At 40.5% G+C, this 57,671-nt stretch carries 42 protein-coding genes and 2 pseudogenes (1 of these 44 running past the window's edge); 3 read left to right on the top strand and 41 right to left on the bottom strand.

Going from position 1 to position 57,671, the window contains the following annotated elements:
• From KO529_RS22875 to ruvB, 27 genes and pseudogenes are all read right to left on the bottom strand, one after another.
• Window positions 1–818: the 5' portion of a TolC family protein gene (locus tag KO529_RS22875; RefSeq protein ID WP_215950176.1), read on the bottom strand. Its footprint begins 523 nt before the window's first position; only the first 818 of its 1,341 coding nucleotides appear in the window; it begins with the start codon at window positions 816–818; its stop codon lies beyond the left edge, outside the window.
• A gap of 30 nt (window positions 819–848) precedes the next feature.
• Window positions 849–1,997 (bottom strand): efflux RND transporter periplasmic adaptor subunit, encoded by a 1,149-nt coding sequence (locus KO529_RS22870; RefSeq protein WP_215950175.1) that lies wholly within the window; start codon window positions 1,995–1,997, stop codon window positions 849–851.
• 31 nt (window positions 1,998–2,028) lie between these two features.
• Window positions 2,029–3,291, bottom strand: a complete 1,263-nt coding sequence (locus KO529_RS22865; RefSeq protein ID WP_215950174.1) for an ABC transporter permease — start codon at window positions 3,289–3,291, stop codon at window positions 2,029–2,031.
• Window position 3,292: 1 nt separating this feature from the next.
• The gene (locus KO529_RS22860; RefSeq protein ID WP_215950173.1) at window positions 3,293–4,522 is read right to left on the bottom strand and encodes an ABC transporter permease; all 1,230 of its coding nucleotides are present in this window, start codon (window positions 4,520–4,522) and stop codon (window positions 3,293–3,295) included.
• A complete protein-coding gene (locus KO529_RS22855; protein ID WP_031442418.1) occupies window positions 4,515–5,216 on the bottom strand; it encodes an ABC transporter ATP-binding protein in 702 nt (233 codons plus the stop codon). The genes KO529_RS22860 and KO529_RS22855 overlap by 8 nt, the downstream gene beginning before the upstream one ends.
• Window positions 5,217–5,314: 98 nt before the next feature.
• Window positions 5,315–6,427, bottom strand: a complete 1,113-nt coding sequence (locus KO529_RS22850; RefSeq protein ID WP_215950172.1) for an efflux RND transporter periplasmic adaptor subunit — start codon at window positions 6,425–6,427, stop codon at window positions 5,315–5,317.
• Window positions 6,428–6,516: 89 nt separating this feature from the next.
• Window positions 6,517–7,776, bottom strand: a complete 1,260-nt coding sequence (locus tag KO529_RS22845) for an ABC transporter permease (protein ID WP_215950171.1) — start codon at window positions 7,774–7,776, stop codon at window positions 6,517–6,519.
• A gap of 28 nt (window positions 7,777–7,804) precedes the next feature.
• Window positions 7,805–9,052: an ABC transporter permease gene (locus KO529_RS22840; RefSeq protein WP_215950170.1), complete on the bottom strand. Its 1,248-nt coding sequence runs from the start codon at window positions 9,050–9,052 to the stop codon at window positions 7,805–7,807.
• 89 nt (window positions 9,053–9,141) lie between these two features.
• Window positions 9,142–9,354 (bottom strand): hypothetical protein, encoded by a 213-nt coding sequence (locus KO529_RS22835; protein WP_215950262.1) that lies wholly within the window; start codon window positions 9,352–9,354, stop codon window positions 9,142–9,144.
• 37 nt (window positions 9,355–9,391) lie between these two features.
• Entirely contained in the window at window positions 9,392–9,925 is a 534-nt protein-coding gene (locus KO529_RS22830; protein ID WP_215950169.1) for a DUF420 domain-containing protein, read from the bottom strand.
• Window positions 9,925–10,653 (bottom strand): SCO family protein, encoded by a 729-nt coding sequence (locus KO529_RS22825; protein ID WP_215950168.1) that lies wholly within the window; start codon window positions 10,651–10,653, stop codon window positions 9,925–9,927. The genes KO529_RS22830 and KO529_RS22825 overlap by 1 nt, the downstream gene beginning before the upstream one ends.
• Entirely contained in the window at window positions 10,653–11,285 is a 633-nt protein-coding gene (locus KO529_RS22820) for a hypothetical protein (RefSeq protein ID WP_215950167.1), read from the bottom strand. The genes KO529_RS22825 and KO529_RS22820 overlap by 1 nt, the downstream gene beginning before the upstream one ends.
• Window positions 11,286–11,422: 137 nt before the next feature.
• Window positions 11,423–11,806 carry a cytochrome C oxidase subunit IV family protein gene (locus KO529_RS22815; protein ID WP_215950166.1) on the bottom strand — a complete coding sequence of 128 codons (384 nt, stop codon included), beginning with the start codon at window positions 11,804–11,806 and terminating at the stop codon, window positions 11,423–11,425.
• Between the two features lie 55 nt (window positions 11,807–11,861).
• On the bottom strand, window positions 11,862–12,836 hold the full coding sequence (locus KO529_RS22810) for a cytochrome c oxidase subunit 3 (RefSeq protein ID WP_215950165.1): 975 nt from the start codon (window positions 12,834–12,836) through the stop codon (window positions 11,862–11,864).
• A 147-nt stretch (window positions 12,837–12,983) separates the two neighbouring features.
• Window positions 12,984–13,565: a cytochrome c oxidase subunit 3 gene (locus KO529_RS22805; protein ID WP_215950164.1), complete on the bottom strand. Its 582-nt coding sequence runs from the start codon at window positions 13,563–13,565 to the stop codon at window positions 12,984–12,986.
• Between the two features lie 5 nt (window positions 13,566–13,570).
• Window positions 13,571–14,470, bottom strand: coding sequence for a heme o synthase (gene cyoE / locus KO529_RS22800; RefSeq protein WP_215950163.1), 900 nt, complete (start codon window positions 14,468–14,470; stop codon window positions 13,571–13,573).
• A gap of 234 nt (window positions 14,471–14,704) precedes the next feature.
• Window positions 14,705–15,415: an energy transducer TonB gene (locus KO529_RS22795; RefSeq protein WP_215950162.1), complete on the bottom strand. Its 711-nt coding sequence runs from the start codon at window positions 15,413–15,415 to the stop codon at window positions 14,705–14,707.
• Between the two features lie 243 nt (window positions 15,416–15,658).
• On the bottom strand, window positions 15,659–16,015 hold the full coding sequence (locus KO529_RS22790) for a VanZ family protein (RefSeq protein ID WP_215950161.1): 357 nt from the start codon (window positions 16,013–16,015) through the stop codon (window positions 15,659–15,661).
• Window positions 16,016–16,052: 37 nt separating this feature from the next.
• A complete protein-coding gene (gene gcvH, locus KO529_RS22785; protein WP_215950160.1) occupies window positions 16,053–16,433 on the bottom strand; it encodes a glycine cleavage system protein GcvH in 381 nt (126 codons plus the stop codon).
• A gap of 121 nt (window positions 16,434–16,554) precedes the next feature.
• The gene (sprA, locus tag KO529_RS22780; protein ID WP_215950159.1) at window positions 16,555–23,736 is read right to left on the bottom strand and encodes a cell surface protein SprA; all 7,182 of its coding nucleotides are present in this window, start codon (window positions 23,734–23,736) and stop codon (window positions 16,555–16,557) included.
• 5 nt (window positions 23,737–23,741) lie between these two features.
• The gene (ruvA, locus tag KO529_RS22775) at window positions 23,742–24,323 is read right to left on the bottom strand and encodes a Holliday junction branch migration protein RuvA (protein WP_215950158.1); all 582 of its coding nucleotides are present in this window, start codon (window positions 24,321–24,323) and stop codon (window positions 23,742–23,744) included.
• A gap of 64 nt (window positions 24,324–24,387) precedes the next feature.
• Complete coding sequence (locus tag KO529_RS22770; RefSeq protein ID WP_215950157.1) at window positions 24,388–26,682, bottom strand: NADP-dependent malic enzyme; 2,295 nt, start codon at window positions 26,680–26,682, stop codon at window positions 24,388–24,390.
• 220 nt (window positions 26,683–26,902) lie between these two features.
• Window positions 26,903–27,019: pseudogene (locus tag KO529_RS23535) on the bottom strand (tRNA epoxyqueuosine(34) reductase QueG); the annotation flags it as partial.
• A 79-nt stretch (window positions 27,020–27,098) separates the two neighbouring features.
• Window positions 27,099–27,215, bottom strand: a pseudogene (locus KO529_RS23530) (tRNA epoxyqueuosine(34) reductase QueG); the annotation flags it as partial.
• A gap of 79 nt (window positions 27,216–27,294) precedes the next feature.
• Window positions 27,295–28,215: a tRNA epoxyqueuosine(34) reductase QueG gene (gene queG / locus KO529_RS22765; RefSeq protein WP_215950156.1), complete on the bottom strand. Its 921-nt coding sequence runs from the start codon at window positions 28,213–28,215 to the stop codon at window positions 27,295–27,297.
• 4 nt (window positions 28,216–28,219) lie between these two features.
• Window positions 28,220–29,542: a cytochrome P450 gene (locus KO529_RS22760; protein ID WP_252734527.1), complete on the bottom strand. Its 1,323-nt coding sequence runs from the start codon at window positions 29,540–29,542 to the stop codon at window positions 28,220–28,222.
• Between the two features lie 55 nt (window positions 29,543–29,597).
• Window positions 29,598–30,620 (bottom strand): Holliday junction branch migration DNA helicase RuvB, encoded by a 1,023-nt coding sequence (ruvB, locus tag KO529_RS22755; RefSeq protein WP_031442397.1) that lies wholly within the window; start codon window positions 30,618–30,620, stop codon window positions 29,598–29,600.
• 259 nt (window positions 30,621–30,879) lie between these two features.
• On the opposite strand from ruvB, the gene KO529_RS22750 reads away from it, so the two are divergent.
• A complete protein-coding gene (locus KO529_RS22750; RefSeq protein ID WP_215950155.1) occupies window positions 30,880–33,144 on the top strand; it encodes an acyl-CoA dehydrogenase family protein in 2,265 nt (754 codons plus the stop codon).
• On the opposite strand, the gene KO529_RS22745 is transcribed toward KO529_RS22750, so the two are convergent.
• The 9 genes from KO529_RS22745 to KO529_RS22705 all read right to left on the bottom strand — a co-directional run bounded on the left by KO529_RS22745 (window position 33,141) and on the right by KO529_RS22705 (window position 45,815).
• Entirely contained in the window at window positions 33,141–33,965 is an 825-nt protein-coding gene (locus tag KO529_RS22745) for a GIN domain-containing protein (protein ID WP_215950154.1), read from the bottom strand. The genes KO529_RS22750 and KO529_RS22745 overlap by 4 nt on opposite strands.
• A gap of 199 nt (window positions 33,966–34,164) precedes the next feature.
• Window positions 34,165–35,985, bottom strand: a complete 1,821-nt coding sequence (locus tag KO529_RS22740; RefSeq protein WP_215950153.1) for a cytochrome c oxidase subunit I — start codon at window positions 35,983–35,985, stop codon at window positions 34,165–34,167.
• A 43-nt stretch (window positions 35,986–36,028) separates the two neighbouring features.
• Window positions 36,029–37,087: a cytochrome c oxidase subunit II gene (locus KO529_RS22735; RefSeq protein WP_215950152.1), complete on the bottom strand. Its 1,059-nt coding sequence runs from the start codon at window positions 37,085–37,087 to the stop codon at window positions 36,029–36,031.
• Window positions 37,088–37,121: 34 nt separating this feature from the next.
• Window positions 37,122–38,435 (bottom strand): quinol:cytochrome C oxidoreductase, encoded by a 1,314-nt coding sequence (locus KO529_RS22730; protein ID WP_215950151.1) that lies wholly within the window; start codon window positions 38,433–38,435, stop codon window positions 37,122–37,124.
• A gap of 18 nt (window positions 38,436–38,453) precedes the next feature.
• Complete coding sequence (locus tag KO529_RS22725; RefSeq protein WP_215950150.1) at window positions 38,454–39,014, bottom strand: c-type cytochrome; 561 nt, start codon at window positions 39,012–39,014, stop codon at window positions 38,454–38,456.
• An 11-nt stretch (window positions 39,015–39,025) separates the two neighbouring features.
• On the bottom strand, window positions 39,026–39,547 hold the full coding sequence (locus KO529_RS22720; RefSeq protein ID WP_215950149.1) for a DUF3341 domain-containing protein: 522 nt from the start codon (window positions 39,545–39,547) through the stop codon (window positions 39,026–39,028).
• Window positions 39,548–39,549: 2 nt separating this feature from the next.
• Complete coding sequence (gene nrfD, locus KO529_RS22715; RefSeq protein WP_215950148.1) at window positions 39,550–41,298, bottom strand: NrfD/PsrC family molybdoenzyme membrane anchor subunit; 1,749 nt, start codon at window positions 41,296–41,298, stop codon at window positions 39,550–39,552.
• A 33-nt stretch (window positions 41,299–41,331) separates the two neighbouring features.
• A complete protein-coding gene (locus KO529_RS22710; protein WP_215950147.1) occupies window positions 41,332–44,451 on the bottom strand; it encodes a TAT-variant-translocated molybdopterin oxidoreductase in 3,120 nt (1,039 codons plus the stop codon).
• Between the two features lie 35 nt (window positions 44,452–44,486).
• Window positions 44,487–45,815 carry a c-type cytochrome gene (locus tag KO529_RS22705; RefSeq protein ID WP_215950146.1) on the bottom strand — a complete coding sequence of 443 codons (1,329 nt, stop codon included), beginning with the start codon at window positions 45,813–45,815 and terminating at the stop codon, window positions 44,487–44,489.
• Window positions 45,816–46,044: 229 nt separating this feature from the next.
• Here KO529_RS22705 and KO529_RS22700 point away from each other — a divergent pair, with 229 nt between their 5' ends.
• On the top strand, window positions 46,045–46,416 hold the full coding sequence (locus KO529_RS22700) for an SPOR domain-containing protein (protein ID WP_072862846.1): 372 nt from the start codon (window positions 46,045–46,047) through the stop codon (window positions 46,414–46,416).
• A 47-nt stretch (window positions 46,417–46,463) separates the two neighbouring features.
• Here KO529_RS22700 and infB read toward each other — a convergent pair whose 3' ends face one another.
• Genes infB through rimP form a run of 3 tightly spaced genes read right to left on the bottom strand, consistent with a single transcriptional unit; the run spans window position 46,464 to window position 51,046 of the window.
• Entirely contained in the window at window positions 46,464–49,295 is a 2,832-nt protein-coding gene (gene infB / locus KO529_RS22695) for a translation initiation factor IF-2 (RefSeq protein WP_215950145.1), read from the bottom strand.
• 43 nt (window positions 49,296–49,338) lie between these two features.
• A complete protein-coding gene (gene nusA, locus KO529_RS22690; protein ID WP_031442384.1) occupies window positions 49,339–50,571 on the bottom strand; it encodes a transcription termination factor NusA in 1,233 nt (410 codons plus the stop codon).
• Window positions 50,572–50,584: 13 nt separating this feature from the next.
• Complete coding sequence (rimP, locus tag KO529_RS22685; protein WP_215950144.1) at window positions 50,585–51,046, bottom strand: ribosome assembly cofactor RimP; 462 nt, start codon at window positions 51,044–51,046, stop codon at window positions 50,585–50,587.
• Between the two features lie 575 nt (window positions 51,047–51,621).
• Here rimP and KO529_RS22680 point away from each other — a divergent pair.
• A complete protein-coding gene (locus tag KO529_RS22680; RefSeq protein WP_215950143.1) occupies window positions 51,622–53,979 on the top strand; it encodes an alpha-L-fucosidase in 2,358 nt (785 codons plus the stop codon).
• Between the two features lie 107 nt (window positions 53,980–54,086).
• Here KO529_RS22680 and KO529_RS22675 read toward each other — a convergent pair whose 3' ends face one another.
• Both KO529_RS22675 and KO529_RS22670 read right to left on the bottom strand, forming a co-directional pair.
• Complete coding sequence (locus KO529_RS22675) at window positions 54,087–55,250, bottom strand: sialidase family protein (RefSeq protein WP_215950142.1); 1,164 nt, start codon at window positions 55,248–55,250, stop codon at window positions 54,087–54,089.
• A 52-nt stretch (window positions 55,251–55,302) separates the two neighbouring features.
• Window positions 55,303–56,565, bottom strand: coding sequence for a sialidase family protein (locus KO529_RS22670; RefSeq protein WP_215950141.1), 1,263 nt, complete (start codon window positions 56,563–56,565; stop codon window positions 55,303–55,305).
• Window positions 56,566–57,671: the final 1,106 nt, after the last annotated feature.

The raw sequence follows: 57,671 nt of genomic DNA, 5'->3' as shown, positions 1-57,671 counted from the left end.
ATTTGTAAATCTTTTTGAGCCAATTCCACATTGGACAGCGAGAATTTAATATCATTCCTAAAGGTAAGGGCTTTGTCGAAAATGGTTTTGGGGGTATAGTCCAATATATTGGAGGGAGGAATATCAAATTCCTCATCAGCGATATCAAAATTTTCGTAGTCCCTGATCTGAAGGAGTTGTGCCAAGCTTATCCTGGAGATCAATACTTGATTCTCCCCATTTACAATTTGCTGTTCCTGATTGGCAGCAGTAGCCTCTATTTCCAATAAATCGCCTCTTGGAACCACGCCGGCATCCACCAATTCCTTGGTCCTCACCAAATCCTGCTCGGTTACGGCATATTGAGCCCTAAAAACCTTAAGCGACTCCTTATTGGACAAAACTTGTAGGTAGGCATTGGCCACCGCAAGCATAATATCGTCCTTTAAGTTATCCAATCTATATTGATTGGCCAAGGCATTCAATTTTGCCCTGTTTAACCTATGAATATTCCTAAGTCCATCAAATAAATTTACCGAGGAACTAAAGCCTCCTGATGCCGTTGTTACGGTCCCTGTAACCTGTTGGTTCCTGGATTGATCCAAAACAAGCCCCGAATTACCAGAAAGACTGGCATTGGCATTAAAATTGGGCAACATATCACCGATGGCATCGGATTTATCAATTTTGGAATTTTCAAGATCAAGTTCATACTGCTCTATGGTCAAATTATTCTCCACAGCATAGTAAACACATTCTTCCAGGGTCCATTTTTTTTCTTGAGCGGATAGTATGCCACAACAGAAAATAAACAACCCTATAATTATCTTAATTTTCATGTTTTGATTGTTTTTTGATTGATATTACCATTAATTTCCTTCTGCCGATTCATCTTCTTCCTCCGTGCCCTTCTTTATGGGCTCTGTCTTGTTCCAAATCTTTACCTTGTCATCTTTGGTTATTCCTGAAACGATTTCCACATTTACTCCATCCGAAATCCCGATCTCAACATCCTTTCTTTCAAATTTTTGCTCCTCCACAGTACCTACGGCCACTTCAACAAAGGGTTTATCCGTTACCTTGTCAAATTGTAGATAGGCCTCGGGAATTACCAACACACTGTCTTTTTTTTCCAACACCAAAGAGGCATTGGCACTATACCCTGCACGTATCAGAAAGTCGTCCTCCACGGCTACATCGCCCTCTATCTTAAACTGTACTGCTCCAGATTCCTCCACGCCCTTAGGTGCAATAAACCTAAGTTTGGCATCGAACTTTTTATCGTTAATGGCGCCCAAACTAATCTCTAGGGGCATTCCCAGTTCCAATTTTCCTACCTCACCTTCATCTACCTTCCCTTCAAAAATCATGATGCTCAAATCGGCAATAGTGGCTATAGTAGTTCCATCATTAAAGTTGTTACTCTGAATTACCTGATCTCCTTCCTTAACGGGAATCTCCAGTATTGTACCCGAAACGGTTGCCCTGATATTGGTGTTAGCGGTAGCGCTACCTCCTGCCGATCCATCACGGATAATCTGGTAATCCGACTGAGCATTCTGCAGCTCCAATTTTGCCTGGTCATATCGCAGTTGTTGGGTATTAAAATCTTGGGAGGATATTACTCCTTTATCAAATATGGCCTTATTCCGGTCATATTCAATCTTAGTATTGTTCAATGCTATTTCGGCATTTTTTACCCGACCTCTTGCCTGGTTCATGGACTGTTCATTGGGCACCACCTTTATTTTGGCTATTAAGTCGCCCGCCATTACCTTGGCGCCCTCTTTCAAAAAGATTTCATCTATGATACCTGAAATCTGGGGTTTTATCTCTACCTCATCCTCGGGTACTACCTTACCGGTTGCCACCGTTTTCTTTTGAATATTGGCCGTAAAAGGATTCTTTACCTCGTAGGTGATAGCAGACTTGCTATTGGATTTTATAAAAAAAGCTGCCGCCCAAAGGGCTCCGAGCACCAAAACTCCTATTAGCACATATTTTACAATCTTGTTCATTTTACTATATATTTATTTGTATTGGTTTGTTTTATTCTTCTCTTAAAGCGTCTATTGGTTTTATACTTACTGCTCGTTGTGCAGGTATTAGACCTATCAAAGTACCTAGGACCACCATTATTACCAAGGCTCCCAAAACATAGGGTATAGGTACGGTTGGATTGGCGTAGGGGAAATCCATGCCCTGGGTCAACTTATTGATAAGACTTAGCACTCCCGCCCCAAGAATAATTCCCATAATGCCAGCTAGCATGGTTAGAAATACCGACTCCAGGATAATTAAAGATCGCACTTCCCTAGGTGTAGCCCCAAGAGCGCGCCTAACTCCCAATTCTTTGGTCCTTTCCTTGACAGAAATAAGTAAAATATTCCCGATTCCTATGACTCCCGCCAAAATGGTAGCAATCCCTACCACTAGTGACATAAAGGTCAAACCCTTTGCAAAACCTACAATTCTGTTGAATATTTCCCCTAAGTTAAATGAACCAATGGCACGCTCATCCTTGGGGTTTACGTTGTGAATATTCTTTAGAACCGCCTTCACATTTTCCTCGACTTTTATAACATCGGCATCGTCATATGCTGCGATAGCGAACCAACCCACATTTTCCCCTGTATTGTATAATTTTTTGAAGGTAGTAAAGGGTATATAAATATCGGAATCACTTTCAAATCCACCTCCCGGCGTAAACTTATGCACCCCTACTACTTGGAAAAACACATTGTCTATTCTTATATAGCCTCCAATGGGATTCTCATCATTTTCAAACAACTCCTTTTGGGTGCGCTCCCCAATGACACATACTTTTCTGGCACCATCAATATCCTCATCATTTATAAATCTACCGCCATCATAGATTTTCTTGGTGGCTATTTTTGTGGAAATAGGATAATCGCCATAGACCGCATAATTCCCAGACTTACCACTCCTAATAATCTGGGCCGGGCTACCTCCAAAAATGCCTTTCACATTTCTTGGGGCAATATATTGAATCTCGGGAATCCTATTTTTTAACAAGACCCCATCACTTAATTTAAGTTGTAACTGTCTTCCTGTTTTAAACCCTTTATAGGGCATGCTTGTGCTCTGAGCCCAAGTGAACATACTGTTCATGGCCACATTTTGAAATTGCTTCTCGAACCCATTATCCAAGCCTTTAGCCGCTCCGGACAATACGATATAAATTAAAATCCCCCATAATACACCAATCACGGTAATAATGGTCCTGGTCCTATTTTTACCAATAGAACCAAAAATCTCTTGCCAGGTATTACCATCAAATAAAAATCGCATATTATTCGTCTCTTAAGGCTTCAATTGGTTTTATATCCGCTGCTCTTTTTGCTGGAATATATCCTGCAATGGCCCCAAACAGTATTAATACCAAGGTGGCACTAATAGCCATAGTTAAATCTATATAGGGATTTGTTATAAAGTAATCCTTCAATTTTTCGCCCAACGAATTCAAAATAAAAACCCCTAGGAGCATTCCAAAAAATCCCGAAATGGTAGTAATAAAAACCGATTCCAATAAAATAGAACCGATGACCGACTTGGGAGTGGCCCCCAAGGCTTTTCTAATCCCAAGTTCCTTTGTACGTTCCTTGACAACGAAAACCATAATATTACTGATCCCTATTATGCCCGCTATTATGGTCCCGAAGGCTACAAAGCCAACTATAATTTGCAATACCCTCGCAAATTGCTGGTTCTGCTTTAATTGGTCTGCTACATTCCTTATAAACACGCCGTTCTGGTCATCCGGGCTTATGTATTTTTTTTCCTTAAAAAAACGAGTTAGGCTCAGATCCAGTGCCATTGCCCCGGCGTAACCGATCTCTGGTTTAAAAGCCACTATTATCTGATCTATTTTATCGTTATTTTTCTCAATGAGCTGTCGAGTTGTATAGGGCATATAGATCAATCGTTCCTCATTATCACCTCCATCATCCTGGAAAACTCCTATAACCATAAAAGCACTCCCTGCCACATCTATGTATTCGCCTATGGCATTGTTGTTTCCAAAAAGATCTTTCTCGACCAACCTTCCAATAACCACATATTTTGTTTTGTTTTTTATATCCTTTTCGTTTATAAAACGCCCCTTCATCATAATGGTCTTTTCAGCATATTGATGTGACGGACCAACCGCTCTGGTAGTATAGTTATTGGATTCATTCTTGTATTTAACCAAACCACCTCTGGAAATTCTAGGGGTGGTATACTCAACAAACATGGCAAGATTTTTATTTATATCCGCCAAATCACTATTATCAAATTCTATTACCCTATTGGATTTATAGCCTTTGTACGGAATGGTAGTTCTTCCTGGAAATACATAAAGTACATTGGTGGCATCATCCCCAAAAAACTCATTGAAGGTGTTGACCAGCCCGTTGCCCATTCCAAACAGTACAACGAAAATTAGAATACCCAAAGCCACTGTAAACCCGGAGAGAAAGGTCCTGAGTTTATTCTTGTGAATAGTTTCAAATATTTCCTTCCAGTTATCCCTACTAAACATATTGGGAGGCTCTAACCTGGGTTATTTTTTTATCCTCAACAATAACCCCATCCTTTAAATGAACAATTCTCTTGCACATGTCCGCAATGTCCGGTTCATGCGTAACTATTAGGATGGTGTTGCCGGCATCGTTAATTTTTTGAATAAGGTCCATGACCTCATAGGAAGTGGTGCTATCCAAGGCACCAGTAGGTTCATCCGCCAACAATACTTTGGGTTCAGCTGCCATGGCCCTGGCAATGGCCACCCTTTGTTTTTGTCCCCCGGACAATTCACTTGGCAAATGATCCGCCCATTCACGTAAACCCACTTGCTCTAAATATTTTAAAGCCTTTTCCTGTCTTTCCTTCCTCCCCACTTTCTGGTAATATAGAGGCAGTGCCACATTTTCCATGGCGCTTTTGTAATTTATCAAATTAAAGGACTGGAAAACAAAACCTAAAAACTTGTTCCTGTATTGTGCCGCCTTGGTCTCATTTAGATCTTTAATAGGCACCCCATCCAAGGTATAGGACCCTTCATCCAATACGTCCAACATACCCAAAATATTAAGCAGGGTAGACTTTCCAGAGCCCGAAGAACCCATAATGGCCACAAGCTCCCCTTCTTCAACCGAAAAATTAATACCTTTTAATACATGCAGGGAATTGCTCCCCATTTTATAGGATTTATGAAGATCTTTAATTTCTATCATGATTTATTGAATTAGGTGAGCTTGTCTGAAAATACGAATATAAGACAGACTATCGATAAAGTAGTTACAACAGGCCGTGTTAAAGCTGTGTTAAAAAATTAAGCTCCAAGGGATGCAGGTTTAATTTCGTTCCATACCTTTATTTCATCATCGGGTTTTATTCCCTTTAGAATTTGGATATAGATTCCATCGCTCACCCCTAATTGAATCTCCCTGCGTTCAAATTTCTGCCCCCCAGTAGCAATTTCCACAAATGGTTTTTTGGTATCCGGATCAAATTGGATCAAGGCTTCTTTCACTGCTAATACACTATCTGCCTTGGCTAAAATAATTGAAGCATTGGCACTTAGACCTGCCCTAATAAATACGGAATCGCGTTTCTTTAAGGTACCTTTGATCTCGAATTGAATAGCTCCATTTTCCACTTTTCCCTTGGGTGCAATATAGTCCAAGACCGCATCGAACACCGTATTCTCAATGGCCCCTACTGTAATTTCCAGAGGTAGATTTTCCTTGATCTTACCTACTTCCGATTCGTCTACCTTGCCTTCAAAAATCATCTTTTCCACATCCGCAATGGCGGCAATGGTAGTGCCCTCATTAAAATTATTGGATTCTATCACCTGATTTCCAACTTCTACCGGCACTTCCAACACCATTCCGCTCACCGTTGCCCGTATCAAGGTATTTGCCTCATTGCCATAACCTTTGGTTGTTCCCGTCTTAACGATATCGAAGCGTTTGTTGGCAGCAACATAGGATTGCTTGGCCTGGTCATAGGCAACTTCTGCCTTTTCCAAATCTACCTTGGAAATCACCCCTTTATCGAACAAGGTTTTTTGCCGTTCCAAACTGCGCTTTTGGTCATCCAAGGAAATCTTGGCCTCCTCTATGGTATTCTTGGCCTCGTTCAAGGAAGATAGATTGGGGACCACCTTTATCTTGGCAATTAAATCGCCCGATTTAACATAATCGCCCCCTTCGACGAAAACTTCCTCTATAACTCCTGAAATATTTGGTTTTATCAACACCTCTTCCAAAGGCAGTATACTGCCTGTAGCCACAGTTTTCTTTATTATGGTTTGTGTGGACGGCTTTTCAGTTTCATAGACCACCGGATCTTCGGCATTTTTTTTATACAGATAATACAAGGCCCCACCGCAGCTAAACACGATAAATACTAAAATTATAACAGTGATCGACTTTTTCATGTTCTTGATTTTTATTGATTGATTGATTGATTCCTACTTAAATTCTTATTCCTTGTTCAAAATTTTACAGCTTAAAAATGAAAGAATGCCTACTCCATTCTAAGTGCCTCTATTGGCTTAATTTTTATAGCACTTTGTGCAGGTATAAATCCGGCCAACAGTCCCGATACCACCAAAATAATCAAGGCCACCAGTACCACCCCTAAACTTACACTGGGATTTACAAACATTTCAACTGGCCCATTGCTTGCCAAAAAATAATTAATGAGGTAGATGACCAAGGCCCCAAAACTTATACCGGCCATCCCTGACATGATGGTCAAAAAAATAGATTCCATAACAATTTGAAGCTTAATGGACCATGGGTTTTCGCCCAAAGCCCGTCGTATACCTATTTCCTTAGTTCTTTCCTTGACCACAATCAGCATAATATTGCTGACCCCGATGACACCGGACAATAAAACCAGCACGCCAACGAAATAAGCTATCCACCGCATGGCCTTAAACAGGCCCAACACTCTGTTAAACTCCTCAAATAGATCAAAATGCCCAACAGCACGCAGATCTTGGGGATGAATTTTTTGATTTTCCCTGACTACGGTAAATATTTGTTCCTTTAGTTGGGTGATCGAAGAATTATCATTAGCGGTAATGGCCATCCAGCCAACGTTATTGGCTTGGTTAAAAGCTTGGGAAAAGGAAGTGAAGGGAATAAAAATTTCCTTTTGGATCTCTTCGGCATTACCATCGTTTGAATTCTTTTTGTAGGTTCCTACAACCATGAAATTTACTCCCTGAATCCTAATATAGGTACCAATTGCCTCTTCCCCTACATCATATAGACTGGCACGAACCCCTACACCAATTACGGCCACCTTTCTTTTTTCTTCTATATCCAATTGGTTTATAAATCTGCCAGAAGTGATGCCCATCGGATCTTGGTTTATAATATCAGGATAATCCCCATACACATTAAATGCCCCAGTTTTTATTCCCCTCACCACGTTATTGGTTCCATTAAAACCTCCCAATTGATTTCTAGGGGACACAAACCTTAGATCGGGCACTTTTTGCCTTATAGCGGCCACATCTTCCAATTTAAAAGTAAAACGCCTTCCCTTTGGCAGGCCTTTGTAGGCCATGGACGTACCTTGTGTCCACATAAACATTGTATTGGTAGCGATATCCCCAAAATTGGACCGTATACCATTCTCCAACCCCTTCCCTGCCGCCAAAAGAACGATCAATATGAATATACCCCAAAAAACTCCAAATGCCGTTAAAATGGTCCTGAACCAGTTACTGGTCAACACTTCAAGTATTTCTTTCCATCGGTCCTTAGTGAACATATCTATTGGTTATTTATAAACAACGGTCCTATTCATCCCTCAAGGCTTCAATTGGTCTAATTGTAGCGGCACGCCAAGCCGGAAAAAAACCTGCCAAGGCCCCGGCTATTATCAATAAGAAAACCGTGCTGAGTGCAACCCTGAAATTAATGGAAGGATTAAGGACATAATCTACTTGAAGTTTTGGACCCACAAATTCCAATAATCCCATGCTAAATATTAATCCGGCCAATCCGGCAACACTGGTTACAAAGATTGCCTCGTGCAATATCATTCCCACAATGGCCCTTGGCCTGGCCCCCAAAGCCTTCCTTACCCCAATCTCACGGGTCCTTTCCTTCACAATAATCATCATAATGTTGCTAACGCCGACCACCCCTGCCACAATAGTGCATATACCAACGAACCAGAAGAAAAATTTAATGCCTCCCGTTAAATTTTGAAATCGTTTTACCGCTTCCAGCGTATTAAAGGTATTAATGGCACTGGGATCATTTGGCGCTACCGTATGCGCCTCCTTGAGATAGGTTTTAATATCTTCGGTCAATTTCACGGACTTTGCAACGGTTTCATCAAGACTGGCGGAGGGTTTTAATGTATAGAACAGCATATTTAGGTTATCACTTCCATTAAAAACCCGTTGGGCCGTACTAATCGGGATAAAGAGCCTATCTTCCTCCCTATCGCCTCCCTTATCCCCATAAACCCCAATGATCTGAAAATTAATTCCGGACAGCTTTAAAAATGCACCAATGGGATCTTCTTCCCCCTTAAGCAGTTCCCGTTTAATCTTATTGCTGATCACCACCACTTTGGCAACGCTTTCCTCATCCCCATAATTTAGATAACGGCCCTGGGATATAAATTGATTTTCAATATTCTGAAACAAGGGGGACACCCCCTGTACGGAATAGGAACCGGATTCCGCATTATAATCTACAGTTACATTTCTTACCCTAAAAAACGGGGATCTATTCTCAAGGTCTTCGCCAAATTTGGAATTGATGGCTTGGTAATTATTATTTCTTAGCTGTATGGGCCTACCTGGATTTAAGCCCATGTATTCCTGGGTAGTAACCTGTGTCCAAACCCCGATCCTGTTACTGGCATCCGCCTCAAATTCTTTGGCAATACCATTTTGCATGCCCTGTCCAAAAGCCAATAAAACCACCAAAATAAAAATACCCGAAGCTACGGATACACCGGTAAGAATTGTACGGAGTTTATTTTTCCGTATGGCATCAAAAATTTCCTGCCATCTTTCAATATCAAACATAGACCCAATAGTGTTTATTGAATAAGACCTATGTAAAATGAAATTGTTACAGGTGTAATTCTAAATAAATGTTAAAATTGAAACCAATTTTAGGCTTTCATCTTTTTGTAGATAAAGAAGAATAGACCCGCCACCAATAGATAAGGAATGGCCATAAGATAAACAATGCCGTTGTTAATACCTTTTGCAGTGGCCTCACTCCCTTCACTTTCCAACACTGCCCTGCACATGGCGCACTGGGCTTCGGCCAATTCCGGAACCAACAAAAACACCAAAGTTAAAAGCAATACCGCATACCGCATTCTAAAATTAGTACGTCCTGAATAAAATGTTGACTTTTTAGTGCACATAATAGGGAGATATCATTAAATAGACCACTACCCCGGTAACAGCCACATACAGCCATAGCGGAAAGGTAATCTTAGCCAATTTCCTATGCGCTGCATAATTCTTAAGGTAAGCCTTTGCATAGGTGCGCAGTACCAATGGTATTATTACTATAGAAAGAATGATATGGGTTATCAATATAAAGAAATAGATATACCTAATAACTCCTTCTCCGCCAAATGAGGTAGAATCCGAGGTCATATGATAGGCCACATACATTACTAGAAACGCCAAGGATAGCACAATACATCCGGTCATTAATTTTTGATGCAGCTCCAACTTCCCGTTCTTAACAGCAACAACGGCAACAACCAATAAAATAGCAGTTAAGCCATTGACAGATGCATATATAGGCGGTAAAAAACCAAGAGGCTCCACATTGGGTAATTTAACCCCAAAAAGCACTGCAACTACAAGGGGAATAACAATGGACACCAAGTTTATAATCTTGTTAAATTTCTTTTCCTTTAAAGCAATTGCATCCATTATTCTTCCAATAATTTTTTAATATCCTCTTTTAAGATCGATATTTGCTCTTCCTCCCCATGATCATTTTCCCCTTCCTGCTCGGTAATGGTCCCCCTGTAATATACAATTGGATTACCAAACTTATCCACCCTGGAACGTATAAAACCGTTTTTATCTACCAGTGCAAAAAGACCCGAATGTTCAAACCCTCCTTCAGCATCCGGAACTTCAGCTGCAAAAATACTAAATCCGGTATTGGCCAAGGTATAAATATCGTTGAAATTCCCGGTCAGCAAATGCCAGTCCATGTTTGTTATGCCATAATCTTGGGCATATTCCTTTAATACCCCGGGCGTATCATATTCCGGGTTTATGGTGAATGAGGCCACTCCGAAATTTTCAAAATCCTTAAATTCATTTTGAATCTGAACTAAATTTTTGTTCATTATGGGGCAAATTGTTGGACAGGTAGTAAAAAAGAACTCCACCAGATAAACCTTGCCCTTATAATCATCATTGGTAATCAACAGACTGTCTTGATCCACAAAGGCAAAGGGGGGTACTTTACGCCTTTCACCGTTCATTTTAACATATGCCAGCTTTTCATTGGCATCTTTTAGGTTTAATCTATCATTTTGTATTACGGAACCACCTTGTACCCTATCAACAATTTTTGGAACAAAAATGATTCCAAAAACCAGGATTACCAATGAAACCCAAACATATGTATAATTGTTTTTTTGCATTATTTTGGCCTATCTGCAGTGTTCTTTTTAAGGGCCATCCTATATTCGGCCAATATAATTTTTACATCATCCTCCATCTTATTGTTTAAATCCGCCACTGAGGACGTATCAAAACCATATTTAACACCCTCATCCTCATCATCGTCCCTTCCCCTAAGCACTCTATTCTTGTCGATAATAAACACATATGGAGTACCCAGATTCCCATCCAAGCTCAGGTTTGTCTTTAAGCCCATAAAAAGTCCATTAATTTCATCCTCATCGCCAAAAACAAAATTCCATTTGCCAATATCTGCCAATTGCTCAAGCTCCTTTTTCAATTCTTCCACACCCTGCTCTGTGCCTTTGGGCATGACCATAACAAATTGAAAATCGTTGAACTCGTTAAAGCGCTTATATATCTTCTGGTTCAAATTGAAGGCATTGCCCTTCTTATTATCCACGTCCTTTCCAAGAAACCCCAGCACGGTAATTTTACCGTCAAGGGATACAGCGTTGCCAGCAAAATCAATTTCAGGAACATCCTTTGTTAAAGTTGCCAATCTGCCAAAGTTTGTGATACCTGAAGCAAAAAATAGATATATCCCTATAGGCAGGATAAATAAGGTAACTAGTACTAATGTTTTCTTCATCCAAAATATATTAGTTCCCAACATTACAGTTTGGACTAAAAAGAACAGTCCTTCGATATAAAATCAGTACAAACCAAATAAGTACAAAAATAAAAAAGACGGTTGTTATACCGTCTTTTTAAGCTGTTAATTATTCGTTAGAAATTCCACTTAACGAAGCCATCGCTATAAACGTGGTATATATAATCTGCTTCAAAGAGAAGAATAAAAATAAGGTAGGCCACTAGAAATATTGGAGTCCATACAATAGCCCTTCTCAAAGAACTCTTTTCATCCCTAAGGTGCATAAAGTCCCATGCAATATAATAAGCCTTTACCAAGGTCAATATTATAAAAATCCAATTCAAGACTTTCATTCCAAGGAAATATGAATGGGTCAAGGCCTCTGGCTTTGCAATCCCCAATCCAACTTCAACTATGGTCACCAAAGTAAGGAATATTAGTACTCCCCATATTTTTTGGGTGTTGGACTTAAACTTCAACAGACCTCTAAAAATTTCGAGTTTATGTTCGTGTGCCATTTCTAATTCTATTTTTTATATATTCTTTAAAGGATAAATTTTTATTCTAAGCCAATTACACCAAGTAGAAGAAGGTAAATACAAATACCCATACCAAATCTACAAAGTGCCAGTATAACCCAACTTTTTCCACCATTTCATAATGCCCTCTTCTCTCATAGGTACCAAGAATAACATTAAAAAATATAATACAGTTGATCACTACACCGGAAAACACGTGAAAACCGTGAAAACCTGTGATAAAGAAAAAGAAATCGGCAAACAACCTACTTCCATACTCATTCCTCACCAGATTGGCTCCTTCCACAACAAGCACAGCGTCATTTAATTTTTTCAAAGTTTCATCCCTTGTCAAAACTGTTTTATGACCATCCTCATTTATTAATTCCGTACGTATTAAAACATTGGGATTGGTCTTTACCCCTTCAACCACCTCATTCAATGAGTAACTAGGCAAAGCATCTCCTTTGTAGTACCAAATTCCGTTCTTCTTTTCATGATCAACTCTTTCTTCATGCAGCGTCTCGGCAAAATCCCTTATGGCAAGACGATCACCTGAATCGGCACTAACAAATTGTAACACCCTACCTCCTTTGGTTTCCAAAGCTCCAAAATCACCTTTTATAAAAGTTGCCCATTCCCAAGCCTGTGAACCTACGAATATTGCCCCTCCAATAATAGTAAGGAACATATACCAGATTACCTTTGTCTTTTGTAATTTATGTCCTGCATCAACAGCCAAAACCATGGTTACAGAAGACATAATTAAAATAAAGGTCATGAACGCTACATAATACATAGGATAGTTCCCATGAAAAAACGGAACGTGGGTAAACACCTCATCGGCGATTGGCCAAGTTTCTATAAACTTAAATCTAGAAAAACCGTATGCAGCAAGAAAGCCAGAAAACGTCAAAGCATCGGACACAAGAAAAAACCACATCATCAACTTTCCGTAACTTGCGCCTAGAGGTTGATTTCCTCCACCCCAGACATTTTCTTCTGTACCCGTAGTAACCGTAGAATCCATATAAAAATTATAGCGTTAATAAAATTTTCACAAATTTACATTTTTTTCGGCTAAACAAAATTTTTGCCTTTTAAAAATGGCAAAAAAAACCCATTCTAAATAAGCGTACCTAGAATACCTTCTAATTACCAAAGAATTAGCTCCTTTTTAGTTCACGAAATACATGAAAAGAATTAAGTAAACCCAAAGAATATCCAAAAAATGCCAAAACGTAGCACCTAGTTCCAAACCGAGCATTTCCTCGGAGGAATACTTATTTCGCAAGTGATTGGCAATAACCACCAAAAGGGAAATAATACCGGCAACAACGTGAACAATATGTACAGCGGCTATTAAAAAAACATAGGACATTTTAATATTGCTCGTAGGTCCGGTAAAATAGTAACCGTTGGCAACCATCTGTGAAAATCCGTTGAATTGCAATATTATAAAGGCAATTCCCAGGACCAGAGTCAACAATAACCATGTGGTACACTGTTTTACCCTATCTTGCCTTATGGCTTTCTTTGCCATAATATAAGTAATACTACTTATAATTAGAACAATGGTACTCACCAAAAACGATGATGGCAACGTCAGGTCCTTAATCCAATCCTCACGAGAACTACTCACAATATAGGCGCTGGTCCAACCAGCAAATCCCATTAGCAAGCTCACAATTCCGAACCAGAGCATCATCTTCTTTGCCCTAGCGTTTTTCTCTTTTCCCGTACCCTGCGTTAAGTCCATCCTTATTAAATAAATTTATCCATTACATATACCACTTGCATCAATGTAATATAACTTACACTGGCCAACATTAATTTCCTTGCGGAAGCATTATCCCTTTTTTCATATAATCGAAAAGCGAAGAACAACATTACCGTTCCCATTAAAAAAACAATAATGGCCGCTACAATTGATAATTGCAACCTTCCCGTAAAACCAAATACCGGAATCACCGAAATAATCATCATCCAAATGGTGTACATAATTATTTGCAAAGCGGTACCCTTATCCTTTTTACCAGTAGGAAGCATTTTAAAACCACCTTTCTTATAATCCTCGTCCAACATCCAACCTAAGGCCCAGAAATGTGGAAACTGCCAAAAAAACTGTATCATAAACAAGGTACCGGGCTCTATTCCAAAATTATCGGTGGCTGCCACCCATCCCAACATAAAGGGAATAGCACCAGGAAAGGCACCTACAAAGACAGCCAAGGGCGTTTTAGTCTTCAAAGGCGTATAGACACTTGTGTACAAAAAAATGGAGATAGCACCGAACATGGCCGTCTTGGGGTTAAGAAAATACAAGGCTACGATTCCCAAAATTGTCATCAGAACAGCAATGGTCATAGCCGTGGCTACGGACATTCTACCCGCAGGTATAGGCCTGTTCTTGGTACGGCTCATTAAAGCATCCAGATCTTTTTCTATAACTTGATTATAGGCATTGGAAGCCCCTACCATACAATAGCCTCCAAAAGCCAAAAGCATTACCGAGGAGAAATTGATTTCAACAGCACCCAGAAAATATCCTGCTATGGAAGAAAAGACCACACTTACAGCGAGCCTTGCTTTGGTAATTTCTTTAAAGTCAGCAAAATATACCGCTAAAGAGGTGTTTTTCACAGAACCGACCGCCGTTTTCATTTACATTTTTTAAATGGACCGCAAAGATACACCTCATAAGAATTTTTTGCAACCAAATAAACATGTTTATATGAATTAACTAAAAAAGATAGGTAGAAGCCTCAACATACCCAAGGAATACACTTTCCCTTCTATTGACCTATGTGTACTTAAATCTTTTTGGAACAAAAAAAAAAAAAAAAAAAAAAAATCCCGAGCGTTGGCTCGGGATTTTAAATATATTTTAGATTTCAACTATTGCAGTTTGAACGTAATTGGAATACTAAACGGTACACGAACTGCTCTACCTCTTTGCTTCCCTGGAGTCATTTTAGGCAATTTACTAATAATCCTTGCCGCTTCTTCCTCCAAATTTTTATCTGGACCTCTCATCCTTACGTTCCCGATGCTTCCGTCTTTTTGGATAACAAACATTACGTTAACCCTACCTTGAACCCCCATTTCCTGGGCAATTTCAGGATATCGGAAGTTTTTTCCGATATGCTTCTGCATCATGGAGTTGAAACAATCCCTCAATTTACTTTTTGGCTCATTTTCACAACCTGGAAAAATAGGAACATCCTCGATAACCGCAAAAGGTATATCCAAATCTTCCTCTACCTCTTCCACCTCAACATCGGCTACCTCAATTACTTCTTCCTCTTGACTGGTTTCGGTAGATTCAATTACAGTTTCTTCCACTTCCTCCTCATCTTCTACAACCTCAATGATTTCAGGTGCAGCTGGGGGTGGTGGGGGTGGTGGCGTCTTAATTTGTTCGGTCATAGGAACTTCTTCATCCAAAGTATCCTCCACATTCATGGTGTAATCAAAATTATTGTCATCGTCATAGGTCTTCCATTCGAAAGCGATATAAGTCAATGCCATAACCAAAACAAGACCAATAACGAAATAAAGCCCGCTATTTCTTGTCAAATCTGCCTTCGGATTCTTTTTAAGTTCCATAATTCTTAATTTTTAATGTTCGCTAATTTATATATTTATTTTATCTGTTTAAAACTTTTTGTTAAAAAAAATACAAATAAATTTAAACAGGTCATTGGGCTCCAAAGCATCCTTTTATATGCAACTAAAGGCCCTGAACGCGACAAATTAGAAGAAACCCACTTCTTAAATATCCATTCCACTAAGAACCAGTAGGTTGCACCCCTTATTTAGAACACACCCCCAAATTACTCAAAAAAAACACTATTTCATCCACTTTAAAGGAGTTTTTCCAGAGAAAATGTATTTTACCGTAAAACTTCCGAACAATGCCCCCAAACTATTCGCCAGAACATCCAGCAAATCGGGCTCTCTATCCTTTGTGGCCACACCTTGAAGCACTTCAATAATTATACCATAAATAACGGCGTACAAAATTATTTTCACAATTACTTTCCTCAATGGAGTATTTCTACGATCAATTTCCCTAAAGGACAAACAACCCAAAGCCGTAAATACAAAATAAAAAGAAAAATGTACCAGCTTGTCAAAATGTGGAATATCTACAGAAGGTAAGCTCTCTTCCTCAAAAGAAAATAAGCTGAGCGTTGTTATGAACACCACCCAGCTTATAAATAAGATTGTGAAAAAATATTTTTTAGGCACCTACAAGTTCTTTGTACTCCGCATCCCCAAGCAAGCTCTCTACTTCGGAAGAATCGCTTATTTTAACTTTAATGATCCAACCATCACCATAAGGATCGGTATTTACTTTTTCCGGTTCGTCCTCTAACGATTCATTAAAAGCTATGATTTCACCGCTTAAGGGAAGAAAAAGATCGGAAACTGTCTTTACGGCCTCAACCGTTCCAAAAACCTCATCCTTGTCCAAGGTCTCATCCAAGGTCTCCACTTCCACATAAACAATATCTCCCAGTTCTCCTTGGGCAAAATCAGTAATACCGACTATAGCAGTATCACCCTCTATTCTGACCCATTCATGGTCTTTTGTGTACTTTAAATCTGAAGGTATATTCATTATCTAAATTTGTTAAGGCAACAAATGTAAAAGAATATCTTATGTTTATCAAAAAACTCATTTAAACTTTTAAACACCTTATAAAAATAAATACCTTTATGTCTTATACCTCCTTGTTCAACTAGTTCCCAAAATTATACCTTAAAGTAAATCCGGTATTTATAGAAGTTTGTGGGAAAGCCGTGGACACTGCAAATTTTGAAAACGAATGATCGTAAAAAAACAGGGCGTTTAAACTTTTGCTCAAGGCGTAATCGGCAACAAATTTCACCGACATTAAATTTTGCCCGGAAGTTATTTGATTGTTATCTATGTCCAAGTTTCTTATAATGGTAATATTATCCCTAAGGGTTACATCCGCCTTAAGGTTCAAATCCCCTTTTAAGCGCTGCTGTTCACCTCCTATATTGGTCACAAATTTAACATCCTTAATACGATACCCGAGCCCTACCGTATACTCCTTGCCACTGATCTCTGTTAATAAGCTATTGTCAAAACTCAAGGACAACGCCCTATCCGTTCTAATTTCCGCAAGTATACTAAGCGAGTTTTGCATTTCAAAATCTACCCTCATCAATGGATTAAACTGATCCGTAAGCACCACATTGTTCATAATATTGACCGGCAAAAAGTCCTGGGTCTCCGAGTTTATCGGCTCCATACCCTCATTGATCAACTGTGTACGCGTTAAATTGGTCTGAAACGAATTTATACTGTAGGCCGATCTATATCCATGGCTTAGGGAAAAACGCTTAAATTTCTTCTTAAACCAAGGATTGCGCATTAATCCGGTATATTTAATGTTCCAATTGGGAATTGGAATACTTCTAAAAGCATCCAAACTTACCTTGTTGGGATCCTTCCCCGTATAAGCGGCAAAAAAAGCGGGCAGCAAAACATCTTGGCTTGTCTTACCATATCTTTCGGGAAAACCATCGTCATCCACCTCACCGGTATCATGGTTTCTTTCGGCAACAATCCTATTGGCTATTGTAATCCTGTTTTCTTTGAAGGTTTGAAAGCTGTCCGAGCTAAATTCGTCACTTTTATCAAAAACGGTACCGATCATTAAAGTAGAAATACTAAAATTACCGTAGTTATTCCCTAAAAGATTCACATATTCAAATGCGTCATTGCCCAAATCCTCTACGTTAAAAGTTTCCTGGTAACTTTCGGACATTTGCCTATCGGCCACAAGGTCTATAGTTAAATCCCTAGTGGGTTGAGCCGTTGCCGTTATATTTAACTGCTTATTGGTATTCTGTATATATTGTTGGTTAAATTCCGGGAAAGTGGTCAGCCATCCGTTTCTGGCCGCCTCATATCTAACATCGGCCTGGCTACCAAAAACAAATCCAATGGTTGGTTTTGCCGTACCAATAAAACCTACAGACCTGGTATAACCAGGTAACACCTTACCATTGTTTTGACTATAGGTAACATTTACACGTTTCACCATGGTAAGCACATCTATAAAAGCATTGTACCCTGTGCCGGTCGCCTTATTATTATTTTTAGCATCTTCTTTGGATGCAGGGTTGCCCGCTTTATCCAAGCGAGTCGGTTTTGCAACTGCCCCTTTGGTATCTTTCCTACCCAAACCGAGGAAATCATAGAATTTTTGCATGGTCAAGGATGCCGTTAAATTATGTGTACTGGCATTCTGCACCGTGTTTATATCCTCTCCGGCCACTTCGTTCAAAGCATCCCCTCCCCTTTGCCAGTCAAAATTACTGGTATAGGTGTATTGGGCATTTATAAAATCGAAAGCAGGAATTTTGCTCAAGGGCAGTTCATAATTCAATTGCATTTCCTGTGAATGCCTATTGGGCTCTCCAAGATCGAAAAATCCATCCCACAATCCTAGGGCCTGATCTATTTCCGAATCCGGATTACCATCTTCCGAAAAATAATTCCTTACAATATTATTGTTGGAAGCGGTAAGATTTAAGCGTAAGGATTTTGTTAGGCTATAGTTGATAGCATACTGCCAATTGAAAAGATAATTCCTTTGTTGTAGAAATGGCAGATCCAACTTTTCTACCCCTGGCTCAAAAACATCCCTGAACTTTTGCTGATTAAAAGATCGGTTGATATTGGATTGAAGTGAAACGCTGGCGGGCAAAACATTCAGATTTAAATCTTTCAGCCATTTCCAATATTTCCCTGTAAACAAGGAATCCTTCTTGGCAAACGGTTCTACGGGAAGGGGTTTAAAATTATGGTTATAAACAAATCCTGTTACCACATTCTGATCCCTTAGCTCATCGATCTCAAAATCCCTATGGTTCACCTCGTTATAGGAATAATTAAAGGTAAAGTTCTCTATATCGTAAAAATTGGCCTCGGCCTCTTCGCCCCTATCCTTTCTTACCCCAATAAAATTTATACTGGTCCTCTTGGTATAATCCTCCCCTTGCTGTCTAATTGCTTCGGCGTCTTCCGGTGTTTCGGCAGCTGCAATGCGATCTTCCAATTTTAGATCATCATAGACAGGATCAAATTCAGGAGTAATCAACTGCTCCGAAATACCATAATTAAAAGGTAGTTGCAGGCCCCAATTTTTTGGGAACAATTGACCAATATTTACATTGGTGACCACATCATAGGAAATGGCATCCTCACGTGCCCGTTCATTGGGCATTTGATCTATGGCCCCGAACCCGGAAGTACTTTTACTACCAGTGGCGGACACATTGGCAAAATCTGCCATATTCATATCCATGGCAGCTATAGCCGCCCATCCCCCGTTATTATCCAATCCTGATAGACGTAGTTCGTTAAACCAGACCTCTCCCCTAGCTGGAAGATTATCATCGTTCTTAACCCCTACCATCATACTACGGATACCGCCTAAAGAAGGATTTCCACGGATACCAATACGTAATTTACCCAGTGTTCTTGGGTCAAATTCATTTACTTGGACCACCTCACCATTGTCTATTTCATAATAATTAATGGTGCTCAGGGTTTGGGCTGCGATTCCGGTAGATTTTACCTTGGACAGATCATCCAATGAAAGGTCCAGTTCATTTACATCCGGCCAAATTTCGCTGTCCGAACTTGCTCCATGAGGCGTTAGTTGTAAGGGCAATTCTATCTGATAAAAATTCTGTGTAAAATCCGAACCGATCCTTATAAATCCTACCAAGGGCGTCTCGTCATTGGCATAGTCGGATTCTACAATTTCTTCGGCATGCATAAACATTTTTAAGCGTTTATATTGCCTTACATCGATATCCAAATTTTTAAATACCCCTCTGGAATCCTGAGGTTCCAAGTTCTCCACCACAAAGGACAATGACTGTTCATTTTGCCTAATAATGGTATTGTTGTTGTTAAGCCTTTCACGTACTACACCTGGTGGCAAAACATAAGGTATTGGGGTTCGCGCAGCATTTTCCTCTACATTGACAGCGTTAACATCCACCAAAGTACCATCATCGGTAGGATCTCCGTCTACATCCGGTTGTAAAGATTTGGCATAAGTACGCCAATCTCCGCGCACTAGGTCCAAGGTAGCAAAACGCAATACCACATTACTTGAAAATCCTGTTAGGTACATCCGCATAAAGCTTATTGACCTAAAATCGCTTATACCGCCCACCGCATCCGTAAAATCGGACAAAGGTATCTTGTACTGTATCCATCGTTCGTTCAAGGTATTGCCGTTGGGCAAAGACCTGGTAACCCCTTCCTTAATATCCGTTACGTACTTGTCATTAACAGTAGTTCCTGGTTTAATATTGATACGGTACTCGTAATAACTATTTACCGTATTCATGGTTCCGTCCCTGTCTATATCCTCTACATCGGGCAAAGTAGTGGACCCCCTGTCAGAATTGCTCAATTGTACGGGAGAGTTACCATCCGGGTTATTGTAATTAAGATATCGTTCCAAAATACTACCTTCCCTGTTCAGAAAGTACTCGTAATTATCCAGCGCAGGATCTTCCGCAGGGCCATTATAGGTAATTCCACCCTCAAAAGTATAACTAGCCTCCTCAGCATCGGTTAAACCATCAAAACCAATATCCTGCAAACCTCTGTTATTCTGGTCTGCATCAAAGGCATATATTAAAGACTGGGTTGCAGGAACCTTACCCCAATTTGTTTTATAGGTAAGATCATTGGATACGGGATCTACAGGTAACCCATTTTCATATTGCTTCCGTCCATCGGGAAGAATATCCTCGGAAATATTACCAAGGTTGATCACCAAATCCCCAGCGCTTGTTGCAATGCCATCCACATAGGGATCCAATACCCAAAATTGCACATATTCCACGTTGGACTGTTCAAAATTGGTACTACTCAACGATCGCATTATCCCCGCCCATTTATCCTGCGGTTGTTCCGTAGTAAAATTTGGGTTTGCATTATAGGGTCCTTTCATACCAGGGTAATAGGCTATGTCCAAGGTGTTTTGGGCCAAAGTCTGCCCTTGGGCAACATCTTGGTTAAAAACATCCTGTATATAGATTCTTCTAGTCTCGTTTGTGGAAATATCATCATCACTCAATGCCGTAGGCCGCTGATTGGAATAAAAAATAGGATCTACGGTATACCAGGCCATTTTTGCCCTACCATATCCAGACTCCAAACTATTAGTCGTGGTTGCAAATTCCACAGGCGGACTCGCCATAGACCATCCGAGAAAAGAACGAATATCGATCAGGGATTGTGCCCCCTCAAAATCGTCCAAATAGGTTGTGGTTTCACCTTCAAAATCCGCATTCTTAGGAGAACTTGGGCTTAAAAAGGCCACTTCACCACGAACTGACAAGTTGGAAGGGACATCCGTATCTATATTTGGCAATTTATTGACCAACCTGGTCAAAAATGGAACTTCGGTGGAAAAATTACTGTTAAGGCCAAATATTGTGTTGTTTACAGGCTCTATACCATAGTTGGATTTTTGAGTCAAGGGTTTTTCATTCAGGTTCAACAAAGTACCCCCGAGCACAAAATTCTTATTGAATTGATGCTCCACATTTACACCTGTAAAACGTCTGGTCTGCTGTCCGAAGACCGCATTGTTCTCCACTGAAATATTGATAGGCGTATTGGAAGCCTCCAAACTTGGGTCCAAAATCTGCACCGTTCCCGACTGATAATTTACGGTATAGTCTATCCCTTCCTGCAACTGCCTACCTCCGGCAGTAACCCTTACAGACCCCTGGGGAACATTGAATGCCCCTATAGGAATACCATTGGTTCCCTGTGATTTATATGTTCCTTTTAGAATAAACCTATTTTTATCCGCATCTTGTTGTGCAGCCGCCGTTGGAAGCGAGTACATATTCCTAAAGACGTACTTCTTTTGATTGGCATTATAGCCTTGATCATTGTCCACATCATAGGTACCACCACCCAAAAGGTTAAATAAGTATTCCCCAAAAGGTTCAACTTTGGTAAATATGATGCTCCCTGTTTGCGAGTTTATTGTAATACCTTCCACATAATCAAAAAAACCATCCCCTCCACTTTGAAGATCATTATATGCATTTAACCTGTCCAAATTAAACACATCCAACAAAATCCTATCTTCCAAAGGCTTGGGGGAAGTTGGCCAACCAGAGCCGACACCTGATTCCGCTGGTGTTATATAATTTCTTGGAGTGGTTTCGGCATATAAAATGTTCAACTTAAAATCCTCCTGACTTAATTGATAAGCGCCAGTGGCGTAAATATTCTTCATCATAAGATCCCATATAGGATCTACAACATTGGTAATATTACTCTTTAACAACTTAAGGATCAATGTATTGTTGTTAACCGGAATTTCTGCACCAGGAGACACCGTAGTAGCATCTACGCCACCGTTGGCGAACTCTCCTACCTGATAAACTTCCCCATTATAAGTGTATTGAAAGGCTACCCCAAGGACTTCATCATTGCTCAATCTTTGATTTAGGGATATATAGCCCAGCTGTGGATTAAAGGTAAAATCCCGGCCCTGTTCCAGTTTTCTGGCATTCTCCAAAATAGCATAATCAAACCCCTGATTTACGGTATAGCCGGGCACATTAAAACCTGATTGAACAGTGGCTATATCGCGAATACTGCTTGTAAGCGCGCCTCCAGATGCAATTTGGAGAGGATCATAATCATTGGCACCGTTCCTTGGCAAATTACCGGCAGCGGAACTATTGAAGAATCCGGCCGGATCTCCATTGTTTTGCCCTATCCTGGTTTTTCCGGGTTGTACCTCCCCTAAATCCTGGATAGCAACAACGTTTCTAATATTCACAGTTTGTTGGCTCCTATTGGTAATCCATACTTCCAACCTTGTAATTTGGACCTGGCTTCTTATATAAGGATAGTTAACAAGCGCGGCATCATAATTATCCCTAAAATAATGGGCCAAGAAAAAGTGTTTGTCCGAGTCGTAATCCTGGGCCCTAAGTTCGAAGTCGTTAACCGTACCTCCACCTTGTGCCACTACAGTATTGCTTTGTGACCTTTGTTCCGAAAATACGGCCGTAACCCTGGTCTTCCCAAATTGCAGTTCGGTCTTTACCCCAAAAAGGCTCTGTGCCCCGGTAATCAAGGAACTATTTAGAGGCATACTAACATTACCTACTTCTATCTTTTGAAGTATATCATCCTCAGATGGAGTATAATCCAACTTTACTAAATTCTGAAAATCAAAGGTAGCCTCGGTATCATAATTGGCTGTTACCTGAAGTCGCTCCCCAATTTTGCCCAACATACTTAAACTTATCCGTTGGTCAAAATCAAAGGAAAGGTTGGTCCGGTTACGTGGGGACAGGGATGGGTTATCGTTTTTCTGCCATATAACCCCAAGATCCATCGCCACCGATCCTTGTGGAATCACCTCAATGGTATTACCGCCAAAGACACTTTCAAAAAAGCTATTATTTACATAGAAGTTGGGAAGTAAATTTTTGCGAGCCGCCTCACTACCCTCCTTTTTACCCGAAAAGGCATCAATTTTTTCTTTAAAATAAGATTTCATACCCTCCCGGCGTACCAACTCCAAGTATTGGTCCGGAGTAAGGATTACGGGATAATTAATATCAAAATCCCCAACACTTACCGTATAGATATATCTGTCCAGATTGGGATCATAAGTATATTTTGAAACTATGCTGTCCGGGTTTTCCATTTTCAATTTCCCCAGAGCAACACCCGTTTTTAGTGAATCTACTTCCTGCCCAATTGCATCTTCCCCTTCTATTTCCTGTGCCACGGAAGTACCCGTTGAGCCCAAGAAAATAAATAGTAGGATGATAAGCTTAAATGATGATTTAAGATAAAATTTTGCCCCTTTTTTCAAACTTGTTATAAATTTTTAAGCGCAAATTTTATAATGTCCTCTACGCTTAGTCCAGGGTCTTGGGCAACTACTTTATCCACAACCTTTTCAGCTTGCTTGCGGACAAAACCAAGAACCTCTAATGCAGATAACGCTTCATCTTTATTTGTATTGTTTGATGGGATGGAAAGTTCATCAATATCGTAGACTTTTAAAACCTTGTCCTTTAGGTCCAGAATTACCCGTTGTGCCGTTTTGGCGCCGATACCCTTGATTCCCTGAATAGTAGGCACATCCCCAGTTGCAATAGCATCCCTAATTTGACCCGGAGACAGGGAGGACAACATAGTTCTAGCCGTGCTGGATCCTATTCCGGATACCGACAACAGCAATCTAAATATCTCCCTTTCGGACTTTTCGGAGAAACCGAACAAAGTATGTGAATCTTCCTTTACTTGTAGATGGGTGTATAGTTGAATGCTTTCCGAATCCCCAATTTTTGAAAACGTGTGCAACGAAATATTTACAAAATACCCCACTCCCGCACATTCGATTACAATATGGGTGGGATTTTTTTCAACAAGTTTTCCTTTTAAATGGGTAATCATTAGTTAACAACGGTTTCAGAATTCAGGTTTCAGAAATTTGAAACTTGAATTTATTTCAACTATTTTATTTTTGTGTTTTTGCCAATTTTCTCTTCTCCCTTTCTTGGGCATCAATAACCGCAACAGCAGTCATATTGACCATCTCGTCCACACTGGCCCCCAATTGAAGGATGTGCACGGAACGTCTTAAACCTACCATGATAGGACCAATGGAATCTGCTTGGTTCAATTCCTTCAGCAGCTTATAGGTAATATTGGCCGACTCCAAATTTGGAAAAATAAGGGTATTTACTTTTTTACCGGACAATTTGGAAAAGGGAAATTTACCCTGGTGCAATTCTTTGTTCAAAGCAAAATCGATTTGCAGTTCTCCATCCACTACCAATTCCGGGTTGGTAGCATGCAATATTTTTACAGCTTCCTTTACTTTGGTAGCACGAGGATGTGTAGAAGACCCAAAATTAGCATAGGACAATAGGGCCATTACGGGGCTAAAGCCAAAAGTAACGGCTACATTGGCCGTCATCTTGGCAATTTCGGCAATTTCCTCGGCACTGGGATCAATGTTGATGGAAGTATCGGCTAAAAACAATGGACCCCTTTCGGTAATCATAATGTTTACGGTAGACACTTTCTTAACATTGGCAGCCCTTCCGATTACCTCGAATACCGGTTTCACCACGGTTGGATATGCCCTGGAATATCCGGAAATCATTCCATCCGCATCTCCCTCCAAAACCATCATTGCAGCAAAATAGTTACGCTCCCTCATCTTTGCACGGGCACTGAAAAGACTTACCCCACTACGCTGCCTATTTTCAAAATATTTGGAAGCATAATGATTTCTCTTATCATTGGCTTCATCCGCATGGGAATCTATAACGAGTATATCGGCATCGAATTCCAGTTCCTGCATCAATTCCGCAATAACCGCTTTATTCCCCAATAAAATTGGCGTTGCCAAGCCTTCTTCGTAGGCAATTTGGGCCGCTTTTAGTACGTCCAAATGGTCGGCCTCCGCATAAACAATTCTTTTAGGGTTTATTCTGGCACGATCGTGTAGCAATCTAACTATCTTGTTATCGTTACCAGAACGCTGTAGTAGCTCCTCTTTATATCTGTCCCAATCATCAATGGGCATTTTGGCCACTCCACTTTTCATGGCCGCCTTTGCAACGGCAGGTGGTATTTCAGATATCAATCTTGGATCGAAGGGTTTTGGAATTATATAATCCCGCCCAAAAGTCAACCTTGTTTGTCCATAAGCAATATTCACCTGTTCCGGAACGGGCTCCTTGGTAAGTTCCGCCAAAGCCTTTACTGCAGCCATTTTCATAGCTTCATTTATCTTGGTGGCCCTGACATCCAATGCCCCTCTAAAAATAAAAGGAAATCCTAAAACATTGTTCACTTGATTAGGATGGTCGGACCTACCTGTGGCCATGATAATATCCTTTCTGGTTTTTATGGCCAGGTTGTAATCTATTTCCGGATCTGGATTGGCCATGGCAAAAACTATAGGATCTTTAGCCATGGACAATAACATTTTTTCAGAAACGATATCCTTCACCGAAAGACCAATAAATACATCAGCATCTTTCATTGCTTCTTCCAAGGTATCGATCTTTCTATCTGTCGCAAACTCCAATTTCTCTGAAGTCAGGTTATCCCGATCACTGCGGATAACCCCTTTACTATCCAACATTACTATGTTTTTGTCACTTGCCCCAAATGCCTTGTACAGACGGGTGCAGGAAACGGCAGCCGCACCTGCTCCACTTACAACGATACGGACATCACTAATTTTTTTATTGGTAAGCACCAAAGCGTTCAAAAGGGCAGCAGAGGATATTATAGCTGTTCCGTGTTGATCGTCGTGCATTACCGGAATATCCAGCTCTTCTTTTAAACGTCTTTCTATTTCAAAAGCTTCAGGAGCCTTTATATCCTCCAAATTTATACCCCCGAATGTTGGGGCAATTATCTTTACTGTTTCTATGAATTTTTCAACATCGGTGGTATCCAATTCAATATCTATTCCGTCTATATCGGCGAAAATCTTAAATAGCAAGCACTTGCCTTCCATCACCGGCTTTGAAGCCTCGGGTCCAATATCGCCCAATCCTAGGACAGCAGTTCCATTGGATATTACGGCCACTATATTTCCTTTGGCCGTATACTTGTATACGTTATCCTTGTTTTTGGCTATTTCCAGGCAGGGCTCGGCCACACCAGGGGAATATGCAAGACCCAGATCCCTTTGGGTAGCATAAGGCTTGGTAGGAACTATTTTTATCTTCCCAGGTTGCGGTTTGGCGTGATACACCAGTGCTTCCCTTCTTGTCTTTTGCTTGCTCATATAGTGTGGTATTAGAAAAACAAAGTTAACAGTATTCTTTAAATTAATAGAATTTAAAAAAGTAATCTATCATAGTTGTAAAAGAGGAAAAGTAATTCAATATTCAAATACCCCAATACACGGCCTCCCCAGACCTCTGGCCAAAAGGCGGGACAGGCATTCCCAAGGAGAGGGATGGGCTCCCAAAACGATTATTGGTCTAAAAAGCTCAACTTCCGTCCTACTTCAAAAACTCAATGTTTCGTTTTAAACCGGAGAATTTAGTACGCTTTACGGCGGATTTCTGGAATACCTACTTAAAGACATCCTCCGTAATTTCCTCCCAGTCCTTTTTGGTCGACCTCCCCTGACCCCTCCCAAGGAGGGGGATAAGTTCCTATAACGAAAATAAGTCTAAAAAATAACCAACCTAATGCCTAATTCAAAAACTCAATGTTGCGTTTTAAACCAGAGAATTTAGTGCGTTTTACGGCTGATTTCTGGAACACCTTCTTAAAAACATCCTCCGTAATTTCCTCCCAATCTTTTTTGGTCGACCTCCCCTGACCCTTCCCAAGGAGGGGGATAAGTTCCGATAACGATAATGGGTCCTAAAAAAATTAAACTTCCGTCCTACTTCAAAAACTCAATGTTTCGTTTTAAACCGGAGAATTTGGTGCGCTTTACGGCAGACTTCTGGAACACCTTCTTAAAGACATCCTCCGTAATTTCTTCCCAATCCTTTTTGGTCATTGAAAGTAATTGGGGATTGGGATTGAACAATGGTTCGCGATGGGGTTTAGAAAATCGGTTCCAAGGGCATACATCCTGACACACATCACAACCAAACATCCAATCGTCCATTTTGCCTTTGAATTCTGTAGGCATCTCGTTCTTTAATTCGATGGTAAGGTAAGATATGCACTTACTGCCATCTACCACATAAGGCTCCACTATTGCCTGGGTGGGGCAAGCATCGATACAGGCAGTACAGGTACCACAATGATCGGTTACCCTATGGTCGTACTCCAGTTCCAAGTCCACTATCAATTCGGCTATAAAGTAAAAAGATCCCACTTGCTGCGTCAGCAGATTACTGTGTTTTCCTATCCAACCCAATCCGCTCTTTGCCGCCCAAGCCTTATCCAGGACAGGTGCGGAATCCACAAAAGCCCTACCGTGCACTTCCCCAATTTCTTGGGCAATAAATTCTTGTAGTTCCTTTAGTTTGGATTTAATGACATGATGGTAATCCTGTCCGTAGGCATATTTTGACACCTTAAAGGTGTTTTCTTTTTGAGATTCTTCCGGGAAATAATTAAGCAGAAGGGAAATTACGGATTTAGACCCTTCCACCAATTTGGTAGGATCCAATCGTTTATCGAAATGGTTTTCCATATAGCCCATTTCCCCATACATGTTCTTATTGAGCCACTTTTCCAATCTAGGGGCTTCCTCCTCCAAAAATTCGGCCTTGGAGATACCGCACGACAAAAAGCCGAGGCGTTTGGCTTCGGCCTTTATAAGCTGGGTATGTTTATGAATCTTCTTCAAAAAATTATCTTTCGGTAAACAGTAAAGGTACGTTCTTTGGCTTAAGTGAAATCAAAGGATTGATCTCTACGTTTTTCAAAGTGCTGGATATGCTATATTTCTTCACAATTTCCGCTATGGCAATGATCATTTCATACATGGCAAAATTATTGCCCACACACATTCTGGGACCCGCCCCAAATGGATAATAATAGTCCCCATAATCCTTTTTGTCCGCTTCCTTAAATCTACTTGGGTCATATTCCAATGGCCTGTTCCAAAAATGGCCATAGCGGTGTAATTCGTAAATGGACATAAGCACCATGGTACCTTTTGGTAGTTCAATATCTTCAAACATATCATCTTCGGTGGCCACCCTATCTATTACATAAGCTGGTGGATACAACCGTAATGCTTCCTCTATACATTGTTTAACAAATTGAAGCTGCATCACTCCTTGCATTAAATCAACATTACTGTCCTCAAAATCAACCTTTGACACTTCCTCATAAACTTGATCCTGCATTGCCGGATTTTTAGCCAAAAGAAACAGGGTGAAACTAAGTGCATTGGCTGTGGTTTCATGACCTGCTATAAAAAGAATCAACACTTCATCCAACAATTGCCCATCTGGCATTGGGGTGCCATCATCATAACGTGCCCTAAGAAGCATATCCAACAAATCATCTTTTTCCAATCCAGATCTCCTCCGCTCTTCAACAATATCCAAAAGTAGCCTCTTGCCTTCACCGGCCATTTTCAAGTGCTTATCTATTTTACCACTGAGTCTATACCACCATTTTAGATATGGTTGCCGCATTTCTTTGATCAACATGCGCTGATTGGCCTCGGTAATATGTTGGAGTCGTGACATCCTTTCGCGAATATCCGAATTACTAAAAAGGGATTTGGCAACAACCTGAAATGCAAGATCGCCCATAAGTGGAAAAACATCCTGCTCCATCCCAGGCTCTATACGTTCCAGTTCCAGTAGTATGGCCTCCCTCATGACCCCCATTAAATTATGGAGCTTTTTCTTGTGAAAAGCTGGCTGCACCATTCTTCTATGAGTGCGCCAATGTTCACCACTGGAGGTTAGAATACCATGACCAACGTACTTGGCCAAATCCACTGTTTGCAAAGAGGATTTTTCGTATTTCCTATGTTGTTTTTGAAGAATATGCTTTATTAATCCGGGGCTTCTGGTAAAAAGGACTATTTCCTTGGAACTTAATTGTACTTTAAAACAATCCCCATATGCCTCAAAATTTTCATGATGAAAGGGCAAAGGATTTTTTAGGATTCTCCCCGCATTTTTTAAGACCTGAAACCTTGATACTAACTTCAAATTGAATATTTAAAAGTGGGGTTCTTCCGCCATAAAATCCAAGTGGACAACAACATCAAAAAAGACCTCCCTGAATATTGCCTTTAATCCTTCCCAGGTGTCTATAGGCAAGTTCCGTAACCTCCCTACCTCTTGGGGTCCTCATGATAAATCCTTGTTGGATCAAGAAAGGTTCATAAACCTCCTCTATGGTTTCTGCACTTTCAGAAACGGCAGTAGCCAAAGTAGTAATCCCCACAGGGCCTCCTTTAAACTTGTCTATAATGGTTGTCAATATCTTGTTGTCCATTTCGTCCAATCCGTGGGCATCCACATTTAAAGCCTTCAGCCCAAACTGTGAGATTTCTATATCGATCTTTCCATTCCCTTTTATTTGGGCAAAGTCTCGGACCCGCCTTAGTAGGGCATTGCATATTCTGGGAGTCCCCCTGCTTCTACCTGCTATTTCTATGGCAGCCTGTTGTGTAATTGGAGTCTTTAATATTTCGGCACTTCGTTCTACTATGGTAGATAGTAGTTCCGTAGAATAATATTGTAATCTACTCTGTATTCCAAAACGAGCTCTCATAGGAGCTGTCAACAAACCAGAGCGGGTTGTAGCCCCGATCAAAGTAAAGGGATTTAAATTAATCTGTACCGATCTGGCATTGGGACCCGATTCTATCATTATATCGATTTTATAATCCTCCATGGCAGAATATAAATATTCTTCCACAATAGGACTCAATCTGTGGATCTCATCAATAAACAACACATCCCTTTCGTCCAGGTTGGTCAGCAAGCCGGCCAAATCCCCTGGCTTATCCAACACAGGGCCCGAAGTCATTTTTATACCCACCCCCAATTCATTGGCCAGGATATGGGCCAAAGTAGTCTTCCCAAGACCCGGAGGACCATGGAACAAAGTGTGATCTAGGGCTTCGCCCCTTAAATTGGCCGCCTGGACAAATATCTTCAGGTTTTCCAATACTTGTTCCTGCCCGGTAAAATCATCAAAGGAAATAGGGCGCAACGCCCTTTCTATATCAAATTCCTCGTTGGAAAAATTACTGGCTGTGGGATCTAGGTTCTCATTCATACTCCAACAAAGATAAAGGAAATTGGAATAGTTTTCTATGAAACAATTATAAGGACACAGACATTCCCAGCTTTTAATTATGATTCCCTTCCTTTTTTCCACAGAGTGGAAGAAAACTAATTAAAATTGCATGTTACAAACCTTGAAGCATGGAATGGGAGACCCCTCCATAAAGGCTGGGTTTATTGGCCCTGGGCATTTCACACACCTACCGCCTTTGAAATACTGATTTTACTAAAAAATAATGTAAATTCATATTATGATAAAGACAACATATCCTCCTAGTATTCTACAGTATATACCTTTCTTTTTTGTTATTTGGTCCGATGATCTTTTGACCATTTCAGAGATTGCCGTGGTAAAAAAAATAATCGACGATGACCAAAACCTTTCTAAAAAAGACAGGGAAACCCTGAACAGTTGGCTCAACACCGCCCAGCCACCTTTGGATACGGAAATAAAATCTTGGCAACGGGCCGTTTCCAATTCCGGCATTAAATTGGTAGAAAGCGACAACCATCCTTTAACTTCTTTTAGCAGGAAATTAATATCGCAAAATGGTTCGGAGCATATATTCAATGAGAATTTATCGGCTATTGAAATAAACCTTGGCATACAACCTAACCATTACCACCATTTGTTCGAGGTGGAAGTTGTTTTGGAAAAAACATCCCATTTTTACGACCCAAAGGAAATTGACCAAATCTTTAAAGGTACTTACCATAGTGAAATAGATGAATTTAGGGACACTTTAAGGGATTCTGTTTTCTCTTGGGAAATAATACCGAACAAGGAAGAATTTAGAAAAAAGGTGCTGTCCCAAGTGCAATATTTGGCTAAGGCAGGATATGGTGCCATGGCCTACCCCGAGGCTTACGGGGGAACAGGCAATATGTCTTTATATGCTACCATTTTTGAAAATCTGATGTATGTGGACGGAAGCCTTACGGTGAAGTTTGGGGTACAATTTGGACTTTTTGGAGGCAGTATACAGAAGTTGGGAACCAAAAAACACCATGATCGCTATTTAACCGCTATTGGGGAGGCCAATTTACTTGGATGTTTCGCAATGACCGAAACGGGCCACGGGTCCAACGTAAGGGGTATAAAAACAACCGCTACCTACAACAAGGAAGATGACAGTATTACCATTCATACCCCAGGCAAGAACGACAACAAGGAATATATAGGAAATGCACTGCACGGTACAATGGCCTCGGTATTTGCACAATTGATCGTTGATGGCAAAAATCACGGTGTACATGCCATTTTAGTACCACTAAGAGACAGTAACAATCGTCTTATGCCGGGCGTACGAATTGAAGATAATGGTTACAAATTAGGGCTCAACGGAGTTGACAATGGTAAGATTTGGTTCGATCAAGTTAAGGTACCACGGGAAAATCTATTGAATAAATACGGGGACATAAAATCTGATGGCACGTATTATTCCGATATAAAAAATGCCAACAAACGCTTTTTCACCATGCTGGGCACCTTGGTCGGCGGACGAATTTGCGTGGCCAAGGGAGCTTTGAGCGGCGCAAAAATGGCCCTGGCCATTGCGGTGAAATATGCGTTACAAAGAAGACAATTTAACGATAACCAAAAAATCCAGGAGGATTTGATCATGGATTACCCATCGCACCAACTAAGACTTACCCCCGCCATTGCCAAATCTTACGTATACCAAGTAACATTGGATTCTATGATGAGTATCTATAGCGATGACAGTATAACTGACAAACGAAAAATAGAGACCCAGGTAGCCGGATTGAAGGCGATTATAACTTGGTTCGCTAACGAAACCATTCAGGAATGTCGTGAAGCCTGCGGAGGAAAGGGCTATTTATTGGAGAATAGAATTGCCGACTTAAAAGCCGATGTGGATATATTTACCACATTTGAAGGCGACAACACAGTACTATTACAATTGGCCGCCAAAGGAATTATGTCCGATTTTAATACTGAATTCAACAGCGCAGGTTTTTCGGCCGTATTTAAACTGTTGGGCACCCAAATCAGTGACAAATTGGTCACCATAAATCCTATATATGCCAACAAGGTGGATAAGGAGCATTTATATAATCCTAAGTTCCACCAACATGCTTTTGACTACAGGACAAGAAGGCTCACCTATTCCGCTGCGATGCGGATTAGGGACTATATCAAGAAAGGGATCCCTACATATCAGGCCTTCTTAAAAGTACAAACTCATTTAATAGCGTTGGGAAAAGCCTACAGTTGTGAATTGGCCTATAACACGTATTTGCAGTTTACAGAAACCATAGAAGACAAGAAAAACCAACAACTCTTTAAAAAACTTGGATGCCTATTTGCATTATCCGAAATTCGGGAAGATGCCTCATGGTATCTGGAACAAGGCTATTTGGGCGGTACCAAGTCCAAAGCCATACGGCAGCGTGTGGAGCGCTTAAGTACAGAGTTCAGGCCGCATATCGAGGTTTTGGTAGATGGATTTGGGATTCCGGACCATTGTTTAACAGCCCCTATTAGTCGTTAATTTTTACGACGATATAGCTCTGAAGTATCTAGGAATTCCTGCAGATTAATTTTGCTGTCACCAAATACATAGGTCTTGGACGCCCCTTTGGAATAGAGGTCTACCGTAGCTGTTGACAAGACTTCCGCAGAAGAGCTGCCTTCCAAATTTGCTTCGACCGTATTGGCTTCCAACCTTTTTGCCTTTAGGTTGGAATTATCCAATAAATGAAACTGAAAAACATCGGTAAAACCTTCCAAATCGGCCTTGGAATTACGTCGCATATCCAAAACCGTACTTTCCATAACCCCAAATAATCTTAAATCAGCTTTCTCGGCCAAGCGAATATTCAAGGTATCACTGTCTACTTTAAAATTTCCTCTACTATTATCGTTCATTGTAATCTCCATTGCATCGGCATCCACATCTATTTCCACTCTACCGGACCCTGTGGCATTTACCTCAAGAAACTCGGTAGAAAATCTGTTCTTAACCACTATATTCCCCTCATTGGCATTGATCCGGAACAATTCACTGAAATTAACAGTAATGTTCAGTTTTTTCTTTGAGGTTACTTTATAATAGGAACTAATGATAAGTGTTTCATTCACTACCTTAAATTTTAAAACATCGATTAAATTATCGTCCGCTTCAATTATATACTCCCCCATTGTGGCTGCCTGTAGGTTGATATCCAGATCATCATCCAGCTGAATAGCATTAAAAGGTGCCAAGGTCTCTCTAACCTCTATTACATTTCTATTGCCTTTAATTTTAGGTTTACGCTGGGAATAGACCATACAGCCAACCAATAACACGAAAAATAAAAGTATGTGTCTCACTTTTAATGATTTATAATACATAATAGATCTTTATCTAAAAAATCTGCGATAACCTTCAACATTGGATCACCACAATTTTGCAATTAATTCATATGGTCTGCAACACCAAAAGGTTCCACGGATTACACATATGTAAATGGAAGGTACAAAAAAAGTCCATCTTAGGGATGGACTTTTAAAATTTGTTGATTTCCAATCGTTAATGCTGCATCTCCTCCTCACCCTCATAGAGCGGCATGGTTTGAGGCACATAATCCTGTCCTGGAATTATATACTCCCCGTTTTCATAGGTTTTGCTATAATCATATGGCCATCTATGTACTTCTGGAATAGCTCCAGGCCAGTTGCCGTGAATATGCTCTACTGGTGTAGTCCATTCCAAGCTAGTTGATTTCCATGGATTTTGAACGGCTTTACTTCCGTAGAAAATACTTCTAATAAAATTGAAGGCGAATATTAATTGAGCTCCAGCTGCAATAAGTGCAAACACCGTCATTAATACCTGGATATCGGTCAAATCATCAAACATTGGAAAAGCTGTATTCTCGTAGTACCTACGTGGTACCCCGGCCATTCCAACAAAGTGCATTGGGAAGAAAACACCATAAGAACAGACAGCCGTAATCCAAAAATGCACATAACCCAAGTTCTTGTCCATCATTTTACCGAACATCTTAGGGAACCAGTGGTAAACACCGGCAAACAATCCGTAAAGCGCTGATATACCCATTACCAAGTGGAAGTGGGCAATAACAAAATAAGTATCGTGCACATTAATATCCAAGGTACTGTCCCCAAGAATAATTCCGGTTAATCCACCAGAAATAAAAGTTGAAACCATACCTATGGAAAATAGCATTCCAGGATTCAATTGCAGGTTACCTTTCCATAAAGTAGTAATCCAGTTAAATGCCTTCACCGCAGATGGAATAGCAATCAATAATGTCGTAAAGGTGAAAACAGAACCTAAGAACGGGTTCATACCTGAAATAAACATATGGTGACCCCAAACAATTGTGGACAAGAATGCAATTGCCAAGATAGAGGCAATCATAGCTCTATAACCAAATATTGGTTTACGGGCGTTTACCGCCATAATTTCGGATACCATACCCATTGCAGGCAAGATTACGATATACACCTCAGGGTGTCCTAAAAACCAGAATAAATGCTCGTACAATACTGGAGAGCCACCTTGATAATGCAATACCTCACCTTGAATAAAAATATCGGATAAGAAGAAGGAAGTACCAAAGCTTCTATCCATTATCAGAAGTAAGGCAGCGGACAATAGTACCGGGAAAGAAACAACCCCAATAATAGCCGTAACAAAGAAAGCCCATATAGTTAAAGGAAGTCTGGTCATGGACATTCCCTTGGTCCTTAGATTAATTACCGTAACAATATAGTTCAATGACCCCAATAAGGAAGATGCAATAAATATAGCCATTGCTACCAACCAGAGTGTCATACCCAAACCTGAACCAGGTTGTGCCATAGGCAACGCACTAAGTGGTGGGTACACCGTCCATCCAGCAGCAGCCGGTCCTGCCTCTAAAAACAAGGAAGAAAGCATAATTACAGAGGACAAAAAGAATAGCCAATATGAAACCATGTTCAGAAACCCTGATGCCATATCACGAGCTCCAATTTGAAGTGGAATCAATAAGTTACTGAAGGTACCACTTAACCCTGCCGTTAAAACAAAGAATACCATGATAGTACCATGAATGGTTACCAATGCCAAGTAAACATCAGCATCCATTACCCCTCCAGGCGCCCATTTGCCCAAAATAAATTCAAAAATTGCAAAAGATTCTCCTGGCCATGCCAATTGCATTCTAAACAATAGTGACATCAAAATACCAATGAATCCCATAATAAGTCCAGTAATTAAATACTGCTTGGAAATCATTTTATGATCTTGACTAAAAATATACTTCGTCACAAAAGTTTCTTTGTGATGATGTCCGTGGTCATCTGAATGGTCTTCTACGTGTGCGTGAGCTGTTACAGACATAGTTCTATTTTTAAATTTTTATAAAGTTATTTTAAAGACTAAATTATTGTGCCGAAGCCATTGACTTACCAAACGTCTGCTGACTTGCTATCCAAGCATTATATTCCTCCTCAGTTTCAACAATAATTTTCATTTGCATATTATAATGGGATTTCCCACATATCTTATTACACAACAAGATATAATCAAATTCCCAAGGATCGGAATTGTCCATTCCTTTGGCGGCCTTTTCAGCCCTGATTCCATTAATTCGCTTTACCTTATCCACAACATCAGGATTTTGTCTCATTTCTGCTGTGGTAATGGTTGGAGTAAAAGAAAATTGAGTTATCATACCCGGCACACAGTTCATCTGAGCCCTAAAGTGCGGCATATAAGCCGAATGCAACACATCTTGGGAACGCATTTTAAAATTAACCTTGCGCCCTACTGGCAAATGCAATTCCTTAACAATAATATCATCGGCCGCATTAGGATCCGAGTTATCCAACCCCAAAACATTTGCATTGTCAATATCGATCATTCTAACGTTGGCATCACCCAAAACGTTATCATTACCTGCATATCTTGCAGTCCAACTAAATTGTTGGGCATATAATTCAATGGTAAGAGGATCATCCTCATCATTGATATCCATAATATTTGTCCAAGCATATAATCCCCACAAAATTAATCCTGCCAATACTATTACAGGAATAATGGTCCATATGAACTCCAAACGGTCGTTATCCGCAAAGAACAATGCCTTTCTTTCCCTATCTCCCCTATACTTATAAGCAAAATAGTGCAACAAAAACTGTGTCAAAGTTTGCACTATAAAGATAATAACAAAAGACAACAACATTAAAGAATCGTACCCACCACCATGCTCGGAAGCAGCTTCGGGCAAAAGCACCTTGGTATATTTCCAAAAGCTAAAAATGGTAATTCCATAAAGGAAAATCAAAAAAGCGAACATCAAATACCCATTGTATTTATTATCCGTTTCACTGGCTACTTGGGAATTGCTAGCTCTAATTTGTGACAATTCGAATATCTTGGTCATTTGCCAGATTGCAATTGCCACTAATACTAAAACAACTATGGTCAATAATGGAGTCATCGTATGATTTGAAATTATACTTATATACTAAATACTAATAATGAAAATGCTTACTCTCTTCTATAAATGGATTGCGCTTTGGCTGCAACGGAGCCTTGGTCAATGCCCTGAATACAAAAAAGATAAACAATCCTGCAAAGAACAATATGGACCCAATCTCAGGGATACCAATGAACCACTGATCGCCAACGGTAGCTGGCATTATGGCGTTAAAAATATCCAAATAGTGTCCGGCCAAAATTACTATCCCGGTCATAATAACAAACCAATTAACCCTTTTGTAATCACTGTTCATAAGCAAAAGTACAGGGAACAAAAAGTTCATGGCCACCATTCCAAAAAATGGCAGATTGAAATCCGCTATCCTGGTAACATAATACGTTACTTCTTCAGGAATATTGGAATACCAAATCAGCATAAATTGGGAGAACCATAAATAGGTCCAGAAAATACTGATCCCGAACATGAATTTAGCCAAATCATGAATATGACTATCGTTAACATCCGGCAAATACCCTCTAGACTTAAGGTAAATGGTTACCATTGCAATAACGGTAATCCCGGACACAAACATACTCGCAAAAATATACCATCCGAACAAGGTGCTGAACCAATGTGGATCCACACTCATGATCCAATCCCAAGACATCATGGACTCAGATATTAAATAAAATACCAAAAATGCCGCTGAAATTCTAAAATTCAACTTAAAATTGGAGTCATCGTTGGACTCATCCTGAGCCAAGGACAATTTACGGGAATACTCCCTATATAAGATCCAGCCTCCCAAGAAGACTGCTGCCCTGATCAAGAAAAAAGTACCATTAAGAAAACCTGCCTTCCCTTGCAAAAGTGCGTCATGCGCAACCACCTCAGGATCCATCCATACGAACAAATGATTCATATGGGCTACCGACAAGGCCAATATTACAAATACAATGATACCACCTGGTACCAGATATGCCGTAATTCCCTCCATTACCCTGAAAAGCAATGGCGACCAACCAGCCTGTGCTGCTCGTTGAATAGCGTAAAAAGCCAGAACTCCCAAAGCTATCATAAAAAAGAAGAAAGCTGCCACATATAATGCTGCCCATGGTTTGTTCTGCAATTGGTGCAATAAATGTTCGTCATGAGATGCATCATGTGCATCCCCGTGCCCCATTTCCTCACCATGACCTTCCGCAACCGCATGGGCATCCCCATGACCGTCTCCGTGTCCGGCAACAATTGCCTTTGCCTCCTCTACAGTGCTTGGCGCAGCCATAAAACCGATACCAATTCCCAAAACGCCTACAGCCATTAAAATGAAGGAAGCAATTTTTAATCTATTTGAAAAAGTGTACATATTGCTAATATCTAGGTCTTATTTTGTTAAATCTTGTTTCAATTTCATTACGTATTCAGCAACCTTCCAACGCTCTTCAGTATCCAATTGCCCTGCATAGGATCCCATAGAATTCAATCCGTAGTAGATGGCATGATATGAAGTTCCAACTGTAATGTTCCTGGCTACATCAGCATAGCTGGGGACACCCAATATCTTTTCCCTTTTCACCAAGTTACCTTGTCCGTCTCCTTTATCTCCGTGACAAATTGCACAATAAATTGTATATAATTCTTTACCCACAGCTAGATTGGCCTCTTGATTTAGAGAATCCAACGGACTTGGGTTAAGTCTTGCCAATTCCTTTCCTTCCATGGTATTTTCAATTCCGTAAGGTATCCATCCCCTTGCTACGGTATTTTCGGCCGGAAGTCCAGCTTCCATCCCATCTGGAAGAAAATCCACTTTCTGATAGGTCTCATAACCTACGGACTCATACATATTGGGCATGTATTGATAGTTTCTGCTATTCGTGTTTGCACAAGAAGCAACTAATAATACCAAACCAAACAAGACTCCTATTTTGCTAAAACTGTTCATAATATCTATGACTACTTTTCTGTAATATTAATTTCGACTGCTCCCGTATCCATCAACAAATCCTTCAATTCCTGCTCGTTGTCATGAATTTCGATTTCCATTAAAAAATGATCATCTGTTGTTCTTACATCAGGATTTTCAGCTTCTTTAAAAGGCCATAACCTACTTCTAAGATAAAAAGTAATTACCATTAAATGCGCCGCGAAAAATACCGTCAACTCAAACATAATAGGCACAAAAGCCGGCATGTTCTCCAAATAGCTAAAACTGGGTTTACCCCCAATATCCTGTGGCCAATCCTGGATCATAATGTAATTCATCATTACAATTGCCACTGTAAGACCAACACAACCATACAAAAAGGACGTTATTGCAATCCTAGTTGGAGCAAGCCCCATTGCTTTGTCCAAACCATGCACCGGAAAAGGACAATAAACTTCTTCAATATGATGCTTTGCCGCTTTTACCTTTTTAACAGCATGCATTAGCACATCGTCATCATTATAAAAAGCATGTATAACTTTCGACGCCATAATTATTTCTTATTATTTAAAATCTTTGCTTGTCCTGCCCAATCGTCTCTTTGTGCCCTACCAGGGAACGACTCCGTAATAGAATCCAATAGATCATATTCCTTATCTGTCATACGACCAACCTGTGCGAATGTGTATATTCCTATTTGATTCAAGGTAGCTTCCATTTGAGGCCCAATACCCTTGATCTTCTTAAGATCATCCGCGGTCTCCTTGGTAGGATCAAATGTACCTATAGTTCCCAAAAGTTCAGAAACTCCTACTTTATCACCAGCCTTTGGAACAACTTCCCCCATCAACACATCATCAGTGATAGGCTCCTTTTCCTTTACAACTATTTTACTTTTGGATATCTCGTACAAAGGCTTGCCCGCATCCCTCAATTTCTTATACTTCTCTCCAGAGGATTTTAAAATAGACTTCACCTCTGCCTGAGCAATAACCGGGAAAGTTCTAGCGTACAATAAGAACAGTACAAAGAAGAATCCTATGGTTCCGATGAATATTCCTATATCTACAAATGTTGGGGAGAACATTGTCCATGAAGACGGAAGGTAATCCCTATGCAATGATGTTACGATAATTACAAAACGCTCAAACCACATCCCTATGTTTACCACAATAGAAATAAAGAAAGAGAACATGATACTTGTCCTAAGTTTCTTGAACCACATGAATTGTGGAGAGAACACATTACAGGTCATCATTGCCCAATAAGCCCACCAGTAAGGACCGGTAGCCCTGTTCAAGAATGCATACTGCTCGTACTCAACACCGGAATACCAAGCCATAAACAACTCCGTAATATAGGCACAACCTACAATGGAACCGGTCAACATAATTACTATGTTCATCAATTCTATATGCTGTACAGTAATATACGCCTCTAAATGACATACTTTTCTCATGATGATCAACAAGGTGTTCACCATGGCGAAACCAGAGAAAATAGCCCCCGCAACGAAGTATGGAGGAAAGATGGTGGTATGCCATCCTGGTATTACCGACGTGGCAAAGTCAAAGGATACAATGGTATGCACAGAAAGTACCAAAGGCGTGGCCAAACCTGCCAAAACCAAGGAAACCTCCTCAAAACGCTGCCAATCCTTGGCGCGACCCGTCCATCCAAAACTTATTAAACTGTATATCTTCTTCTGGAAAGGCCTCACCGCCCTATCACGTATCATAGCAAAATCCGGCAGCAAACCTGTCCACCAGAATACCAGAGATACCGAAAGGTAGGTTGAGATTGCGAACACATCCCAAAGCAATGGCGAATTAAAGTTTACCCAAAGCGATCCAAACTGGTTAGGGATAGGCAATACCCAATAAGCCAACCATGGACGACCCATGTGGATAATAGGAAACAATCCCGCCTGAACAACCGAGAAAATGGTCATCGCCTCCGCAGAACGGTTAATAGCCATTCTCCATTTCTGTCTAAACAGTAATAGTACCGCAGAGATCAAGGTTCCAGCATGACCAATACCTACCCACCAAACGAAGTTGGTAATATCCCAGGCCCAGCCTACTGTTTTATTTAATCCCCATGTACCGATACCCGTAGATACCGTGTAAATTATACAGCCAACACCCCATAGGAATGCCGCTAATGCAATGGAAAATACAATCCACCAATGCTTATTGGCTTTCCCTTCAACCGGAGCTGCAATGTCCACGGTTACATCGTGGTATCCTTTATCTCCAAGAACTAAGGGTTTTCGTATAGGTGCTTCGTAATGCGACGCCATAATTTAATATATAGTTACGTTCCTTTAATTTGATTAAGCTTCATTCGTATTCCTCACTTTCACGTGATAAAAAACATTTGGTTTAGTCCCAACATGCTCCAACAAGTGATACATGCGGTTACTTTCCTTTAATTTTACAATTTCACTCTCGGCATCATTTACATCCCCAAACTTCATTGCACCATTGCTACAGGCTGCAGAACAGGCGGTTTGAAACTCCCCATCCTTTACAACACGGCCATCCCGTTTGGCATCCAAAATTGTCTTCTGGGTTTTTTGGATACACATAGAGCATTTTTCCATAACACCTCTAGACCTAACGGTAACATCTGGATTGATGACCATCTTACCTAGGTCATTGTTCATGTGGTAATCAAACTCATCGTTCTCATTGTACAAGAACCAGTTGAATCGCCTCACTTTATATGGACAGTTGTTGGCACAGTACCTAGTTCCAACACATCTGTTATAAGCCATATGATTTTGACCCTGACGTCCGTGTGAAGTTGCCGCTACAGGACAAACTGTCTCACATGGTGCATGGTTACAATGCTGGCACATTACAGGCTGGAATGCCACTTGAGGATTGGCTGATGGATCTTCCATTTCACCAAATCCACCCAAGGATCCCTTATCCCCGAACAGGCCATCGAATTCTTCTTTCTTGGTATCATCCTGTGCAAAAGTCTCTTCCGAGCTGTAGTACCTATCGATACGCAACCAGTGCATATCCCTAGATTTTCTTACTTCAGCCTTTCCTACGACCGGTACGTTGTTTTCAGCATGACATGCTATAACACAAGCACCACAACCAGTACAGGCATTCAAATCTATGGACAAGTTGAAGTGATGTCCTATTGATCGGTCAAAACTATCCCACAAATCTACCGAAGTAGCAGGAACTTCCTGATGATCCAATGATACTACAGGAACAACATTCCATTCCTTGGCATCTTTTGTATTAAATATCTCTAAGGTAGTTTCCTTAATAATATCTCCCCTACCCATTAACGTCTTATGCAATTGCACACAAGCAAACTCATGCATCCCAGAAGACTTTTCTATGCTTACCGATTGGGTGTTGGAAAAGTCCTTATACAATGCATAGGCATTCACCCCTGTTTGCATTTCACTTTTCATTCCCACAGTTTTCCCGTATCCAAAAGAAAGTCCCAAAGAACCTGGTGCCTGACCTGGCTGTACAATTACAGGAACACCATCAACAGAAACACCATCAACAGTAAGTTTTACATAACTCCCGTTTAAACCACCATCGGCCACATTTTCATTGACCAAGGCCAATTTCTCCGCATCAGCTTTGGAAACGGTTACATAGTTATCCCAAGAAACTCTGGTTATAGGATCAGGGAACTCTTGCAACCAAGGGTTACTTGCCTGCTGTCCGTCACCCATCCCAACTTTGGAATACAAGGTAAGCTCCATACCTTCTGCCGTAGCACCGGATAAACTTCTGATTGCAGAAGCCAAAGGAACCTCCGCTGTCATTTCCGCTTCTTCCGCTACACTAGGGGCAGCAGCCGCAACAACAGCTTCATCCATTACCGGAGAAGCAACAAAAACACCGTCGTGCAATGCCTGACTCCAGTCACTACCCGCCAATATTCCAGCGTTCCAAGTTTCTTTTATATAATCGTAATAAGTTTTATCACTATCCAACCATTGCAACATAGCCGTTTGGATCTGTCTAGTATCGAACAACTCCTTTATGGTAGGCTGCATTAGGCTATAATGCCCTTTCTTTAATTGGGCATCGCCCCAAGATTCCAAATAATGGTTTGAAGCACCAACGTACTGCACCAATTCTGTAGTCTCATTTCTATTGGTGGAGAAGGCCACTGTTAAATCAACATTCTTGATCCCTTCCGCAAAATCTGCGGCATTTGGTAACGAGTATGCCGGGTTAACCCCGTCCAAAAACAAAGCTCCTACTTTGCCAGCTTTTAAATCGGACAACAAGGCATTAACCGCCATAATATTACCTTGCCTTACATACTTGGGAGCTACAGAATCGAACGCCTTACTTCCCAACATTTCATTAATGGCCAAAACAACCGACTGGGCATTAACATCCTCTATTCCAGTAACAACAACGGCATTTGATTTATTCTTAAGCACCTGGGCCGCCACTGCATCCAATGCAGCTTTTGCACTTTCAGGAAGATTACCGCTACCGGCAGTGCCATTAAGTTTTCCGTAGAAATAGGCCAAGGCCACTTTTTGCTCGGATGGAGTCAAAGGAACCCTTTTATCAGCATTGGCACCGGTCAAGGACATATTGGCCTCGAACTGCACATGCTTGGACATTTTTCCATTTTTAGGAACCCTACCCTTTGAATATCCGCTATCATATCCTCCACCTTGCCAGTCCCCTAAGAAATCGGCACCGAAGGAAACAATGATTTCGGCATTCTCAAAATTGTAATCCGCCAACGCCCTTTCACCGTATTTGGCTTCAAAAGCAGAAAGCGCAGCATCCTCGGATATGGCATCATAAGTAACATGATCCACATTTACGTATGCTTCCTTGAATTCAGCAATCAATCTAGAAGTAGAAGGACTTGCATATGTTTGCGATAATATCGCGATTTTTTTAGTTGAATTTTTTAAAGACCCCAATTTGGATTTTACCGCTGCATCCAAATCGCTCCAAGCAATAGGCTCCCCATTAAAGGTAGGCCCTTGCAAACGAGTACTATCATACAATGACAATACAGAAGCCTGAACACGCGCATTGGCACTACCGCCAATTTTTGCATCGGTATTATTTTCTATCTTAATTGGTCTACCCTCGCGGGTTTTCACCAAAATACTGGCAAAATCAAAACCATTCGCAATGGTAGTGGCGTAAAAATTGGCCACCCCGGGAATAATATTGTCCGGTTTCACCACATAAGGAATAGATTTGGTCACCGGACCCTCACATGCTGCCAATGAAGCCGCAGCCGTACTAAATCCGACGTACTTAAGAAAATCCCTTCTGTTGGTCGAAGATGCCGCCAATGTCTCCTTATCACCCAAGAAATCATCTACAGGAATCTCTTGAACAAATTCATTTTGTCTTAGCGTCTCAACAATGGAATCGTTGGGGTTTAATTCCGCCTCGCTTTTCCAGTATTTTTTGTTTGATGACATATTATATATCTGAAATTATCTTCTAGTTAGTTTGATTAATAGTGACACTTACCACATTCCAATCCACCCATCTGAGCGGCCGTAAGTTTATCTACCCCATATTTTTGGGAAAGTTCAGCATGAATCTTTTCATAATACTCATTACCCTCTACCTTAACATTTGTTTCACGGTGACAGTTTATACACCATCCCATGGTCAGCGGGGAATATTGATACATAATTTCCATTTCCTCAACAGGACCATGACAAGTCTGACACTCAATACCCGCAACAGAAACGTGCTGGGAGTGGTTGAAGTAAGCAAAGTCTGGAAGATTATGGATTCTAACCCATTCTACCGGCTTGGATTCTCCAGTATATTTTTGATTTTCCTCATCCCATCCTACTGCCTTGTACAATTTCTTGATTTCACCAGTATAGAATTCATTGGTATACCCATTTGCCAAATCTTCCTGACTTGGACCCTCTGGATTTCCTTTGTATTCATAAATGGACTTATGACAGTTCATACATACATTTAGGGATGGTATTCCAGAAGTTTTGGAAACCCTAGCAGAAGAGTGACAATATTTACATTCTATGGCATTATCTCCAGCGTGAATTTTATGGGAATAATGAATAGGTTGAATAGGAGCATACCCCTGATCAACACCAACCTGCATCATCCAACCATATGCAAAATAGGCAGCACTCAATAAAAGAAAAATAGAAAACACTAGAACCAAAAATTGATTTTGGGCAAATGCCTTCCAAATTGGCAACCTCTTCTCCGCCAACTCCTTCTCCAAAACCACTCCGTTGGCCTCCGCAATACGTCTTAAGGTTTTGTTTACCAAAACCAACATCATCACCAACAGGGCAAAAACCAAGGCCAGTGCACCCAATATAATCTCATTGGAAATACCGGAGGAACCTCCACCACCTTGCGCACCATCGGCAACTGCAACAGGAGCCACAGCTACTACAGGAGGAGCATCGGTGTAAGCCAGGATATCATCAATATCCTGATTGGACAATAACGGGAAAGGTGTCATTGCCGCCTGATTGTACTCATTGTAAATTTTCAAGGCGTCGGCATCCCCGGCTTTGATCATTGCAGGACTGTTCTTTACCCACTGATAAAGCCACTCCTTATCATACTTTTCAGTGACTCCCGCCAAGGCCGGACCTGTCATCTTTTTGTTCAAAGCGTGACACGCGGCACAATTCTGGTTAAACAACTGTTTACCCTTAGCAGCATCACCTTCACCCGATGAAGCCACAGCAGATTCTTGAGCAAGAAGGGAATTTGAAAGCAGTAATACTACTACCAGACTGACACCTAAAACTTTAGAAATTAGATTGCGGTATGGAACCTTTTTCATATTAAAAATATTTCTATCGAAAGTTTGGCATGATATTTATACATTCACAATAACAAATAGTTTGACCATGCTCAAATTGATGGCAAAAATACGCATTAGACTTTATTTGGGAAATGTTAAGGTATTGATAATTTATAATTTATACCAATTCTAAATAAAAATAAAATCTTTTGATTGATTCTGAATAATTTACATTTGTACTGTCTAAATTTCATAACATAAATACCCTATGAAAACCATTTCTTTTACCCTTATTTTAGCCTGTTCCGTATTTTATTGCCACGGACAACAGGGCAATATCAACATTCAGCAAGACGAAAAGATCACAAACCTACTTGGAATCTACAAATCTGTGAATGAAAACAGCAGCCATTATAGAATTCAGGTTGGATTTGGCTCCTTTCAGGAAGCAGAAACCCTGAAGGCCAATGTAGATAAGGATTTCCCCGATTGGCCCACAAAAATAGATTTTGAATCCCCGAGCTACAGGGTTAGGATAGGAAGATTTAAGACCCAATTGGAAGGGGAGCGAAAACTTATAGAAGTAAGGCAAAAATATCCGAGTGCCATGCTCTTAAAACCAGAAAAAGCGACCAATTAGGTCGCTTTTTTCTTTTATAGTTTACTCTTTATATAAGGAATATCCGGCTATTTCAATTTCTTCTTAACAGCCACTTCCTGGAATGCTTCCACGATATCCAACTCCTGAATATCATTATAATTTTTAACCTGCAATCCACAGTCATAACCTTTGGACACCTCTTTAACATCGTCCTTAAACCTCTTCAGTGAAGATAACTCTCCCGTGTAGATAACCACACCGTCCCTGATTAATCTAATACTTGAATTTCTAAAGATCTTACCACTGGTCACCATACAACCTGCAATGGTACCCACTTTGGATATTTTAAAGGTTTCACGAATTTCCGCCGTTCCTGTAATCTCTTCTTTCATTTCAGGCGACAACATACCCTCCATAGCATCCTTAAGATCATTGATGGCATCATAAATAATAGAGTACATTCTAATATCTATTTCTTCTTTCTCGGCCACCTGTCTGGCATTGCCCATAGGTCTCACATTAAATCCAATGATAACCGCATCCGAAGCAGAAGCCAACAATACGTCCGATTCCGTAATTGGACCAACCGCTTTATGGATAATATTAACCTGTATTTCGTCTGTAGACAATTTCTGGAACGAATCTGTCAAGGCCTCCACGGAACCATCCACATCCCCTTTAAGGATTATGTTCAATTCTTTAAAGTCGCCCAACGCAATACGTCGTCCAATCTCATCCAAAGTAATATGTCTTTGTGTCCTAACCGATTGCTCACGCAACAATTGGGATCTCTTGGTAGCAATTTGCCTAGCTTCACGTTCATCTTCCAGAACGTTGAACTTATCCCCTGCTTGAGGAGCCCCGTCCAATCCCAATATAGATATTGGTCTTGACGGCCCTACTTCCTTAATACTATTGCCTCGTTCATCGTGCATAGCCTTTACCTTACCACTGCAAGTTCCGGCCAAGACGTAATCACCTATTTTCAAAGTACCCGCCTGAACAAGTATAGTTGATACATATCCTCTACCCTTATCCAAAAAGGCTTCCACTACGGTACCTGAAGCCAACTTATTAGGATTGGCCTTCAATTCCAGAAGTTCAGCTTCCAAAAGTACTTTTTCCAACAACTCCTTAACTCCAAGCCCTGTTTTGGCCGAAATATCATGGGACTGTATCTTACCACCCCAATCTTCCACCAATAGGTTCATTTGGGCTAGACCGTCCTTAATCTTTTCAGGGTTGGCAGTAGGCTTATCAATTTTATTGATTGCAAAAATTATAGGAACACCCGCTGCTTGCGCATGGCTTATGGCTTCCTTGGTCTGTGGCATAATATCATCATCCGCCGCAACTACAATAATAGCTATATCCGTAACTTGTGCACCACGTGCACGCATTGCGGTAAACGCCTCGTGACCGGGAGTATCCAAGAAGGATATCATTTGACCATTTTCCAAAGTTACCCCGTAAGCACCAATGTGCTGGGTGATCCCTCCGCTTTCTCCGGCAATTACATTTTCCTTTCTTATATAATCCAGCAATGAAGTCTTACCGTGATCCACGTGTCCCATTACTGTAACAATCGGAGCTCTTGGCTTCAAATCTTCCGGAGAATCCACTTCCTCCACAATACTTTCTTCCAAGTCGGCGGTTACAAATTCTACCTCATAACCAAATTCATCGGCCACAATGGACAAAGTCTCCGCATCCAATCGCTGGTTCATGGTTACCATGATTCCAAGGGACATACATGCAGATATAATTTTAGTAGTAGGCACATCCATCATGGTAGCCACCTCACTGGCGGTAACAAATTCCGTAACCTTTAATATTTTACTTTCCAGTTCCTGTTGCTCCAGGTCCTTTTCAGTTTGTTGACGGTGCTGATCCCGCTTATCCCGTCTATACTTGGCACCTTTCCCTTTTTTGGATTTACCTTGAAGTTTCTCCAAGGTTTCCCTCACTTGTTTCTGTACATCTTCCTCGGTAGGTTCTACCTTGGCATTCGACACAAAACGCTGACCGGGAGCCCTCCTTACAACAGGACCTCTTCCTTTTGCCGCTGGCGGTCTGCTCGTAGAGTCAGTACCAGGTTTGGAAACAATACGCTTCCTTCTTTTTTTCCTATCGGAAGCATCACCAGGTTTTGGTGCTTCTTTTTTCTTTTTGGGCTTTTCAAATTTTGTGAGGTCTATTTTGTCCCCCATAATTTTTGGGCCACTTAGTTTTTGATACTTGGTAGCAATGACCTCATTTTCCCCCGAAGCATCCTGTTCCGCAGGAGCCTCATCCTTCTTCTCTTCCTTCTTCTCTTCCTTCACCGCCTTAACCTCTTTAACCTCTTCTGGTTTAACGGTTTCAGGTTTTGGAGCCACTTCTTCCTTCTTAGCCTCAGAAACTTCCACTTTCTCTGGAACTTCTACCTTAGGCTCTTCCTTGGCTACTATTTCAGGAGTCTTTTCCTCTACTTTTTCAGGAGCTTTTTCCGGTGCTTTTTCAGGAGCCGCCTCTTCCGCTTTAACCGGTTCGACAGGCGCTGGTTTTTTGCCCGCATCCAAATCTATCTTTCCGACAGTTTTTGGACCAGCAAGTTCCACTCGACCTTTGATAATATTATCTTTCTCGGCCCTCTTTTCCCTTGCAAGCTTTTTCTCTTCCTGCTCTTGCTCCAGTTGTAATCTTATAGCTTCTTTTTCCTTCCTCTTTTCTTCACCCACCTCTTTGGACGCAACTTTCTTGCTCATGTCCGTTTGGAACTCGTCCAATAGAACTTGATACACCTCATTGGATATTTTAGTGGTAGGCCGTGCATCTATATCATGCCCTTTGGACGCGAGATAGTCTACCGCACGGTCCAATGAAATATTAAGTTCTCTTAGGACTTTATTAAGCCTTATCGTTGCATTATCCGCCATAAAAAAAAATTCCTATTCTTGTAATTTACTGCTAATATATAGTTTAATCTTCTAATTCTTCCTTAAGAATTCGCACAACTTCCAAAATTGTTTCCTCTTCCAAATCGGTTCTTTTTACCAAATCATCCACATCTTGTTCCAAAACACTTCTGGCAGTATCCATACCTATTTTCTTGAATTCCTCAATGATCCATGCTTCTATTTCATCGGAGAACTCGGTAAGCTCAACATCTTCTTCAACACCTTCACGGAACACATCGATCTCATAACCAGTTAATTGTCCTGCCAATCGAATATTGTGACCCCCTCTACCAATAGCCTTGGAAACTTCCTCTGGCCTAAGATACACCTGAGCGGTCATTTTCTCGTCGTTCAATTTCACTGAAGACACCCTGGCAGGGCTCAAAGCCCTGGTAACCAACAACTGTGGGTTACTGGTCCAGTTTATTACGTCTATATTTTCATTGCCCAATTCACGGACAATTCCATGGATCCTGGATCCTTTCATTCCCACACAGGCACCTACCGGATCAATACGATCATCATAGGAATCTACTGCCACTTTTGCCTTTTCCCCTGGTATTCTAACCGCCTTTTTAATGGTTATTAGACCATCGAAAACTTCAGGGATTTCCTGGAAGAACAATTGCTCCAAAAACAAAGGAGAGCTTCTGCTCATAATTATAGTAGGCTTGTTGCCCTTAAGTTCAACACTCTCTATTATTCCACGCACATTATCTCCCTTCCTAAAGAAATCGGACGGGATCTGCTTATCCTTTGGTAAAATGATCTCATTCCCCTCATCATCCAAAAGAATAATGGCCTTATGTCTAATATGATGTACCTCTGCGGTATAAATCTCACCTTCAAGATCCTTAAATTGCTTGTAGATCGTGGTATTATCGTGCTCGTGAATCTTCGAAATAAGATTTTGCCTTAAGGCCAAAATAGCCCTTCTTCCAAGATCTATCAATTTTACTTCCTCGGACACATCTTCACCCACCTCAAAATCAGGCTCAATTTTTCTGGCTGCAGAAAGCGATATCTCTTCGTTTGGATCTTCTACTTCCCCGTCTTCAACCACAACCCTGTTTCTCCAAATCTCCAAATCCCCTTTGTCCGGGTTTATAATGATATCGAAATTGTCATCGGAACCAAACTTCTTCTTTAACGCATTCCTAAAAACATCCTCCAAAATCGCCATTAGCGTTACCCTATCTATGAATTTATCATCTTTAAATTCCGAAAAAGATTCGATTAGCGCAATATTTTCCATTTTTGAACTACAATTAAAATTTTAATACAACTTTAGCTTCCTTAATATCAGAAATTGCAATTTGCTGCTTTTTCTGAACCGTAATTTTCCCTTTTCCAATGGGTTTGGGTTCCCTATCTTTCCACTCCAGGGTAATACTATCCCCTGATGCCTCTGTTAACTTGCCTTCAAATTCCCCATCCTGGGTCTTGACTTCAAGCTTTCTACCTATATTTTTTGTGTACTGCCTAGGCAACTTAATCGGAGAAGCCGCTCCCGCAGAAGCTACTTCCAAGGAAAAATCCTCTTCCTCCCGGTCCAAATTGTGTTCTATGGCCCTACTAACATTCATGCAATCCTGCAAGGTAACACCATGGTCACCGTCCAAGGTTATCTTTATTTTATTATCTGCGGATATTGAAAAATCCAATAAAAAAAGTGATTGATTCTCCTTTAACGCTTCCTCTAAAAGTGCAGTAACTTTATCCTTCAACATATACTTCGGTTTTATTAAACATCTGCTCTAAATCTGAAATCTACCTGCTCCAGAACATAACGTAAAGCTGTTTTCTTACCGTGCCGTTTAATCAAAGTATAGTAATAAAAGAGGGGACAAAATGTCCCCTCATGAATACTTTATATTCTTTCAGCACGGCAAATATACATAATTTTTAGATTCTACAATAATCTAAGTTATTTATTCTAAAAAAGATACGGGAAATTCCCGCTCCTTATTCAGCGTCTTTCCTTTAATTTCAATAACTTTATCAAAACCACTACACCTATATTTCAGGTTGATCCTTTACCTTGACACCTGGCCTTTTCACTAAAATTTTCATTTCACGCACTTTTGTATTGTGTATTGCAAATAGCATAAAAAAATGTAAAGATAAAATCGATCAGGACATACAAGTCCATCCAAATCCGACCAAGACAAATTCATTGGCAACCTCCCTTTTTCGACCCAATTCTTGATGTTCTGCTAAATTACCATCATACATTGAGTAAAATCAAGTAGTCATTCATAAGGATTCACCATATTTTTAGACTTCCAAACCAGATAAGTATCCAATGATAAAATCAACCAAACTATTCAACTTTTTAATGGCGTGCCTCATTAGTTGCAACGTTCTTGCGCAAACGCCTTTTGAAAATCCAATAAAAAAACAAGGTCGGCTCAACTCCCCATTAGTTGAGACCTCTCCCTTTGTTTTCCAAAATAAATTATACCTCTTGGAGAACAACCAATACTTCTGGGATGTGGAAGGGGCCAAACCGGGAGATTATTTTCATGAAGATGAAATACGAATAAGGGACCTCGAATCGGGGAAACTAATTTCTGTCCCTTTAAAAAATCATGGTTTCGGAACAGTATTGACCTGGAAGGACACCGTCTATGTTTTCGCCGGAAATTACGGAAATGGAAAGCCCTGGCGACAGATGACAGAGATCACCATGACCAGTTCAAAAGATTTGAAAAGTTGGACAAAGCCCCGAACTGTCTTTAGGGCCTCAGGGAAAGAGTTCTTTTTCAACACCGCGGTATGCAGGGGAAAGGATAAGTTTATCATGCTTTACGAGACCAATGACCCCAAGTGGAAACCTTTTACGCTCCGATATTTGGAATCGACGGACCTGATTAACTGGAAGGAAATTCCAGATGCCATTTATGGAACCAACAAATATGTTGGTGGTCCTGCTTTATACTATGAAGGGGACTGGTATTATACCCTCTACCTTGAGGCACTTAACAAATCATGGGAAACGCATATTACACGCTCAAAAGATTTGGTCCAATGGGAGGATGCACCTAAAGACAGGCCTTTCGTTACTTTTGACCCAACCCACTTTAACATGCCTTTGACCGACCCCAAAATCAATGAAAACAATGCTTCTGACGTGGAACTGTGTTATTTTAGGGACAAAACTATTCTGTATTTCACAGGAGGAAATCAACAAATTGCCGGTGATTTGCAATGGGCCACTTATGAAGGAACCCCAAAGCAATTGTTCGAGCATTTTTTCGAGGATAGCGAAAAGAACATAGAGGCACCGCCGGAACACAAAGGCAGTTGGACACCTGTTCTTACCGCTCCTCAGGAACAAACAATGAATGGAAAAAACCCCACATTTGAGGCAACCAATAAACCCTCCCCTCAACAACTTGCATTTCAGGAAAGACAATTAGGCGCATTTATTCATTATGGCCCTGCAGCCTATATTGAATCCGATATGATGTCCGTACCCGCTGCCGATGTTTTTAACCCTTCCCAATTGGATGCCGAGCAATGGGTGAGAACTGCCAAATCCTTTGGCGCCAAGCATATAGTTTTAACAGCAAAACATCATAATGGCTATTGCCTGTGGCCAACCGAAACTACGGATTATTCCATAAAAAAATCACCTTGGAAAAAGGGCAAAGGCGATGTTGTTGCTGAATTTGTCAAGGCTTGTCGGAAATATGATATCGAAATTGGCCTATATGTTTCAGGAGGCGATAAGCATTTTGGATGCAGCAGTACACCAGATCCACAGGGTGAAAGAAAAATTGTAGGGGATATCCACAGGTACTTTCCTGTATTTATGGAACAACTAAGAGAACTACTGACCAACTATGGTGAGATTTCATACCTATGGTTCGATGGCGCCTACGATCCCTTTGGATGGGATGTAATGGACCCTAAAACCATGCAACCTCTTGGAACTGCCTATGGAGATGCTATACACTCCATGGTAAAGCATTTACAGCCCGATGCCGTAATAATGGGAGGCACAAAACCGGATGTAAGATGGTCAGGAAGTGAACAAGGATGGGCCGCATATCCCTTAGAAAATATTGTAAGACCAGGAGAAGGGCTGGAAATGTGGGTGGGCCCGCAAAATGCCGGATGGATCCCTGCAGAGGCCAACCTTCATACCAGAAGTACCTGGTTTTGGACACCGGATTCGGACAAAACATTGCGGGATATTCCTTTCTTAAAGAAGGTATATTTTGAATCCATCGGAAGAGGCGCCAACCTCCTTGTTAATATGACACCGGACACCACTGGCCTTATTCCAAATGCCGAAGTGAAGCGATTATCCGATTTTGGCAAAACGCTGGAAGAGACTTTTGCAACACCTTTGGGCAGTACCTCCTCAATAGTTGATCAACCCAACAACCACCTTGTTATTGATTTTCACAATAAGCAAAAAGTAAATCTATTGGTATTGGAGGAAGATATACAACATGGCCAACACATCAATGCCTATAAAGTTGAAGCGTATCTTGATAAGGAATGGAAAACTATTGCAGAAGGTCAAAGTATAGGCAGGAAGCGCATTCAAACTTTCCCTGCTACCAAATCCACTAAACTTCGAATTACTTTGGATGGGGAAGATGATAGGATGTTTATTAATAATTTTACAGTTTATTTTTCGGAAAAATAAACTGTAAAATTAGAATCAATTTAGAAAACCGGATGGAAATAAGGGACTTAAGTCGCATCTATCCATTTTATGGCTGAATATGCACCCTTATAGCTCCAATTAATGGATTATTTTGCGCCACCTTGACTTATAAGCATCCTTCGTTTATACACCTCTAAAATTGTTCTATCCGAGCCCAACTCTATATCATCCTCCGAGAAACTGGTAAGATAAATCTTTTGATCACTTCTGCGCTTATAATCATAAGTAATATAAATAGTCCCATCAGCCGTTTGTTGACCATCTGGGTAGGAAACATCTTTTCTTTGGTCCAGCAATAATCCATCGGACCAGGTAAATCCATCATCTTTAGATATAAAAGCCATGAGGTGAGATCGTCCAATTTTCATATCAATTGGCCCATGTTTTACTAGCAAAAGATTTCCAGAATTAAGTCGATAAATAAAGAATCTAGCCGTTGGATGTTGAATTTTGGAAGGTATTAGTGGGGTCCATGAATACCCCTTGTCCTCTGAAACACTTTCCCCTATCCCATATTTGGTTCGAACAAGCATCCATAATGTTCCATCCTTTCTTTCAACGATCATGTGTTCATCAGCATTACGCGCCAATTCTGGAACGTTAACAGCCCCCCGTACTTGCCAGCTTTTCCCATGATCAACTGATACAACTGCTTTTGCGCCATCGTTTATTTGCCATGTTGAAACTGGTAAAACCCATTCACCTGTAGATAATACGATTGGCTTACACATCATAATACCATCAACAATTCGTTTAGGGGTGGGCCAAGTTGGATTACTTTCTTCTGCATCATCAATAGTCAAAACCCAAACACCAGTATTAATGCCATCGTAATGTTTATCCATCTCCTTATGAATTGATTGAGACCAAAAAATCCAGAGTTTACCTGCAGGATCAATCCATATTTCTGGATCAAAAGCCCTAACAGGGCCCTGTTTATCAGAATCTATCACAAGTACTTCTTCCCAGGTCTGCCCATTATCTCCACTATTAGAAACAACTACATAATTATTAGCATCTTCCCCTGGCGTTATTCCGGAATACCATGTTGCCCACATTCGCCCTTTAGGGCTAACAGCGAGGCTAGAAATACCACTAAATTTTCTGTTTTCGGGTGAATAATACTCCACGGATGATGGATTCTTTATTAATTTGGGCGGATCAAGGAAGGTTTTATCCCTTTGGCCTAAACACAAATTATGCAACATTGTGGATATAAGTAACAGGTAGCAAGCTTTTAAATTCATCATACTTTTTAGTTTTTATAAATCAAAAATTTGAATAGTAGCCAAGGCGTTATAGTTACTTTTCCGTCATTGCCTTAACATTAAAATACGTACCCACAATTTCACTTTTCCAATGATCGTTTGGGTTGGTACGGGAATACACTACCAGCAAAATGTCCGGGGCTACTTCCGTCGCTGAAACATAATTTCCGCAATCCGGAGGATAAAGATCGTTGTAGAATGGTATAATTGGACCCCAGGTATCACTCTCCCCTTCATTAAACATTATCCAATTGCCAGGCCTACCATAGGTCAAGGCCGTAATCCCATTTTTCATTAGAGTTGCATCTGGCCAAACACCATGGGAAGTTATGGGATCCGGAATACTCCAGTTTTTACCACCATCAACAGATACCGACTTATAAATAGGTGTTTGTTGTCCAAAACTGAAAGGCATTTTATTATCCCAATCATTGTTATTAAAGCTACCCAAGGAAGCTTGGTAACTTGCACCCGACCTCATGAAGCAGTTGATTTTACCATCGGGAAGAACCAGCAGGGATGCCTCATTAAAACCTTCTCCCCTATTATCTTCTGACATATCAAAGGCCACCGTTGATAGATAATGCCAAGTCTTACCTCTATCCGAGGATTTTAGGACAATGTCTCGAAATTTATTCTCAAGGGTATTCTTGACTCCACTTCTGAGATACATACTCATAAGCAGACTGCCATCATCAAGCCCAACAATATTGCGGCATAAAACCCCCGACCAATCCTTAAATCTTTCAGGCAGATAAACTCTTGCAGGATCACTTACCCTAGTTAATCCATTATCCTTTGAACGAAAAAAATTAGCTTCCAAAACTCCTTCTTCATCGGTCTTTTGCAAAGAGATTTCCGGTCTTCCCGCGCTAGTCGAACCTCCCGCCTGATTATCCGATTGAAACATGACTACTTCCCCATCCGGATCAGGGTACTGGTAGGTAGAATTTTCTAGAATATGGGCTACCTGGAGCCAAGTCTTTCCACCATCACTGGAACGCCTGTCAAAAACCTGAATATCCCCATTATTGAATTTAAAAACACTGCCGGCAGGGCAGAAAAATTCTTGTTCGGGAACAATTACATGGGTTTCCCCTCTGATCACCTTAACGCCCGGAACATAACTCACCCTAGACTTGACCTTCTCAAATTCAGGATTAAAATCAGATGGCGATTTGCTTGCACTGGCAAGCTGTTCTCTTTTATGTTTCTGAGCAAGTGAACTGGTTGTGGAAAAACAAATTATAGTTAGGCATAGATAAACACCAAGCCTTGAAAAGTTTCGTAAATTCATATTAGTACTCTCTTTATTAATACGGTCGCTTTTTTTTGATACAACAACTTGTTGGCGCCAATAGGTAAAACAACATTCCTTATTTAAACGATTAAGCAAATTTCATGAAAGTATCTCTTTTATTATTTTTGAATAAAAGTGGGAATATAATATGAAACACTCCATATACCAACTTTCATCGAAATTTTTTTTGGAAATTAGATGTATGCCTTTTATAAACTTATAACAATGCAAATGTTGTTGATGCCGAACAAAAAAAATATCCAACCAACAATTTTCTACGGAAAAGCTGTCAGTAACAAGAATACGATTTAAAAAAATCGCCATGGTTTGTGGATTATAAAATGTTACTGTCTTACTGAAAGAGAAGTTGGGATTATGCCAAATTTCTGGTATTTGAATATTTATGCAAATAATAATCTTTACAAAAATCAAGGATCAATCCTAAAAGTTGTGTATGAATTAGAAAAAGATAGGATAGACTTGCCCAGAGTTTGTGTTCTGTTCATTTTTTGCATCGCCCAAAAAACGAACCAAAAAACGCTAGGGTGATTTTAAATTTCTTTAAATCTACGCACTTTCCACGGCCGCACCGTCCAGACCGCTTTCACTTGGGTGAAATGCTCTTTGGACGGCTACCAACACCCAACGCGGAAACCGCTTGATTTAAAACGAAATTGAAAATAGGCCGTTCCTATGTTCCGTAAACCTAAATAATGTAGATAAATCATTATCATTAATTTAATGCTATTGAACATTGTCTTCAAAGCCTATGGTCTGGTTGGTCTTCTTCCGTAGTGGAGATGTCATGGCCGTTAAGAATTATTGAAGCCTTGGAGATGATTTAGGCCATGGAAGCGGTCCATAAAATCCCAAGATTTTAGGGGCCACCTAGTGAAGAAGGGTCTTTTCTCCTGCCCGACGGCAAGGCGGGTTTGTTTCGTTTTCTTTGGACAAGCAAAGAAAATGAAAGAATAATTTTAACAAAAATTTCATTCGATTTTGCCCAATAAACAAAGCTAAAATCAAAAAACACGAAATATTATGTTCATCCTAATTTTTGAAGAAACACAACAAATAAGCATGGGATCAATCCCAAAAGTTGT

Origin of the sequence: Arenibacter algicola (assembly GCF_018860365.1) — a bacterium.
Classification (GTDB): domain Bacteria; phylum Bacteroidota; class Bacteroidia; order Flavobacteriales; family Flavobacteriaceae; genus Arenibacter; species Arenibacter algicola_B.
Note: the sequence above shows the minus strand (reverse complement) of the source record. Positions and strands in the feature narration are given on the sequence as shown.

What these genes read in the sequence shown, in the direction of transcription:
- KO529_RS22835 (WP_215950262.1), bottom strand. Translation starts at nt 9,354, where the DNA reads ATGCGGTATGCGGTATTGCTTTTAACTTTGGTGTTTTTGTTGGTTCCG.
- KO529_RS22810 (WP_215950165.1), bottom strand. Translation starts at nt 12,836, where the DNA reads ATGGATTCTACGGTTACTACGGGTACAGAAGAAAATGTCTGGGGTGGA.
- infB (WP_215950145.1), bottom strand. Translation starts at nt 49,295, where the DNA reads ATGGCGGATAATGCAACGATAAGGCTTAATAAAGTCCTAAGAGAACTT.
- KO529_RS22795 (WP_215950162.1), bottom strand. Translation starts at nt 15,415, where the DNA reads ATGGAACTTAAAAAGAATCCGAAGGCAGATTTGACAAGAAATAGCGGG.
- KO529_RS22735 (WP_215950152.1), bottom strand. Translation starts at nt 37,087, where the DNA reads ATGACTCCATTATTGACCATAGTTGTTTTAGTATTAGTGGCAATTGCA.
- KO529_RS22670 (WP_215950141.1), bottom strand. Translation starts at nt 56,565, where the DNA reads ATGAATTTACGAAACTTTTCAAGGCTTGGTGTTTATCTATGCCTAACT.
- KO529_RS22830 (WP_215950169.1), bottom strand. Translation starts at nt 9,925, where the DNA reads ATGGATGCAATTGCTTTAAAGGAAAAGAAATTTAACAAGATTATAAAC.
- KO529_RS22730 (WP_215950151.1), bottom strand. Translation starts at nt 38,435, where the DNA reads ATGTACACTTTTTCAAATAGATTAAAAATTGCTTCCTTCATTTTAATG.
- nusA (WP_031442384.1), bottom strand. Translation starts at nt 50,571, where the DNA reads ATGGAAAATATTGCGCTAATCGAATCTTTTTCGGAATTTAAAGATGAT.
- KO529_RS22725 (WP_215950150.1), bottom strand. Translation starts at nt 39,014, where the DNA reads ATGAACAGTTTTAGCAAAATAGGAGTCTTGTTTGGTTTGGTATTATTA.
- KO529_RS22805 (WP_215950164.1), bottom strand. Translation starts at nt 13,565, where the DNA reads ATGGACTTAACGCAGGGTACGGGAAAAGAGAAAAACGCTAGGGCAAAG.
- KO529_RS22845 (WP_215950171.1), bottom strand. Translation starts at nt 7,776, where the DNA reads ATGTTCACTAAGGACCGATGGAAAGAAATACTTGAAGTGTTGACCAGT.
- KO529_RS22840 (WP_215950170.1), bottom strand. Translation starts at nt 9,052, where the DNA reads ATGTTTGATATTGAAAGATGGCAGGAAATTTTTGATGCCATACGGAAA.
- rimP (WP_215950144.1), bottom strand. Translation starts at nt 51,046, where the DNA reads ATGTTGAAGGATAAAGTTACTGCACTTTTAGAGGAAGCGTTAAAGGAG.
- KO529_RS22740 (WP_215950153.1), bottom strand. Translation starts at nt 35,985, where the DNA reads ATGTCTGTAACAGCTCACGCACACGTAGAAGACCATTCAGATGACCAC.
- KO529_RS22770 (WP_215950157.1), bottom strand. Translation starts at nt 26,682, where the DNA reads ATGAGCAAGCAAAAGACAAGAAGGGAAGCACTGGTGTATCACGCCAAA.
- ruvB (WP_031442397.1), bottom strand. Translation starts at nt 30,620, where the DNA reads ATGAATGAGAACCTAGATCCCACAGCCAGTAATTTTTCCAACGAGGAA.
- KO529_RS22825 (WP_215950168.1), bottom strand. Translation starts at nt 10,653, where the DNA reads ATGCAAAAAAACAATTATACATATGTTTGGGTTTCATTGGTAATCCTG.
- KO529_RS22870 (WP_215950175.1), bottom strand. Translation starts at nt 1,997, where the DNA reads ATGAACAAGATTGTAAAATATGTGCTAATAGGAGTTTTGGTGCTCGGA.
- KO529_RS22705 (WP_215950146.1), bottom strand. Translation starts at nt 45,815, where the DNA reads ATGAAAAAGGTTCCATACCGCAATCTAATTTCTAAAGTTTTAGGTGTC.
- KO529_RS22865 (WP_215950174.1), bottom strand. Translation starts at nt 3,291, where the DNA reads ATGCGATTTTTATTTGATGGTAATACCTGGCAAGAGATTTTTGGTTCT.
- KO529_RS22750 (WP_215950155.1), top strand. Translation starts at nt 30,880, where the DNA reads ATGATAAAGACAACATATCCTCCTAGTATTCTACAGTATATACCTTTC.
- KO529_RS22820 (WP_215950167.1), bottom strand. Translation starts at nt 11,285, where the DNA reads ATGAAGAAAACATTAGTACTAGTTACCTTATTTATCCTGCCTATAGGG.
- KO529_RS22850 (WP_215950172.1), bottom strand. Translation starts at nt 6,427, where the DNA reads ATGAAAAAGTCGATCACTGTTATAATTTTAGTATTTATCGTGTTTAGC.
- KO529_RS22720 (WP_215950149.1), bottom strand. Translation starts at nt 39,547, where the DNA reads ATGGCGTCGAAAGTTATACATGCTTTTTATAATGATGACGATGTGCTA.
- ruvA (WP_215950158.1), bottom strand. Translation starts at nt 24,323, where the DNA reads ATGATTACCCATTTAAAAGGAAAACTTGTTGAAAAAAATCCCACCCAT.
- KO529_RS22860 (WP_215950173.1), bottom strand. Translation starts at nt 4,522, where the DNA reads ATGTTTAGTAGGGATAACTGGAAGGAAATATTTGAAACTATTCACAAG.
- KO529_RS22680 (WP_215950143.1), top strand. Translation starts at nt 51,622, where the DNA reads ATGATAAAATCAACCAAACTATTCAACTTTTTAATGGCGTGCCTCATT.
- KO529_RS22675 (WP_215950142.1), bottom strand. Translation starts at nt 55,250, where the DNA reads ATGATGAATTTAAAAGCTTGCTACCTGTTACTTATATCCACAATGTTG.
- cyoE (WP_215950163.1), bottom strand. Translation starts at nt 14,470, where the DNA reads ATGAAAACGGCGGTCGGTTCTGTGAAAAACACCTCTTTAGCGGTATAT.
- KO529_RS22815 (WP_215950166.1), bottom strand. Translation starts at nt 11,806, where the DNA reads ATGGCACACGAACATAAACTCGAAATTTTTAGAGGTCTGTTGAAGTTT.
- nrfD (WP_215950148.1), bottom strand. Translation starts at nt 41,298, where the DNA reads ATGGCGTCGCATTACGAAGCACCTATACGAAAACCCTTAGTTCTTGGA.
- KO529_RS22710 (WP_215950147.1), bottom strand. Translation starts at nt 44,451, where the DNA reads ATGTCATCAAACAAAAAATACTGGAAAAGCGAGGCGGAATTAAACCCC.
- KO529_RS22700 (WP_072862846.1), top strand. Translation starts at nt 46,045, where the DNA reads ATGAAAACCATTTCTTTTACCCTTATTTTAGCCTGTTCCGTATTTTAT.
- KO529_RS22855 (WP_031442418.1), bottom strand. Translation starts at nt 5,216, where the DNA reads ATGATAGAAATTAAAGATCTTCATAAATCCTATAAAATGGGGAGCAAT.
- gcvH (WP_215950160.1), bottom strand. Translation starts at nt 16,433, where the DNA reads ATGAATATACCTTCAGATTTAAAGTACACAAAAGACCATGAATGGGTC.